Here is a 55,015-nt window from a genome sequence, read left to right on the forward strand (position 1 = left end):
GTCCTGCCTGATTAAAGCGACAGATGGAACAATAAACCCAACCTGGCAAGAAGGCTTGCCAGGGCCACTAAAGAAACAAGGGTATTTTCTGGCATGCCTGGCAAAACCTGAATCAGACATCCAACTTGTATCACCGGATACCTCAGAATGTGATGTAACAGCTCAAATTATTGGCATTGAACGACTTAATTACAATGTATTACAAATTAAGCTGCACGTTGAAAATCCCGATGATTGGTTCCCCGGTCAATATCTTAATTTAATCAATCCTGATGAAATAACTCGAAGTTACTCTATTGCGAATATCCCCGAAGACGAAGGTTATATTGAATTGCACGTAAAGCTGGTTCCCAATGGCGGCATGAGTCAATGGCTACAAGAAACGGCACAAATTGGAACATCAGTAACCCTTAGAGGCCCTTTTGGAACATGCTATTATTACAACCCGGATAAAATCTCATATGATATGTTGTTGGCCGGAACAGGAACGGGATTAGCGCCTCTTGTCGGCATTATAAAAAGTGCCCTTAGCCAAGGACATAAAGGAAACATTACTTTAATACATGGAGGACTGACTGATAATGACATTTATTACCGTGATGAGCTCGAGACTCTGGCTGCTCTATTTAACCAGGTCCATTACAAACCATGCGTTCTGAAAAGTCAGGGCCGTTTTCCTGAGGCATCAATTGATCAGCAGGTGTTAAGCTGCATCAATAACCCTGATGGACTGCGTGCCTATATTTGTGGACCTAAAGAAACAACCAATAAACTCAAAACGACGATTTTTCTTGCAGGGGTCCCTTCAAAATTTATTTTTAGTGATGCATTTCTATAAATTTATTCTCAAGGTTCTGTTGAGATTTCATCTATTTAACCCTACTTCCCGCGCTTTCTGCGCGAGATCTATAGGGTTATCACTAAAATGAACCTGCTTTTAATGAGACCATTTCCAGATCAACTATGTCTCAGTTAAGTAGCCTGGTTGCTCGCAACTGTCTCTTGAGCACATCTTGCCCACGACTAGCGGATTTGATCGCAGAACCAGGATGGCTGTGCTAAAACACGGGATCCCGCGGTCACAGCCGCGGGAATTCGCATGATATGTGAGTGCATACTGCATTTCGAAATCCCGCGGCGAAGACCTCGGGATCCATGCAGTAAAACCGGACTGGTTTGTGAAGATGTGTATAAGATTCAGTTGCTTGCAACCAGGATTTGATGCACAAACTATAAACTTCGATTGAGAAGCTTGAGTAACTATGTTCCTGTTTGCGAGCAAACAGGCAACTCCTGGATTCCGCGCATAAAGCTCGGAACGTAGGCTAAGGGAGCAATTCTCAGCAGCCCCTGGATGATGAGATCGCGTTTTCTTACTACAGCCAGGACTAAATCAGGAAGGGAGTGATCAAAAAACAACCATTTACTGCTATAATTAGAGTAAGTAATTTAGAAATGGAAGTCCATCATGTCTAAAGACCCATCTCCTGGCAAACCGGTGACATCAAAAAAAGAGCTGTATTGTAGTATCTCCGAGCACAGCATCAGTGCCATGAAAGTTCGAAAAGCAGGGGATCCCCAGTCAAATTATCTTGATGAAATTAAATTAATTTCCAAGTCCTGCGTTGACCTCTTAAGAGATCATGCTGAAAAACCTCAATCAGTCATTGCGCATATAGAAATGTCCTTATACAGGCACTATAAAGAAGAACTTAAAAAATTGGATGGAGAAATCATTACTTTATTTAACCGAAGAAAAAGAGCTCAACCCAATACCCCTTACGGTGAGAAAGAAATTGTAGACTTAACCGTACAAATAAATAATTTGGAACGCCGTAAATCCTTTTCTATTGCCGATTATATTGAAGTAATCGTATGCGATACGTTAAAACAAGTCATTAATACCCATGGTACCGAAATACTCAACAACTTTAATCCCGATGAATATGAATACCATGGTGAAATTTCATTCATCAGATCATCAGATCTCAAGCCCTGACATAAAAACTTATCCGGCATATTAATCAACTTAAACCTGGCCCGTCCTTCTTATTATTCGACGTGTTAAAGATTCCTTAAGGTTAGTTGGCTATACTGTTATTGACCATTATGTTTTTTAGAGGTGCAGACATGCCTTTAGATGGACGTTATCAACCAAGTGATTTACGTAAAGTCATCAGTACTAATTTAACTCCGCAAGCCATCAGACCGATTGCCGGCGGCATTGATGCCCCGAGCTATTACACCAATGACCACGCGATAGTACTGGATGCAGCGACTGACACGGTTAATCCACGAGCCCAACAATTGCAAACCATTAAGGAAGCATTTGAGACCCTCAGTACCCTGCCCGAAGCAGAGAAACAGAAACCAATAATTTTACCTGTTACGGAAGAACAAAAAATATTAGGTCTATTCCCTCGCAATCATTGGGTCACATTGCATTATGATCCTCAAACAAATAAAGCAACTGTACTGGATTCAAGACCCTGGATAGTCTCTTTTTTATATCCTAGCTCAGCAATGAACGAATTATTGATTGAAGGGTTAAGCACAATCTACGGTGCAAAAAAAGCCCAGGGAACTCGATTTGAAATACGGTATCAAGGCGTTCAGAATAATGATACCCACTGCGGCGCATGGACGAGCAGAAATATCATGGATCTTGCTGGAGCAAATCCCACTGGAACTCCCACTACAATTGAACAACAAATTACAGCCTATACTGAAGATAATGAACCTAATGTCATTGAATACAATAGAGAGCTTGTCGCGCATGGATCTTCAAATATTGATGTTCATTCACAACCAGTAAAGCCCAGCCTGTGGCAAAGATTTTTAAATTTCATTGGCTTTAACACCTCCAATGAAGAGGTTATTCATTCTAATGTTTCCCAACCTGAATCAACGAGTTGGTCTAAAATAGACCACATGCTCAGTGACACCGCAACCCACTCAACCCACTCGGCTGCACAGGCAGTTGATGACTGGGACATGATGGATGAGGATGAGTTACAAAATAAGAATTCTCCAGCCGAAAGAACATCGGTTGTAAGTGATAATAATCTTCCAAATGATACAAACTCATTAGATACACATTCGCCATCAATGTAATCTTGATTCTCTTAGCTCATGGATTTATTTCAATTCGGCTCACCATTGAGCCCGATCTGAAATAATGAAACCGCTGTACCTTTATTAAATCCTTCTCTGCATTAGCACTATGTATAAGACAGAATCACCCCCTAGACCTGTTGAATCTATAAGATGCCAAGAGCCTATTCACAGAGATATCCACAGAAAATGTGGATAACAAATCAAGCCGACATCAAAAAATAAGTACAAATACCCCATATACAGCAAGGAATTAGCTATAAAGTTGATTTTTAGACTGAAAAAATTAGTAGGAAACCAGAAAAAATATCCACAAGAAAAGAACAGCTAGTTTGGATATCAGGGTTAACATAGTAACAACAAAAAAATTAAAAAAACAGTCTTGACTGAAACTATTTTGCTAATTTATTTCGAGTAACAATCATTTTTTTAATCACTGCGAAAAGTTGAAAACACTCTGTAATTTTTTTCAATGCGATGTATTGATATAAGTCATTATTTGTTAATTTATGACAAATGACGCAGTGCGTTAATATCCTCTTAATGTTCAAAATTTATAATATGTCAAATTATCAATTTGAATGATATGACTATGTCCAACAATGAACGGGATTTACAAAAGGAAATTATTCGCCAAATCAAGGATTCTCGTTGGAGTATCAAAGGATATTTTAACGAGCTTTTCAAACAATTATTACCCTCCGAATTGTTGCAAAACAACCGTCTCGCAGTTTTTGAAGAATTGATTACTGATAATTTACCTGAGGTATTATCAAAGCAATTTAGTCATGATGGCTATGTGATCCTGTTTTATGCGCACAAGAATGGAACTATAAAGCACAAGGTGGAGCCTTACTCGATCAGATCGAGGCAACAACGCCAAAGTGCTGAACAGGGATATAGACAGCGGAGCGATCACGAAATCTTCCTTAGCACCATATGTAAGACCTAATCAACCCATTAAACTACTGGGTCAACAAGATGACTAAGAGTCTATTCACAGAGATATCCACAGAAAATGTGGATAAGTAATGATTTTAAGCAACAATAAAAAATGAGATAATCCATATGTGGCAAGGAGTTATAAAAATTGGGCGTTAAAGCTAAAGGAACAATCTGAGTACTAAGGAAAAGTTATCCACAAGAAAGGAATGGTACTTATGGATATTAGATGGTGTATCTTAACAATAAAGAAATTAAAAAAACAGTCTTGACTGGCACGATTTTTGAAAAAAACCAATTTAAATTGATACATTAAAATCACTCTGAGATTTAATAGACGACATGCAATCAATCAAGGCACTGTGCTCTGAATGAGTATCTTTTTCGTGCGGTGATTTCCATTTGAGGAATTGAATTACTCGCCCCACTTTTGTTGTACACTTCTTCGTCAAGCCATATTTTTTCCTCAGCCAAGCGTTCACTAGACACACAAGTCCACCAACTTTTGGGAAGCTTGTCACTGCCATCTGACCAACGATAGTTTCGGCCTTTTAATATATCTTTCTTATCAAAAGGCGCATTAACGGCACAAATTAACGTTTCTTTCTTGCGAACATTGGCTTTTAACTCCTCAAAAGCACCTTCGCACTGAACCAAGGGATTCAAGGTCGCCCAACAATCATTCAAGGCTCGATGTCCGTCGTAAAAATAACCCAATTTCCAATTGATGTAGTCCAGTTTAGAACTTTCAACTCCTCTGCCCTTCCAATCAATATCATGAATAGTGCAGCCAAAAGGCATAGTTTTTATTAAGCCTGAAATGGATTCAGGGGTTTGCAGCTCTAAAAAATTACGATCAAATCCGCTGTTATGACAAATAATAAGGTGCGTTTGTTTTAAAATGTGTGCAACATAACTCCAATCAATGGCTTTCCCCTTCACATCCTCATCAGTAATACCAGTTACCTTGGTTACTTCTGATGGAATCGGTTTGCCTGGATCATTCAGTTCGTTGTACGAATCAACAATGGCGAGGATCCCATCCCCTGTTGTAAAAGAAAAGCTCAACATCCCAATCTCGAGAATTTCATGCTGTGCCGCATGAAGTCCCATCGTTTCTAAATCGATAATAGTAGCGATAAATTGTTTGGGATCAGTGGCTACTCGTTGCGGCAGCACCGTATTGATTCGATTTAACACTTGGTAATCGGGATGTTCTGATACTTCTTTCACAGAAAGTTCAATCATAAAGGTACTCAAAGATGCAATTTTTCAAGTGATTAGCCCATTATAGTGCCTTTATTAAATTGCAGCACTCTTTTACGTGCGATTAATAACAACAGGTAATTCGTTCCAGCGTGTAGTATAACAAGGTGAGCGCATTTGAGCACGCATAGCCCAGGGTTTAGAATATCCTTCGGCTGCCAGTTTAATGGTGTGACTCCCAAATCGGGTATTAATGTCATCAAATACAGACATCAAGACGTCTTTTTTAACCAGCGTTTCATCGCTGGGTTGATGAAATAAATCCAGTTGCCTCGCTGATTTATCCACTAAATTCTCAAGCATCACCCCTACTTTCTTATAATGAATTCCGGGTTTAAACAGTTTTTTCAAACAGAGTTTCGCAATTTTTGTAATAACTCGGGTGTCATCTGTGGGATTGACCAGACGACATTCAATACTGTTGGAGTACTGCTCCAAATCCTGACGAAAAGGATTGCCACGAATAAATACATACACACGCTGCGCCACCAGATTTTGACGGCGTGCTTTTTCACAGGCTCTGGCACAATGGCTGCTGATCGCTTGAGCCAGAGAGGAAAATTGAGTTTGCATCTCGCCAAAACTTTTAGACGACATAATGCTTTGTTTGGGCTCACAGACCTCCAATCCGCCGCACGATATTCCTTGCAATTCCATGACCGTGCGCATGAGTACGATATTATATTGTTTCTTAATCACGTGGGCATTGAGTTGTGCCAAATCCAAGGCAGTATAAATTCCCTTATTCATTAATTTTTTTTGCCACTGACGCCCTACTCCCCAGACATCCCCCACACCGATTTTTCCTAACCAATGCCGTTGCTCACTAACATTGAACACCGGTATTTTTAGCTCTTTTTTACAAATATGGTTTGCAATCTTTGCCAGAGTTTTCGTAGGACCGATGCCAATGGATGTAGGAATTCCAATCGATTTTAAAATGTTTTTTTGTAATTGAATACAAAAAGAGTCATGCATGGAAGGCGGCATGGTACTTAAGTCAATAAATGCTTCATCAATAGAATAAATCTCAACCTCTGGCCATGAAGATTCAATCAGAGACATGACACGCTGGGATAAATCGCCATATAAGGTATAGTTTGATGAAAAAACCTGGACACAGTGCTGCTTGCTCAATGCTTTAATTTTAAAAAAAGGCTCGCCCATTGCAATACCGAGTGCTTTAGCCTCATTAGAACGAGCAATCACACAACCGTCATTATTAGATAAAACGACTATGGGCTTATCTCGTAAATCAGGCCGGAACAAACGCTCGCAGGAGGCATAAAAATTATTGCAATCGATCAGAGCAAACATCATCAACTCGCCGGATGAATAACGTGTGTCACAACGCCCCAAATTACCAAATCCTCATCTCCGGTAATTTCAATGGGCTGATACTGTTTGTTTTCGGGTAACAACTGAATTTTTCCTGCGGTACGTGATAGACGCTTTACGGTCAATTCCCCATTAATCGCGGCAATCACTATTTTTCCATGAGTTGCCTCAAGGCTGCGATCAACCACCAACATGTCCCCTGAAGCAATGCCTGCCCCTGTCATGGAATCACCCGAAGCAGTTACGAAAAAAGTGGCGGCTGGATGCCTGATTAGGTGCTCGTTTAAATCCAGATGCATCTCGATGTAATCATCCGCAGGAGAAGGAAACCCTGCGCGAACCGTACTGCCATATAAAGGAATCTTATAAGAGGTACTCCCCTCCAAAAAACCTTTAACATCGTTTATCCGAGATACCGGGACTCGAAGTGTTTTGGTCGATTCCCCATACTTCCCCTGTCCTTTTGGGCGCCCTGCATTATCTCGTTTGCCGCCATGACTCATCGCCATACCTCAACTTGAATTAAGTAACACTATTCAAATATAGGCTTAAAAAAAGGTATTGTAAACTATGGCGAGGGCAAATAATTGCAAACCCAAGATAACTCACGGATTTCATTTAATAAAAAAATTTACCCAATGGGTTCAATCGATTCATGAAGAGTAAATCGAGAATTGTTCATCTTCGTAGTCACAGGATAACACATTAAATCAGAACCTGAATAAGGACTTAGAAGATTCAATAACTCGGATTGATTGCACCGTGAATTATCCATCCATACCTTCATTGAATCACTATTTAACAGGACTGGCATACGGTTATGAACTGGAGCCATGAGGTCATTGGCTGACGTTGTAATCAAACAACAGGATTGGATTAATTCACCATCCGGGCTTTGCCACCTGTCCCACAAAGCAGCAATCGCCAACAAGTCATCGTGTTTATTTTTAAAATAAAAGGGCTGCTTTTTAATTCCTTGCCGCCACTCGAAAAAACCGCTCATCACAATAACACCCCGTTTCGATTTAAACGATTGGCGGAAGGCAGGTTTTTCTGCAACGGTCTCGGCACGGGCATTAGCAAGACTAGCTCCTATATTTTTATCTTTAGCCCAAAACGGAACTAAACCCCAACGTAGCCACAATGCAGAATTAGATTGCTCATTATCCAGGTGACAAACAAATAAAATATCCAGTCCAGGAGGAATGTTATAGCGCGGAGACAATTCTTCCAGCTCTTCAATTTGGAACTGCGCTTTAATTTTTGCAGCAGGCGCAGCTAAAGCAAATCGACCACACATAATAAAACTCCCTTTATTTTAGCAAGTATCTATTCAAGCTTAGTCTATAAGTGAAATGATAATTTGGATTCGTCGATTTCCCGCCAACGCAAACCCGAATTAGGGTGTGCATTCGGGCTGGATTTAAAAAGACAGGAAAGCTGACTGCTCAGAATGTTGATTCATTTGTAATCGTCTTCAAACGATTTAAAGATCACCTTATCTAATTGGTTCCTGTTTAATTTAATTGTGGTTTTTCAAAATCGGGGTAATACTCATCCCACATTCGATTGCTGTAAGCAACGATATTAGGCAACTTCAGCGCATGCTGTTTAAAAGGATCGTCCAAGGGTGTCCAAATGATATTGGCTAAAAAAGCAAAAGCTGTGGCATCAATACTGGTTGGCTTCTCACCCAGGAAATAGTTGTTTTCACCCAGAATGATTGCAAGATTATTCAGGGTTTTTATTCCCAACAGCAAGACCTCATCGAGGTTATGTCTTCCCATGCCTTGAAAATCCAGTTCTTTCAGCATGTTTTTTCGTACTAAATTAGGGATAAACAATCTGGAAACAGTGGGTAATGCACCAAACATTGTTTTTTTCAAATGTTCCCAACCCGCATCATTCTGCCATCTCATATAGACAGCCACCCAATACAATCGCTCACAAAAAGCAAGTTCGATTAACTCAGCCAGTGCTTTTTGTTCCTGGGTCAGATCCTTATCCAACTCATCGCCAAAGCGTTTTTTCAATACGTCGATAATGAGCTCACTGTCAGGATAGAGCTGCCCATCCATCTTGATATAAGGCAATTTTCTTTTGGGGCTTTTTTGTGGATTATTTACAAACTTATTTTCATAAGGGATGCGTGCCATTCGTAAATAAGTTTCTACTTTCATACAAAAGGGACTGGCATTAGGTAATCCCCAAAGCCTATAAAACTGAAATAATGTAATCATCTGCTTTAGCTTCCTTATCTTTTAACGCAGCATAACAGTCCAAAACCTCACGAGATGGTGCCAGGAAAGGCCGCCAAGGTATTCAAATGAACTGAAGTCTTATATAATTTCGACAATCTAACCAACTCAGGGAATTCAATGTCACTTTGTCCTTGTGGATCGCAAACAAGCTACAATGAATGTTGTGGAATGTACATAGATGATAACCAATGTCCACAACACCCTGAACAACTCATGCGTTCACGATACACTGCTTACAGTTTAGCTAAAATTGATTACATTACAAAGACGATGAAAGGCAAACCGTTAATCAATTTCAACCCTGATGAAGCCAAAGCATGGTCAGAGCGTGTTACCTGGATAAATTTAAACGTGTTGCAGTCTTATCTGGAAACACCTGAAAAGGGATTTGTTGAGTTTTCGGCTGTATTTCTTGAACAAAATAAATTAAAAACCATTCATGAGTTAAGTGAGTTTCATCAAGAACACAACATTTGGTTTTATGTGGATGGTACTTCCCGGCAATTGGAAAACAAAAACAGGAATCCCACGATTCCTCGTAACAGTCCCTGCCCCTGCGGCAGTGGTAAAAAATTTAAAAATTGTCACGAAAAATAACGTTACCTTTAGGCATACAGAATGAATAATCACCTGATTTTAAATATTTTTATTTTTCTTGCAGCAGCCAGCGTCATGGTACCCATTGCCAATCGGTTTAAACTAGGCTCGGTCATTGGCTATCTGACTGTAGGAATACTTATAGGCCCTTTTGGATTAAAACTCATAGGCAATTCAGAGCAAATCATGAGTTTTGCTGAGTTTGGGGTCATCATGATGCTGTTTTTAATTGGTCTGGAATTAGAACCCATCATGCTTTGGAAACTAAGAAAGTTGATTGTCGGGTTAGGCGGTCTTCAAGTCGTCATGACCACGGCGGCCATCACGAGCATTGGAGTGCTCATGCAGTACAGCTGGCAATCCAGTCTGGCCGTAGGCATGTCGCTGGCACTATCGTCTACAGCTCTTGTTCTGCAGATGCTCCAGGAAAAAAACCTTCTAAAAACTGCAGAAGGAGAAACGTCCTTTGCAGTCTTATTATTTCAGGATATCGCAGTAATTCCTATTCTCATTATCATGCCCCTGTTGGCTCAAAACGGAGGTGTTGCGCCAATCAATCTTCATGCGCATCCCTTCATTGCGCACCTGCCTAAATGGCAGCACGCGCTTTTGGTTTCTGGCGTTATTGGCGCGGTTATCTTAACTGGACATTATTTATCACGACATCTGTTTTTAATTATTGCCCGAACCAACATACGTGAGGTATTTACTACTTTTTCCCTGGCTCTGGTTGTCGGAATCACTTTATTAATGGAAACGATTGGCGTTTCCCCTGCTTTAGGTGCATTTATTGCCGGGGTAGTATTAGCAAACTCCCAATACAAACACACTGTAGAAGCAGACATACAGCCCTTCAAAGGGTTGCTGCTGGGATTGTTTTTTATCTCTGTAGGAATGGGGATGAATTTCAATCTGTTCTACAACAACATGCTGTTGATAACTGCTGCCGTTCTCGGTTTGGTGGTGATAAAAATAACCGTTCTGTTTTATCTTGGTCGACTTTTTAAGTTGACTAAAACTCAAACCATAGGCTTCGCAATTGCTTTAGCACAAGGTGGAGAATTTGCTTTCGTTCTATTTCAATATGCAGGAGCATCAAAAGTAATAAGTGCTGACGCCAGAGCCATGTTCACACTTATAGTCGCCTTATCCATGCTGACTACTCCCTTTCTGATGTTAATATACCATCGTTATGTCGTTCCTAAATTGATGAGCTTACTTCCTGAGCGAGAATACGACTCCATCAACGAAAAAAATGGAATTATTCTTGCGGGATACGGCCGCTTCGGACAGATCATTGGTCGTCTGCTGAATGGTGAAAACATTAAAATAACCGTATTGGAAAAAAATCCGGAACAAATTGAGTTACTGAGGAAATTTGGCTACAAAGGTTATTTTGGAGATGCTAATCGCCTGGATCTGCTAAAAAGCGCTGGAGCCGAGCACGCAAAATTATTAATAGTAACTGTCGGTAATGCTGACGCGAATTTAAAAATAGTTAAAATGGCAAAACAGCACTTTCCTAATCTGAAAATTTATGCCCGAGCCCGCAATCGTCGTCATGCTTATGAATTGCATAAAGCAGGAGTTGATTATTTTAAACGTGAACTATTCGATTCCTCATTAACCATGACCAAAGAAATTTTAAAGTTTGTTGGATACAAACAGGAAGACATTGAGAAAAAAGCCAACGCCTTCCAAAAACATGATGAAGCCGCGTTACTTAAATCATTTGAGTTCTTTGATGAGGAAGCTGATTTAATCAATTTTTCCAGACAAGCCTCTGGGGAGCTGGAGCAAATTCTGCAGAATAGTTAATCATGTAAGGCTGACGCTAATCACTGGAGATGACGTTTAGAATTTAAATAAACTAAATGACTACATCTCTCCTTTTAACAAAGAGATTGGGCTTTATCAGCAAGCCCTGTCTATACTTTGTAATAATCATCTTGAAAATGACTTCACATGATAAAACAATTACAACAAGCATTAAGTCATACGCTACTAGGGAAAGAAGAAGTAGTGAGACTTGGGATAACCTGTTTGCTGGCAAATGGGCATTTGCTCCTTGAAGACATCCCTGGCATGGGTAAAACCACCTTCAGTCATGCCCTGGCACAACTTACGGGGATGCACTACAAACGAATTCAATTTACCAGTGATCTGCTACCCAGTGATCTTCTGGGGGTATCGATATTCGACAGTCAGCTCAAATCCTTTTGTTTTCACAAAGGACCTGTTTTCTCTCAACTGATTCTTGCGGATGAAATAAACCGGGCAACACCCAAAACTCAGAGTGCCTTATTAGAAGCAATGGAAGAGAAGCAGGTTACGACAGATGAAGGAACGATACCGTTGCCGAATCCATTTTTTGTAATCGCAACTCAAAACCCTTCTTATCATACTGGAACCTACCCTCTGCCCGAATCCCAGCTCGATCGGTTTCTGATGCGTCTGGTTATTGGCTATCCCCCACCAGAAGCGGAACGGTTGTTGTTAAAATCGCCCGGATTGCATAACCAGTATTCCGAATTGAAGCCCATCATCAATCCAGATCAATTACTCGAGTTGCAGCATCAAAGTCAAAATGTTCAGATCTCTGATCTGGTACTGGATTATGTTCAATCACTACTTGCGGCCAGCCGGAATCAAGGATGGTTTCATCATGGCCTAAGTCCAAGAGCAGGCATGGGTTTAATTCGAGCAGCACAAGCCTATGCACTAACTGAGGAACGTGATTTCATTCGTCCAGACGACATTCAGGCTGTAATGCCAGCGGTGGTTAATCACCGTTTAATCATCAAAAAATCACACACGCAATTATCTGCAACAGAACTATTAATAAATGAAGTTGAGGTCCCAGTGTGATAAATCAAGTGAAAATTAAAAGTAAAAACTATTGGAATCAATGGATTAACAATCGCACCCCATTAACGAATCCACAAATTCTTGGCTCAAACAATGTCTACATATTGCCTTCAGGTCTTGGCTGGATCTATGGTCTTATCGTGCTCACCCTGTGTTCCGGGGCAATTAATTATCAAATAAGCACTTTGTTTTTAATGACCTTTCTGATGGCAGTTATAGGACTAACCAGTGCCTGGGAAGCTCATTCCAATCTAAAAGATTTATCAATCCAATTGATTTCTGTTGAAGACACGCCGCAAGGAAAACCAGCTCAAGTGACCTTGCTCATTCAACCCAACACCAAAACACGGTTTGGAGTGGTATTTCAAATTGCAAATCAGCCCGTTACACGAATAGAAAAAATCCATCCAGAAGGGATGCAATTTATCTTGCCCGTAGAAACAACAAAACGGGGTTGCTTCGCTCTGCCCCGAATTAAAATATCCAGTCTTTATCCCTTTGGAATCTTTAAAGTTTGGGGGTATGCGCGATTCGACCTGCATTATTATGTCTACCCCAGCGCCCTGTCACCTGATTTTTGGCCGCCACCAGTCTCCAATCAACAGGGCAAAAGAAAAAATGCTCAGGGAGATGAAGAGTTTTTTGATTTAAAGCAAGTAGAAAATCCCTGGGTTCAGCCAAATCTTATTGCCTGGAAAATAGCAGCAAAAGGACAAGGGTGGTATCTCAAAACCCGAGACAATACAGAAGAAGATTATTGGCAGTTCAAGTTAAACGATTTGCCAATGGAACCGATTGAAATAAAACTGCAAAACTTGTGCTATTGGTTACTCACCGCAGAACAAAATGGTCTGGTCTATAGTCTGGATTTGACTCAAAATGCAACTCCTTTTGGCCGGGGTGAACACCATTTACGTCACTGTTTACGACAACTGGCTCTATTCAAATGAACAGCCCCCACTCTCAACAAGTCCTTATCAGTACCACAAAATACGCTGTATTCGTCATGCTGCTTTGTTATCTTCCTCATTTTTTCACCGCACCATGGTGGATGTGTGTCCTGGTTCTGAGCGCCATGGGATATCGACTGCTTGCAGATTATTATGGCATACCAATGCTCAATAAATGGATTCGTTTTACTCTGGTGGCTGTCTGTCTGGTTTTGTTGAAAGTACATTATGGCAGCATGATGTCCAGTGGATTATTTATAGGCTTCTTACTCACTTTTATTGGACTGAAGATTATTGAAATACATCATTTCCGCGATTTAAAAGTACTGGCGTTGTGTAATTTTTACTTAATTTTTTCTGCGCTTCTCGTCATACAAGAGCTTTGGATTATTCTCTATTTAATTATAGGCATCATAACCAACTTGTCTTTAATGCTCAAATTAACTGCCCCACAAGCCCCATTGAATATAAGCAGTGGAAAAAGCATCAAACTGATGCTCATAGGAATACCACTAAGCATCATTTTATTTTATATTTTTCCACGAATGCCTCCATTATGGCAAGTTCCATCCCCAGGAGGAATGCATACCGGATTCAGCGAACAAATGAACCCAGGTTCCATTGCTGATCTGATTCAAGATGACACTATTGCCATGAGAGTTACGTTCAATAAAAAACCGGTTTTGAATGGATATTGGCGAGGATTAATTTTAAGTCTGTATAATGGCATAAGCTGGAATCATGGCTGGTACGATGCATCAGTATTTCCACCGTTACAGGAACTCAGCCCGACTGAAACCGCCGATTATGAAGTACTGCTGGAGCCACACCAAAAAAAATGGTTATTTTATCTTGGCTATCCTGAATTTTCTCGTCCTACGCTCTTATTTTCGGTTAATTATGGATTAATCAGTCAGAATAAAGAACTGATTAATCAACGGGTATCATATGCTCTGAAAGTACAATCGTACCCCTACCATGAACTCAGTAAAAAAGAACTAATTCAAACCACTCAATTACCAGGAAACAGCAATCCTCGCTTAACTATTTGGGCAAAAGAGCAATTTGCACAACTGAATAAAAACCCGCAATCATTTATTGCTTTCTTGAAACAATACATTAATGAGCAATCGTTCTGGTATAGCTTGACCCCACCCGTACTAATGTCAAATAAAAATCAAATGGATCAATTCTGGTTCGACACACAAAAAGGATTTTGTGAGCACTATGCCAGCGCTGTGACCGTTATACTGCGTTCAGTCGGGATTCCGGCGCGAATAGTAGTTGGCTATCAGGGTGGTGAGTGGAATCCTCTGGCACGCTACCTTACGATAAGACAGAATGATGCTCATGCCTGGTTAGAATATTGGCAGGAAGGTATTGGCTGGCAGGAATTTGATCCCACCCTCTTTATCGCTTCTGAACGTATCGAGCCCTCCATTCAAGAGGCAAGAACCAACCGCTTGAATCAAACAGAATGGTCCAGCATCTCCAGTATGTCATGGTTACAACGTTCCCGATTATTTTGGGATTCAGTTCAATTTTTTGCTGAACGATGGTTGTTGTTTTATAACCAGGATACACAGCGAAACTTATTGGAAAAAGTGGGACTTGAAGAGTGGAGGATGGGGCAATTACTGCAGGCATCTATAGTCAGTATGCTGCTGTTTATTATGTCATATGCGCTATACTATCAATGGCGGCAAAGAAGAAACAAAGATCCGTTGCTTATTGAATATCATCTTTTACAAAAAGAATTCAAACGCTTTAATGTCTCAACTCACCCTTCCGCAACATTAAAACAACAGTGTCATTCGCTGAGTGAAAAAATACCGGCCTTATCTCCAGTGATTTCTATTTTTCTATGCCGTTATGAGACTTTACGCTTAAAATGCACTGAAGTTCATCCCAGAGAAAATAAAAAACAAACCATTTTATTATTCAAAACATTCAGGCGAGTTCTCAGTCAAAAAAAATCTCGAAAAGAGTCAACACAGTAATTCGCTTGACTCCATTTGAAATAAGTCTTCAGCAATAAATTTATTTTAAAATTTCGAGGAAAGCTCTCTGGAGCAACTATGTCTTAGCATCAAGCAGTTGCTATAGCTGAATAAATCTCAGCTGAAATCCCTCGGCGAAAACCGCGGGATCTTATATTTCGATGCCACCATCATGGATCCCGCGGTCTTCGCCGCGGGAATTCGGTTGAGATGGGAGCTAATACTGCACTTCGGATTTCTGTGGCTTTGCTCCTGAGTCTTGCGCACAATTCATTGAAAAGCCATATTTGGTGCATTTTGAGCGAAAACCATTCTGAAAAATGCTCACATAGCCATCTATGCTGCGCTTTTTCAGAATGGTTTTCGCTCAACCTGCACGCAAATCTGACTTTTCTCCAAGATTCCATACTTGTCACTAAGAGACAGGGCTTTGCTCCAAGGATTCAGGATAACTGCGCTAGCTCAATTCCGAGGTCAATGTCGCATAAATTCGATGTGGAGGGCTTGCTCACATCTCATTCGAAATGTGATGCTTGCTTAAATCTCAACCGAATTCCCGCGGCTATGACCGCGGGATCCATTCCCTTAATGCTTCCATGCTGGCAATATGAGGTCATCAAAAGACCGATGCAGCCAAAGAAACTGAACTACTAAGATAAACCCAGCGGAGGAACAGAAGAACTGGCAATCTGTAAAGTACAGTTAGAATAACCGCCAGGCAATCCCTTACCAAAGAAGACCTGACCATTGGTTTGCCAATAATTAGGATGTTCTGTGGGAAAATAGCTTGGGCATGTCCGCGCAACATCGGTTATATAATCTCTGGCAGCCTCAATGCACTGATCGACACAATCCAAAAAGAATTTAGGAAGGAAACTGGATTCATTGGCAGATTCGTTTACCGGCCCCTGAGCAATAAAGCTCTTGGAGTCTTTCAGCACAAGAGTATTGCTACCATCAGCCACAGAAATATCTATCCGCTCACCAGGCTGACAAATTCGTGATTCAAGGCTGATCAGTTGGCCTGACATATCAAGACCTAGCCCATACTGTCTAACAGCTTGATCCCCTACTTTATCGGTCACGACAACACGTATAGAAAATAAATCTCGAGCTGCAGCCCATTTCATCAATGACTCAGGATCTGCTTGCGCTGCAACAAAATCAGCGCTTGACGTTTCAATTACTTCACTAAAAAACAGTTCTGCAACATCATACATTAAATTATCCTGGGCTATTTGATAACTAATAATGTTGAATTTATTTCGTTCTCGGGCAATTAAAGAATCCGCCAGTTCCCTTGTTAAATTTTGAACTCTAAGATCTGAATCTTGCTTTGAACCATAATCCCGACCATCAGTAAACAACAGTATATTGTTATGATTGTTTGTGGAGCTAATTCGTTCCACAAAGTCAGCAGTTACCTCGTATAATGGTGTATAAGTTTCTGCCACAAGCGCATCTACATCTCGTTCCAAAAATTCAATAAGCCCAGCTTTATAGACGCCTATTTGCTTTACTCCTGCAGAAAAGGTCGTTATGGTCAATTCTGCTTCCGGTTGAAAGTCAAAAAGTTGCTTCGCGAGTGATTTAACACTTTTTTTCAACTCAGGCAGTGCCGATTCCATGGAACCACTCACATCAAGAACAAAATGATAACTTGGCGGTGTTAAGGCGTGGGGTACAAAAAAATAGGGAGTCACTTCAACACGGCCATCATCCAAGGTTTGAGTTGCATAGTAAATTTGGCGAGCTTGCAAAGCGTTATTATTAAGAAAGAGCAAGGAAGATTCCCTGGAGTCATCCTGAATAATTTTTATTAGATTAGCAGACGCATTCTGTAGGTATTTTTTAAGATCAAAAACAAGTTTACCTTCAGTACTAATAAATAGTTTGGGATAATTTAAAAGATTCAGCATCTTCGCATAAGCAGGATCGGGCAATGCCATCTCCAACAAACCGGATTCCTGAGACAAAACAAAATGCGCCCCTTGCGCTTTAATGACATCCAGGATTGCTTTGCATGACTTCCTGTGAGTTTCAAGCATGCTCGGATTGTCGCATGTTGCCTGAGCGATTTCAGCGTCAATAAGATGCAAAAGTCTTATCGATTCTACCTCATTCTCACCGCTTGCATTGATTATTGTGTTCAATCTATTAGCAAACTCGTCTACTTGCCCGACCTCATCAAAGTCGAACAGAAAAAAATCGTCCAAACTGGATACCCTTATCTGTGTCAGATCAATCCCCATAGCATGCAAAAACGTTTTTAATGATCGCTCCCGAAGCAAATAATTGCTCAATTTTGGCATAATAACCCCACTCACTTTAAAAATAATGCAGAAAATATAAATGAAAAGAGATTGACCGGCAAGCTTGTTATTTGAACACAGAGATACTCAGATCACAATTTTTATATCAACAAAACAACCAACCTATTGATAAATTTGACATAAACAGTTTAGCCATGACGTCATCTATTTTCAGAATGCATGCATAAATAATCGCTTATGAAGGAATGGTTCTTCTTTTTATCATTAAGAAGTGAAAAGCAAAAATGCAGGGCATCGGAGATAAATCGCCCCAATGCCCTTCAGAAATTATTTAAATTTTAAAAAATAGAATTGATACAGTCCCAATCCTTTAGGGTACCAATCTTCTCGCAGTTTCAATATAAGCAGTATGACCAGCAATTTTTTTAGCCAGAATGGCTTTTTGAGCTCGATCACTGATCTTGTGACTTTCTTCATCAGAACCTGGATTTTGGAACAACATAAAACTGAACACTTTTTTAGCCATGCTAACTTGTTGTTTTTTTACAGGAGTCAAGGGATTGGTATTAGCGATCATGTCCTTTTCAACGCCACTTAATTTATTACCCTGACATTTTTTTTGATAATAAGCAGTAAAATCCAGATGCTCAGGAACTCCTTTACCCTTTTTGCTTAAAATCGTTCCCAGTTCGGATCTCAGATGCCGAATTTCAGCTGATATATGTTCCTGGGCTTCCAATAGCTCATTTTGTTTCTTTTCTGCTGTTATGCTCCCTGCTCGTCTTAAGGCATTTAGACCTGGCTCAAGATCCGGGTTAGTTCCCTTATAACGGTGAAGATGATGGTGAGCTCTTTGGACTATATAAGAATTAAACAACACAAATACAGGATCGGTTACCTGTGTTTTGAACCAGGCAAGCAAGGAAGATTGAGCGCAGGTTCCATTGGTTTGTAATGCTAACGATTGTTCATCATCGTGTAATTTTCCATCACGATACAATTCTAGCAGTGGCGCATTCATCAGTTCACCGTTCTCGTTGTCACCAACGACTACCGGTTCTAATAATCGCTCAATAAAGCGATCTTTAAGCAATGAATCAATATCAAAAGGACTACTTACCTTGATTGGACGGGTTCGGTTGTCACCCAAAAATGCCGTTTTAAAAATAGTTTTGTAGCTTTCTGTTTCATTAACACCGAAACCGGTATTGATGAACTTGAACACAACCTCATTGTAGTTAATGCGCTTGCACTCAACAACTGTAGCATGTCGCTCATCTTTGCTACCAAAACCATGAGGGATAATCATAGAATCACCCACGGCAAGATGGTATACAGAATCTTTTATTTGATAGGCTAAATCATGCAATAGTTCCTCACGACGGTCTTTACTTTCATCCATCTTATCGATAATAAGCATAAAATCTATTTTACTGGCCAACACAAATCCGTCATCAAACTTCTTTTTCAATGCAAGCAATTGCGCCGTTGTCGTTGGATCCAGGGTATTCTGTGCGCTTTTTATAAATTTTTTCAAATCATTTGAGAAATGCTGGTAAGCACTTGCCTTGCTTTTGCCTTGCAACACTTCATGAGCATTTAATTGCTGATCGCCCATAAGATGATGGGAGAGGTATTTTAATTGTTCATGAGAAGTATAGGATTTATAGTTTTTGCGCTCAAACAGCTCATTGGAAGTAAATCCAAAAAATCGCAAGATACGAAAAAAGAAATTAGGGTACAAAACGTCATCTTGCTGTTTTTGAGCCTGTCTAAAGGAACTGGAAACAGAGTTAATCACATTCTGTAAGAGGCGTTCATGATGGGGAAGAAAACCGAAAAAGCCAATCAACCGCCCCCACCAGGATTTATCTTTGACAATTTCTTTCTGATAATTTTTAAGCGATTGGTAGAATGACCCCAAAAACTCAGAGCGAGCAAGCGAGCTTCGTTCAGGATTTGACTGATAGTGTGAATATATGGCTCTTGCTCTATGGGCTATGTATTCGATATTTTGAGGTTGATTATACTGCGCGTATTCATTTAATTGTTCCATCAAATTATGAAGATTTTTTCTTGATTCTATATCATAGCTCATAATAACCTCATCTATATCTCTTAAAAGAGTCAATCACCAGAACGTAAAAAAACGATCATTTCAACGTAATAATTATGTTTTGAATACTTCATATCCAGGTTTATTATGCAGAATGAACCATTAGCGTCATAACAAGATGGCTGACTTTAGCACAATGACATTAACAAATTATTAAGGACTTGAACCAAGAGATACCTTGTAAAATGGGGAATAACGTGCAAATTTATTTGCCTAACTCAATTTCAGGGTGTATATATTACCAACACATAAATTACGGAAGTCATTAATCCAATGGTTAATTTCAAAGAACCCAACCTAACCACTTTTTTAAAAGAATATTGGCAAAAAAAACCTTTGGTCATTAGAGGTGCTTTACCCGATTTTATCAATCCTGTATCTCCTGATGAATTGGCAGGTCTTGCACTTGAAGAGGACCTGGAAAGCCGTATTGTCTTTGAAACAACCAACACACCAAACCAATGGCATTTAAAAAGAGGCCCATTTGAAGAATCCCTGTTTTCTACGCTCCCTGATACGCATTGGACTCTATTAGTTCAGGGAGTTGACCAAGTGATTCCAGAAGTCTATGCCTTGCTGACTCATTTTGATTTTATTCCTCAATGGCGACTTGATGACGTCATGATCAGCTACGCCACCCAATATGGTAGCGTAGGGCCACACTATGATAATTATGACGTCTTTTTATATCAGGCTAAAGGGCGACGCAAATGGGCTCTGACTTCTAAAAACTGTACTCCGGAAAATTACATCCCTAATCTGGAATTACGGATTATGAAGGAATTTGATACCGAACAAGAAATCATCCTTGAGGAGGGGGACATGCTCTATCTGCCTCCTCACATAGGACATTATGGCATTTCGTTATCCGATCAGTGTATGACCTACTCTTTTGGTTATAGAAGTTATCAAGGCCAGGAGGTCTGGGATAGCCTGGGAGATTTCCTGTCGGAGAAGAATTTATTTAAATCGCTATATCGTGATCCTGATTGGTCTGCTCAACAAGGAACTTCGGAAATAAAAAAACCTGCATGGCAACAAGCCAGGCAATTATTACAGCATTTAATCGATGATGAACTCATAATGAAATCCTGGTTTGGCTGTTTTGCAACCCGGCTTGATCAACAGGCCGAACAGCAATTAGCCCTTCCCCTGGATGAAGAAGATTGGGTCGATATTCCTGTTTTTATTAACGAATTAAAAGAAAACGACATGGTACGCGACGCCTCATGTCGATTTGCATATCTCATGGAAGAGCAGACTGCCACTCTTCATCTTTATATTAACGGCTGCGAGTGGGAAACGGAGGGAGTATCTGAAGATCTGCTGCTTCTGATTGCCAATAACCGATTCATATCCAGTGGTGCACTAAAGCCTTTTTTAAGCCGGGAACAAAACCAAATGTTTCTCTATGATTTATGGAAACTGCAATGGTTGCAATTTCTAAACGAGGCATAGGATTGATACTCCCGACTTCCTGGTCGCTTGACTTACTCTGCATGGTGCAGGTTTTTGAACTTTATTACTTTTTATCTATAGACAAACCCTGATTTTCTGATAAGTTTTTTATTAGTACTATAAAAAATACAGGGATGAATATAATGAAACGTACCTCAAAAATATGGAGCTGTATCGGTATCGGTCTTTTTTCTCTTCATGCGTTTGCAGCGGATACGATTAAAGTTACGGTGAACACTTTGGAAAAAAATGCCATAGCCATAGGTTTTACTGTAGACAATAAGGAGTATGGTACTTTAGGAAAATCCTATTCAGGACGAGGACCAAAGGATAAAGTCTACTCATTTGGTTACAGAAAAGACTCTCTTTTTGGTGATAATGTCAGTTGTGGATCGTTAACCTTATCGCAAGACATCAATATCATGTTAATAGTTCAAGATAATAAATGTTATAGCGTCCTGGGGTAATTGTATTCATTTTCACAGGATAGCTATTATAGACAGCTCTTGTATTACTGTGAAAATGCAATATACCACATATACTCCCATCTCAACCAAATTCCCGCCGCGTTGACCGCGGGAGTTGCCTGTTTGTCCGCAAACAGGATCATGGTTTCTCAAGCTTCTAAATCGAAGCCTATAGTTGGGGCATAAAATCCTGGTTGCGAACAACTGAATCTTATACACATCTTCACAAACCAGTCCGGTTCTACTTTATGGATCCCGCGGTCTTCGCAGCAGGATTTCGAAATGCAGCATGTACTCACATATCATGCGAATTCCCGCGGCTGTGACCGCGGGATCCCCTGTTTTAGCACAGCCATCCTGGCTCAGCGATCAAATCCGCTAGTCGTGGGCAAGATGTGATCAAGAGACGGTTGCGAGCAACCAGGCTTAACTATCTTCTCAACCGAATTCCCGCGGCGTTGACCTCTGGATCCAGATAGTAGATCCAGCCTGGTTTTTCGAAGAGGTATAGACAATTCGTAGATAGTCGGATGCACCCAGCAAAGTGGCGAAATACAAAACTATTGGAAAATTTACAAATCATGTCGTATATTTATAATACACAAACAAGCAAGGATAGGCGATGAAAAAAATAATACTGGCCTTAATAATTGTTTCAATCTCTGCATTAGGTGCAAGCTGTTCCAGTAACTGCTGTGGAACCAATTATAACGGTTGTTGCGGCTCAAACAGTTATGGCAATTGGTATTAAAGACACTCTAAGTGAAATTTAACCAAAACACTATGAAAAAACACGGATTTCTTGGAATATCTGATGAGGGATTCCATAATGTAGCTTACACCGAATGGGGAACCTCTGATTTGGAACTCCCTACCGTAATCTGCGTCCATGGATACACCCGTAATTCTCATGATTTTGATGCGCTGGCATACTATCTCAGCATGAATGGACGTCATGTTTTTTGCCCTGATGTCGTGGGTCGCGGTGACAGTTCCTGGTTTAAAAACTCAAAGCATTACAATTTTACCCAATATCTTTCAGATATGAATACACTGATTTCCAGAACACAGGCTCAACAATTTGATTGGATAGGTACGTCTATGGGAGGGCTGATAGGAATGATGCTGGCTGCGTTGCCCCACTCTCCAATTCAGCGTCTGGTACTAAACGATATAGGTCCGCAAATTCCTATCTTTGGATTACGCAGACTTGCTAAATACGCAGGAAAGGAACCTGAGTTTAAAAGCATAGATGAAGCAACCCAATTCTATAAAACGAATTTCACTGGATTTGGCTCATTGACAGACAAACAATGGGAAGAGTTTACCGCACGCAGTGTCGAGGAAATCACTCCGGGTCGTTTCATAGCCAAGGTTGATCCAGGGATAAAAAATCCAAAATCAACCTTTCAAGTCATGTCCGAATTTTTTCATCATCCGCATAAGGCGATGGAAGGTATCTTTTATGACATCGATCTTTGGTCTGTTTGGCAAAGGGTACGCTGTCCCGTTCTGGTTATCCACGGAACTCATTCGGATCTACTAACCCCGGAAATCATCAAAAGAATGCAACGAAGCCACAATAAAGTAGATGTTTTTGAGATAGAAGACGCAGGACATGCGCCTGCACTGTTAAAGACTACTGAACATGAAACCATAATGAACTGGCTAACATCAACTAACTAACCATTCAGCACAAAAAACACCAAATCTGCAAAGCAAAAATAACAGATCTCTTATTGCTCAGCGCGTAATTTATTGATTAACCAGTATTTTAATTGCCCCAGATTGATTCGATGACTGTACAGTGTGATTAAAGCCCCTGCCAATACAAAAACAATTCCCAGTGCATGCCATGATTTTAATTCTTCTCCTAATAAAAGAACACCAAAAATCACCACAAACACGGGTTCAAGAACAGACAAAATCGAAGCTTTTTCAGAGCTGATGTATTTCAGGCTGTGCAGCATCAAAAGAATAGGAATAACGGTAGCAATCACTCCAATTCCAAACAAATTAATCCACACTGTTGCTGAAGCAGGCATTGACAACGTATGGCCCCATAAAGCCACAAAAAAGCTGGTCATCATACATCCTGAACAGACCATCAGAGTTGAGACTGTGGGAGAAATTTTATTTCGCTTACTGGTAGTGATGTAGCAAGCATAAAAAAAAGCGGAAATAAGTCCAAGACAGATGCCGACCAAATCAAAAGCTGCTTTAGTCATATCAACCAGAAGCATCATGCCCATCAGGATAATAAAAGTCGCCAGATAATAGATTGGAGGTATAGGTTGTCCGTAAACGAAAAAATTCAGTAGCAGGATCATTACCGGATAAGTGAAAAATATAACCATAGCCAAACCGGAACCTATATACTGAGATGAATAAAAGTATAAAAGTGTTGATACCCCATAATACAAAGCACCACCTACAAAAGCGATAAACAGCGATTTGAAGGAATCATTTATGCTTTTAATTTGAGGAATTAACAGAATTAAAATCAGAATACTGGATATTAAAAAACGCCAGAACAACATCGTTTCGGCTGATAAATTACCGTTCATGGCACTGAGTCCAAAATAACCAATAAATCCATACAAAAATCCGGATAATATGGCGTATAAGGATCCTTTTTGCTCTTGCGACTTCATGATTAATGCCTGATAAATGTGTACGTTCAACAATATAAAAAGCATCTGCTCAATACCCCAAAACGTCATCTTGAACGAGATGAACGATCACCTGATTACGGTATGGTGACTATCCCAGGATGATCCGGCGATCAAGGTTATTGATAAAATACTATAAAACCAATAATGTACTATTTTTAAACTATAAAGTAAATTATTAAGTCAAATAAAAATATTGAATCTTCTGGCAGATAACAACGATTTCATTATTGACAGTAAAATATACACAATGTATCATATGGACACCTTGGGCTGAGGATTATCCTATGTTCCGTTTTTTGGTCATTATTGCTAGTTTTATAGTTGTATCTTCCCCTGTTTACCCCGCTGATAATTCGTGTACTGATCATCAATGTATTGCTGTAATCGATGCAGGAAGTACGGGATCCCGATTGCATGTATACTCATATGATCTCGACAAAACACACTCTCCGGTCAATATTAACGAAATCTGGAATAAAAAAATCAGACCGGGTTTTGCGACTATAGAACCCAATGCAAACACCATCGATGCTTATTTGACCACTCTCCTATCTGGTGCTCCCAATAAACAGATTCCAGTTTATTTTTATGCCACAGCAGGCATGAGACTACTTCCAGCTTCAAAACAAAAAAAATATTACGATGAATTGCAACGTTGGTTCGCTCAACAATCTCAATGGCAGCTTGTTGACGCTAAAACTATTACCGGAAATGATGAAGCCTTATACGATTGGCTCTCGGTTAATTATCATTTGGGGACCCTGCAAAAATCTCAAAAAAGATCTACTGTAGGTGTAATGGATATGGGAGGCGCCTCGGTACAAATTGTTTTCCCAATTCAAGAAAGTTCAGAAATTGGCACTCGATCTCAAGTTGACGTGGATCTGTACGGCCAACATCACACGCTTTATGTCCAGAGCTTTTTAGGACTCGGACAGACTGAAGTGGCGCATCAATTTTTAAATTCAGCCTCCTGTTTTTCAAACAACTACCCACTTCCAGATGGAGAATCAGGACAAGGTAATGCTTCAACATGCGAACAAGAAGTATCCCGGTTAATGACTGAAGTGCATAAAGTAAACAATGTCATTCAACCTTTGCTTGAAGCCAACCCAGTTGGCTCATGGTACTCCATCGGTGGCATATCCAATCTGGCTGACAGCAGTTTGTTTCATTTTGAAAACAGCAAGTTAACCAATCAGAATCTGCTTCAACAAGCTGACAGCCAGGTGTGTCATCAGCAATGGGACTCACTCAACTCTCAATTTCCTGATGATGAGTACGTTTATCAGTATTGTCTTTTCTCGGCTTATTATTATGCCCTGATGGTTGATGGCTATGGCATAGTCGCTGATCAATCCATAAATTACATCCCACCAGATCAAAATCTGGATTGGACTATAGGCGTAGTCTTACATCATTAAACAAGAAATCGTAAACTGAATTAAAGCTCGGAGATCACAAAATTTTCTGGCTTTAATTCAAGAGGACGTTTATAAAAAGTGCACAGCGCTGTACGAAACTGTTCGGCGCGATCAGGAAGTCCTTTAGAACAATAATGCATGACTTGAGAATGAACTGCCGTTTTGAATGAGTCTGTATCCGATTCCACACCATTAAGATTATCAACACTGACGCGAAATTTATGACCTGCCGCAACTGAAAGGATCCACTCAATGGCCTGTGGCTTCACTTCAACTTGTTGAAACAATGCCTGTTGTTCTGCATTGCGCCCATCAGGCATATACCAATACCCAAAATCAATCTGTTTACGACGCTCCTCGCCCGCAATTAACCAATGAGAGCACTCATGCAATGCACTGCTGTAAAAGCCATGAGCAAAATATAAAGCGTTATACGTACGCACTTCATCAGCAGGAAGGTAAATGGGCTCATCATCACCTTTTACCAATCGGGTGTTGTATGAATTGGCAAAACACTCATCAAATATAGCAATCAAATCCTGGTAACAATGCATGATGTTCCTCGCTAAAATAGAGTTCTACCCAAATCCACATTTATTCATGAATCCCCGTATTCACGAGGATGACTTATAATAAGTGAGGGTATTTCGAGAATAAGTCTGAAGTGGGCAAAGTCGAAACGGTCAACAAGCCCTAAACTAAAATGGCACTATTTTAATAAAATAATGAGCAAATTGCGAATGAAACAAAACTTGAAACAACTACTACTATGCAGAACAGTCAAAAGGACAGATCAAATACTATTGATCTTCCCTTGAGTATAATGCCTGTATTCCAGATCCAAAGCCTTCTTAAGTTCTTTATCATTTTCAAAACCTAATTGGTCGATAAATGTTAAAGTATGCTTAATCTGCACGGCTTTAGCTTTCGTTGTTTTAAGAGTTACAACACGTTCTTCATTTTCTGGCTCCTGGCTATCAATTAAGCACTGCCGTTTTGATACCTCAGTACCCTTAAGCTTTTTGATATCCTCTGCAGGTATGTAGTCTTTTTCTTTCACCAGCGTGCGCATCGCTTTATAATAGGCATGCAGTTCTTTATAAGTTAAATTCACCTCAATTTGATGTTCTTTATTGTATAAATCCATTTCAGGGTTTCTGGGTAAAGCAGGATCATGTATTTGAGCGTAATTTATTTGGTTGTCCGTATCTTGTGCAAGGCTTGTTTGATTCGAAAGAACGGCATTCATAACAGCAGGAATCAAGAATAAACTACTTAGAATAGCAAACACAGCAACAGCCCCTATAAACAGCAAGGGAGGTAGAATTCCAGTAATGGCCAAACCAATCAATACCCCAGCTCCAGCGAGCACTGCCAAGAATATCAAAGAAGCTGACTTTATAGAATCCTTAGTATAATACCATGCTGGTCGAAGAATATGTGTATAAGGACTTATCATCAGATAATAAACGACACTTCGCCCTATTGAATAAAATAATAAATTACGGGTCTTTCTCTTTGCATTTTGCTGTTCTGGATCCATATAAGTAAATACAGTATCCGCAAATCCAGCGTAATTCATAAAATGATCGCAGAATGGATTAGGACCTTTTTTTTCTGGTGGCGGTGATACATGAAGAATTTCCCAATCAGATTTCCACAAACCTAATAATGAAACCGGATCATCTCCCTGCTGTTGGATAATGACGGGAGGTTTTGAAGTCAATTTCTCCCATTGGTCGTACTTACTCTTCGGCTCAAGATGATGCAAACCTGCTGGATTTAACGCATCAACCCGAGACAGATGTTCGCCCAAATCAACAGCAAGAAGCAAACCTAGTGAACCACCAAGACTCGCGCCGCAAACATGCACTTTATCCTTTTGTCTGGATAACCAATCCTTAATCCGATGACGTCCACTCAGATACAACGAACTTCCAACGGTCTCAAAAGCTTCAAAATCGGTAACAATTTGGGGCAAAAAACCTTGCCCAGTTGGATAATTCGTACCCATAAAAATTAAATGCGATTCTGCATTTTTGTTGATTATAGGCTCTAATCCATAAGCAAAAACACGATCTGTTTTTCTGACTGTATATTGATTATCATCAGTCAATTCGATTGGATTAACAGAATATTCAACAAGCTCCCATTCTCCGTTCACACACTGAGGAATTTTGATGGATTCAAAAGGAGTCAGATCAGAATAAGGCAAATGGCACAAACAATTGCTTAAATACAATTGCACCTGTTCACTTTGCTTTGCATCCAGGGCTTGCCCTTTAAGTTGGGCGTATATGTTTTCAAATCCCTGCTGAAAAGCAGCGCGAAATTCTTTCAATAATGCATGATCATGTTCAATAAAAACAGCACTTAGAGTGTGCCATGTGATTAATTCAGTCCATGATTTTGGCCATCCCATCATCAGTAAACGTAAGACATTACGCCCGATAATCCCGGAGCGTTGTTGCTTATCATTATTATCCAAAGATTCAAACTCTGAACTGGGTAAGAAGTTTAAGTTCAAACCACCTTTAAATGAATCTTTAATGGGCATTCTAAAACTCCAGATGAATTAGAAATATCTATCGTTTATAATACAGATAGTTTTACGATTCAACATTTCTATCAAACAAGCAGGTGATAAAAAATCATTATAACATGTATTCAATTAATACACATAGGCATATTCATAAGCGTTTATCCCACACAGTTTTGATTTAATGTACCCTGGTCCTGTTGACTACTCCTCTCTATCCCATTCATCGCATCCCTTGTTCCTGAAGCAATCTCTCTTTTGTACACTATCCTCGCGACTGCTTTATTCCGATAATAAGTGAATTATTAACTAAGGGCTGTTGATATTTCATTATTTTCAAGCCTACTTTCTGCGACTTGTTCGCGGAATCGATAGATCTTGCGCAAAACAAGAATATACTGCGTCTATAAAGATTGAGTTGGATCCCGCGAACAAGTCGCGGGAAGTCGAAACTTGAATTGTCAATAGACCCTAATACTTGAATAGACACTACCAACCAACTCTCTAGTTTCTGGCAAATGCGACATAATAACTATCCAGGCCATCCAGTTTGTGAAGCGCCTGTGATAGTTCAGGTATGGAACGGGTCGTTTTTTTGGATGATGCGACGCCAACAAAACGCCACTCAATTGAATTTTTTACTGAAGTGATTGCTATAGTATTCTGAGCCACAGAATACTCACATTCTCGTAATATATGCCGTATAACCTCCTTATCGGGAATGACGCCTGGTTTAAAGGTTAATGACACAGCAATTGCATGACGTGAAGGAAGCCATTTTTCCAGTCCAAGTCCCCACATCATAATAGATAACGCCAAAAAGGTGAGTACTATTGCGGAGAAGTAGAACCCCACACCAACCAATATTCCTATTGCAGATGCAGTCCAGATGGAAGCAGCAGTAGTTAAGCCACTGATAGAAAAACCTTCCTTCATAATAACGCCAGCACCCAGAAACCCAATTCCAGTCACAATCCCCTGCACAACACGAGCAACATCAGGAACAAGCGTGCTTGAAGGATGCAAACCGCCGAACCAATAATTGGGATAACCTACTATAACCACCAAAGCAGTGGATGCCATACACACCAATCCGTATGTGCGCATACCTGCAGCCCGACCATGATATGAGCGCTCATAGCCTACGATTAATCCCAGAATTAATGAGCCCAGCAGATTCATCAGCACCATGATATTGATCTCTATTGCCGGCAAGGACCAATAAGACAAAAGAGTATCAAAATTAAGAGACATCATGCTTGCTCCTGAGTTAACCTAAAACCCTTCCTGTTTCAAAGACTTCATAACCGCAGGTCTGCTTTGAATGTACTCCATGTATTTGGTCAAACTGGGATAGGCAGAGAAATCCAGTGTAAAACTCTTTGCCCACATTAAAACGACAAAGAGATACGCATCAGGTAACGTAAAATGATCACCCATGAGATACGTATTACGAGATAAATGCTGTTCTACATGCCTTAATTTAAACATCGCCATGGGAATTAATATTTTTGATTTAAATTCATCAGTAACCATAGGGACAAAAAACATCCCGAGAGTTTTATGTAGTTCTGTAGAAACATAGTTCAGCCATTCTAAAGTATGATAACGTTTCATGTCGCCAACAGGAGCTAACAGCTCTTGTCCTGGAGTGATGTCTGTCAGGTATTGTAAAATAACCTGATTTTCCGTAATCACATCACCGTTATCAAGACCTAAAACAGGTACGGCACCTTTGGCATTAATCTCTAGGAAATCCGCTCCGCTCGCTGTTTTTTTAGCTCGCAGATCTACCTCTTCATCCTGAAAGTCTATTCCCATTTCATTCATGATGATGCGAACAACCAGAGAGCAGGCACCTTTGTAATAATATAGTTTCACAGTCACTCCTTTGATAATGGGGCACACGGGGTATTTATGGTGTACCGTTAGAAATCAGTTCCAATTCTAAATGTAGCATAACAGGAATGAAGGCAAGTGCAATTCCATTGAACAGTGTTTGCTGTGTATCAAAGAATTACCAAAGTCACGTGAATCATTCCTGAGGTACAGTTATCAATAATGATCATCTCAGATATAAAGGGTATGACCAAGGAACAACGGAAAGAACGGTACAATAATGCGAGGTTCTCTTAGATTGATTACATTGAATTTCTTTTGTTTTGCGTAATCAGTCTGTGCTCAATCTCGTTGATCATCATCATAGTCGCTGAAGTTCGTGTAAAAAAAGCATCCCAAAAATAAGTTGTTCGCAACGAATTTAAAATGGATTTATCCCGTTCTTTCCATGTTTGGATGCTTTGCAGTAATTGCTCCAGATTAAATTCTCTTTGGGGTCCAACGATCTGAGTGTACTCAGTTTTAATACTATTAAATTTATTTACGGTTTGTGCAGAAGCAGGTTCGAGCAAAACCAAACGCTCCATCCGAGCATAGAGCTTTTCTATTATGGATTTTTGTACTGCGCTTAGATCAGGATAAGCATCTGGCGACATGGGCAATACATAGAATGGAATGTCCATGCTGGGTTTTCCATAAACAAGTTGTGTTCTGTAAGGTAAATCAGTAAAAAAATTAGAGGATACCAGAGAAGATACAGGAACTTTTTGAACTTCCTCAACAAGCTTGATAGCCGTATGCCGACAGGTGTTATCAATAGAAAATTCTTCAATATTCTTTTTAATACCCTCATGAACGCTTTGAGTGTTCATTATCAACTGAGAAGATTTAGTCAACTCAATGTGATTCCCTTCTTGTTTTCTCGGCTTATAGCATAAATAGCGATTGTGTTTATTTTGCAGGCTTTCAAGTAATCCAATAAACTCAAGATAATGTTCATAAGTTGTGTCATAAGCCTGATAACTGATTGGTATGTTACCCGGATTATCTCTCGAAATTCGCTCATTCTTTAGTCTGGATTTAATCTTTGAAAAAAACACATCAGCTAGACGTCCGGCAATAGCCATACATCGGCTCTCGCCAGGTTGATTAGGCTCATTAATATCTTTTCCTACCCGGCAAAGCAAATGACTTACTTTATTTTGGTCGTAAACGCCAAACATGATAAAGGTATGCTTGCCTTCCTTGCCTAATGCAAGGAAGAATTTATCGGTTTCTTTATTTACCGTGATGGTCATAGAGCTTCAACAAAAAGATCAATTAAACAGCACAACGCAGCTGAGGATGGTGTTCAATAATCGTATGATACAAATTCATATTCGCTTCCAGAATATGATTCCCCATTTTAGAGTCAGAGGTATCCTCACCTCCTTTACTGTTCAGAGCAACAACCGTAGTGACATTATTGCAGGGTTGCCACAGGTACATGACTCTGAATCCTAAAGTACTACCCTGGTAGGTCCAAAATTTTAATCCTGACTTCTGGTCATAATAATATCCAACCCCCAAACCAAAGCCCAACGGATCATCTTCTGTGACTGTAGCAATGGGTTTTCCTGTTTTCATTGATACCACAGAGGTCAGTTCCTTTAACGCTTTGTCTCTGTAGATTGGATCTATCAAGGTGCCATGATAAAGGAGCTGAACCCAACGCATCACATCTTCAGTATTGGCGACTATCGCTCCGGCGGCTCCAGCCCAGGATAAATCATTAACAAACGCGTCCACAATTTTATTATTCGAGGGATCCAAAAAATAGCCGTGCATTTTGCGATCGACAATAGACTCTTTAACCGCAACTCCATCTGGCCCTGCAGGATAGAAGGTGTTATTCAAAACATTGTGCTGATTAATAATCCGTTCTTGAAGTTGATTCGCAAAGGTATCATGAGTTACTTTTTCAATGATTAATCCCGCAAGAATATAATTGGTGTTGGAATAATCAAAGAGGTTCGTATCCTTCCGCTCTATTGGTTTCTCAGGATGGGCATAGGTGAGTAATTCTTCATCGGTCCAGACATGACTTAAATCATGTTCCATTTTGTTCCAAAACTCCGGATCATTCGAGTAATTTGGAATACCGCTGGTCATATTCAATAACTGCCGAATGGTTACCTCACTCCAGTTAGGGTATTGAGGCAGCCATTTCCCTATTGGATCATCAAGAGATAAAGTACCTTCAGATTGTAATTGCAATAAGATCAGCGAAGTAAATGATTTGGTAATGCTGCCTATATCAAACAAATGACCAAAGGTAATCACTTCTGAAAAAGGGGGGAACCCAACGTGACCTGTCATTACTGTTTTAATCTCGTCAACAGCATCTTGATCATTCTGAGGAATCAATACAGACGCAGAAATAGCAGTAAATTGTTCTTTTTTACTGTATTTTTTATAATAATCATCAATAACAGACTGAATGATATCTTTTTTTACAGGCTCAGTGCTGATGAAACCTGCCCATGACTCTGAAACAATGAGTTGTGCTGCGAGAAAGACACTCATTAGAGTTTTTGATAATTTCATAAAAAACACCCGATAATCCAATGGAAACGACCAAAATCGGCTCTATTTTATATTAAATACAGGAAAAAGGGTAAATTTACTCTAAAATATCTCAACTGAATTCCAACGACAAGGCCAGGATAGTTGCAGATTTGTAGATTTCGTAAACAAGTAAAGGGCTACATGTGCTGGATCCCGCGGTCAAAGCCGCGGGAATTCGAAATTTAGTTAAGCCTGGTTGCTCGCAACCAGGATTTTATGCACCAACTACAAGCTTCGATTTAGAAGCTTGAAAAACCACGATCCTGTTTACGAGCAAACAGGCTACAAGTCCTGGATCCCGCGGTCGAAGCCGTGGAAATTCGATGTGAAGCACTCGCTCAAATCCCAACCGAATTCCCGCGGCTTCGACCGCGGGATCCAATGTTTTAGCGCTGTTATTTCAGTATAAAATCGAGGAAAATCGGTTGAGTCAACTGACGATGTATTGAAAATATCCCAGGTATCTAACCCTTACATTGTAATTCAGGATGTAATCGCATGATCGCCTGATACAGATGCAAATTCGCTGTTCCAATATGATCACCCATCTTCGAATCAGGATTTCCTTCCGCCCCTTTACTATTCAATGCAACAACTGTAGTCACGTCATTACATGGACTCCATAAATACATCACTCTGAAGCCTAAAGTACTTCCCTCATAAAACCAAAAACGCTGCTTCATCTCATTATCATAACGGTACGCAACACCCAACCCGAATGCCATCGGATCTGCAGCAGTTACTGTATCAATGGGTCTTCCTGTCTTTGTAGAGACTACGGATTCCAGTTCATTCAGAATTTTTTCCCGATGTTCAGGATTAATTAAAGTGCCGTGATAAAGTAATTGCACCCATTGCACTACATCTTCAACCGTTGCAACAATAGCCCCTGCTGAGGAAGCCCAGGATAAATCATTGTTAATTGTATCCACTGATTTTTTAGTGGCCTCATCATAAAAGTAACCATGTACCCGTCGATTTTTTATAGCATTTCCCACAGTCACCCCATTGGGCCCTGCAGGATAAAAAGACTCATTCAGATTGTTTTTAGAATTAATGATTCTTTTTTTCAACTGATTTTCAAAAGTATCCTGAGTCGCCTTTTCAATAACAAGTGCCGCGAGAACATAATTGGAATTACAATATTCATAGCGATTGACATGATTCACCTTGAGGACTTGTTCAGGATGTGCATAAGTAAGTAACTCTTCATCAGTCCATACATGGCTGAGATCACTCATCATTTTTTTAGCAAACCCCGGATCTTCCGAGTAATTTGGAATACCACTGGTCATATTCAAAAGCTGGCGAAGAGTCACCTCTTTCCAGTTAGGATACTGAGGCAACCATTTGTCCAAAGTATCATCGAGCGACAACACGCCTTCTGTCTGTAATTGCAACAAAATTAAAGAAGTAAAGGATTTAGTAATACTGCCTATATCAAATAAACTATTGGGCGTTATTTCCTGATTGAATGGAGGAAAACCCATTGTTCCTTTGACTACAGTGATGGTATTTTTAATATCTGTCTGCTTATTGTGAGGAATAAGTACTGAGGCAGCCATTGCAGTAAATAATTCCTTATCACTGTATTGTTTATAATAATTATCCACTACCTTCTGCATCTGTTGTTTTAATTCAGTGTCCACAGAACTGGAGTCTGCGTAGCTAGATGTCGATATTAATGATGCAACCAGGGCAAGTCTGCAAATACTTGATTTTATCTTCATGATTTATGTTCCGGTCTTCAGTACAAATTCAATTAAATGTTCATTTATATTAACTTGAATTGTTCTGAAGTTACTACAGTACTTTGAAATAATTAATGTTTTTTAAAGGCGTATACCTCTGTACAAGACAAAAAACGGTCATGCCCGCGCAGGCGGGCAACCATCCATCAAAATAAACCGATGCCAAGGTCAAGCCACTGAAGATTGTTTTGCTCAATGAAATTTATTTTCCATTGACAGTTCCACTTTTAGATACGATTTTCTCTGATTATGGCTTCATAAACATCAACGTGAATTTCATAAGAATCCAAATGATGAACAGGATATTTTTTGGTGAATTCTTCAGCCAAGCCATCCGTGTGTTGCCAAAATGGTATGCCAGCGAGCTATCTCAATTTACTTCAGGGTCGAATGCCAAATGGTTGCCCGCCTGGCGCGGGCATGACCGTTTTTTTGTCATGTACAGAGAACGTATACAGAACGTTCCGGGGTCGAGGGGAAGACCCTTCTCAACCCCGGACAAAATTGAAGGATTATTGTGCGCTGGCTCTCAACCGTATTTTCTCAAGAGCTTGTTCCAAACGGCTTAAAACACGTTGTTTACCTAATAAAGTCAATGTCATATCAATGGAAGGAGACATGCTCGTTCCTGTAACCGCTACTCGCAATGGCTGAGCAATTTTTCCCATATTAATATCAAATTGCGCGCTAATGTCGTTAATGCATTCCTGAAGATGATCTTTTTGCCAATCATTTACTTCTTTCAAACGTTCATAGAGTGCTGCCAGAGGCTCCAGAATAACAGGACGTAAATGCTTTTTAACTGCATCTTCATCGTATTCAATTGAATCGGTATAAAAGTAAAGACTCATGGCACACATTTCAGCCAATGACTTACACCGTTCAGCCTGAGTCACGACCAAATCCTTAAGCTGTGGCCCTTTGCTTAAATCGATACCCGCCTGCTCAAAATGCCAACTCAACGCTTGTGCCACAGAATCGGGATCATCACTTTTTTGATAGTGTTGATTCAACCAATATAATTTATCGTAGTTAAAGCTCGATACTCCCCTGCTCACATTCTTTAAATCAAAACAAGAGATCATTTCCTCAACACTAAAGATTTCCTGATCGCCATTCGACCACCCCAGGCGAACCAAATAATTTAACAAGGCATGCGGTAAAATCCCTAATTCTTTAAACTGCATCACCCCTACAGCACCATGTCTTTTGGACAAACGCTTACCATCATCGCCTAATATCATTGGCAAATGAGCAAAAACTGGAATCGGGGCATTCAATGCTTTAAATAAATTAATTTGCCTTGGTGTGTTATTAATATGATCATCACCGCGAATCACATGCGTAATATTCATATCCAAATCATCAATGACTACAGCAAAATTGTACGTGGGATGCCCATCGGATCGAACTAAAATTAAATCGTCCAATTCATTATTATCAACATGGATATCGCCGTACACTTCATCTTTAAATGAAACCATACCACTATCAGGGTTCTTGAAGCGAATAACGAAAGGAGCATCGGACTCAGGCAGATTTTTATTACGGCAATGGCCATCATAGCGAGGCTTTAATTTAGCAGCTAATTGCGACTCACGAAGCGACTCAAGCCGCTCTTTACTGCAAACACAACGATAAGCCTTGCCTTCATCCAGAAATTGCTGCGCTACCTCAAGGTAACGGGTATAGCGATCAGTCTGATAAAAAGGCCCCTCATCACAATTCATGCCCAACCAGGCCATGCCATCTAAAATAGCCTGAACTGACTCTTGCGTAGACCGCTCTCTATCAGTATCTTCTATTCTTAGAATAAACTGACCCTGATGACGTTTGGCATATAACCAGGAGAATAAGGCTGTTCTTACTCCTCCCACATGTAAAAATCCAGTAGGGCTTGGAGCAAATCGAGTTCTAACAGTCATAATATCATCCGTTGTAAGGAATAAAACAATCGGGCTATAATAGCCGACTTTACCATCAACGCAAAGATTCAACCGCTCAATTCAGTATAAACGGGAGTTATCTCTTGAAAAGTATTGGTATTAAATATCAACTAAGAATCACCACGCTGATCCCGGCCTTCTTAGTCGCCTTGCTTTTTGCTGTATTTTACAATGGCCAATTTGGGAAGGACTTGAATCAACACATGTCCCGTTTAGGCGAGGCTTACATTCGCCAGTTACTTCCTGCAGCTCAATTTGCCTTGCTTCGTAATGATGACCGCACCTTGCAAGGACTGATTAATGCATCCACAATCAATCCCGAGGTAAAAGCACTTGCATTTTACAATGCCAGCGGGCAATTGCTCGCTTATCGCGGTGGAAAACATTCCATCCATAAACCCTTTAATCCACCAGACTTCACTGGGGATTATATTGAAAGCAAACACATCAATCCCTTTACCATTAATTTTATCGCCCCCATAACCCTTCCCAAATTCAACTTGTACTCCAACAGCACCTTATTCAAAAACATTCCAAGCCCCGTAGCCTTCCAGGCTGACGATATTTTAGGCTGGCTGTCCATTGATATCGATACGCAATCCATGCTCATCAAGCGGTATCAAATGCTTATAGTCACTATTTTTATTACGTTGTTTGGCTTGTTGATGGGCTTAACCATTCATTATTTTCTGTCCAAGCGGATCTATTTGCCGATTTCCCGATTACGCCGCAGCATGAAACAAATTTTAAGTAATGAGTTTGAAACGGAAATAAAGGTCGGCAGCCAGGGAGAATTAGGCGTTATTGAAAAAGGGTGTGCGCACTTACAAACACAATATTTGAATACCATAAGAGATCTCAATCAACATATTGAAGTAGCCACCGAGGATTTACAACAAAGTCTTGAGTTACTGGAAGAAAAAAACATTCAATTGTCCCTGGAAAAGAAAAAAACAGAAGAGAAAAGCCGACAAAAATCAGAGTTTATCGCGAACATGAGTCACGAAATTCGAACTCCAATGAATGGAGTTATCGGTTTTACCAATGTATTGCTGGAAAGCAAACTGGATCCATTGCAACTGGACTATGTAAAAACCATTAAATCATCTGCCCAGGATTTATTGGGCATCATTAATGATATTCTTGATTTTTCAAAAATTGATGCGGGTAAATTACATCTCGACTGCATCCCTGTTGACATCAGAGCATGTGTCGACGAAGTCCTTGCTCTGGCCAGTCCCAATGCCCACAAAAAGGGAATTGATTTAATCCCGATCACAGACATACAGGTGCCTAAAACCATACTGGGTGATCCGTTCAGAATCAAACAGATTATCAGTAATCTGGTAACCAATGCGGTTAAATTCACGGATCACGGTTATGTTTTAATACGCACCAAAATTGATCTCGAAACCGACAAAGACTATACCCTGCTGTTTACCATAACCGACACAGGAATAGGCATATCCCCAGAAGATCAAAACAAATTGTTTACAGCCTTTAATCAGGCCGACACCAGCATAACTCGACGTTATGGGGGGTCAGGATTAGGTCTGGTTATCTGTAAAAAACTCTGTGAAGAAATGCATGGCCGTATCAGTCTCACCAGCGAACTGAACAAAGGGTCAACGTTTACAGCGCGAATAAAAGTTGAAAAATTACTAGCCTATGAAATTGAAAAAAACCAGACTCACCGCTTCGCCCATTTAAAAATTTTGTGTTTTGATGACAATCCCCTGCATTTAGAGGCCTTATGTAATGGGCTGGGCTATTGGGGTATTGAATGTGTTGCGGTTAACTCATTTAACAAACTGGCAAAAGCTCTGGCTAAAAACACCAAATGCAACATAGCGTTTATTAACGTCAATCAGGGTTGCGAACAACAGGTAGCCGAGTTGATTAAACAACACCATCACCTACCCAGTGTTCTGATCTCGAAATGGCCTATAAACGATTACGCGGCACTTGGAGCCCATGGATTTTTATACAAACCCATCAGCATACAGAAACTTCAGGATCTCATCGAATCGCTGAACAACAATAAAACGAGTGAAAAAGCAACAAATCATGAATTAGACGGCTTACGTGAGCAATTGCGCTTCTTACATCCCGAATTATTAATCGCTGAGGATAATCCGGTCAACAAAATGCTCCTCAACTCGTTATTAAATGAGAATACCAATGTAACGGCAGTTGATGATGGAGCTATGGCTGTAACAGCTTGTGAGGATAAAAAGTTCAATATTATCCTGCTCGACTTGCAAATGCCAAAACTCAATGGTCTGGAAGCAGCCCGAATGATTCGCCACAACTCCTTGCTTAACAAACATACTCCCATTGTTCTGATCAGTGCAAACAGTGGTGATATCAGCACAGTAGATTTGAAAAAATCAGGTGTTGATTTTTGTCTACAAAAACCGATAGATGAAAAACAATTATTGCTACAGATTCTGCGTATTGTTGACAAGGCTAAACACGCAGCAATCGACTGGCAATTGTGTGTTCAAAAAGTTTCAGGCAATCAGCAACTCGCCGAAGAATTTCTGGCAAAGTTCATCGAGGAACTGTATAAAAATCGGGAAGAATTTATCGAGCTCATGCATAACAAAAACATCAAGGGCCTGGGCGAATTAGCGCATAAATTACATGGAGCCTGTTGTTTTTGTGGGGTTCCTGTCTTGCAAAAGAAAGTGATGCAAATGGAAAAACTGGCAGCAGCCACAGCAAAAATTGATGACTTATCCGGAGCTTTTGCTGAATTAATTCAAAGCATTGATGCAGTACTTAATGAATATGAAAATCAATACTCACAATAAAACTCAATAATTCCAATAAATTGATGGAGATAAAATGGCTGTTAAAAATGCAATTTATGCGCAATCAGGTGGCGTTACTGCCGTGATAAACGCCTCGGCTTGTGGCGTTATTCAGACTGCAAAGTTATACCCCGAACACATCGGAACCGTGTTTGCTGCCAAAAATGGAATTATTGGAGCTTTGAATGAAGAACTCATTGATACCTCTCTGGAAAGCGATGCGGATATCGCTAAATTATTGCAAACACCTTCGGGGGCTTTTGGTTCTTGTCGGTATAAATTAAATAATAATGACGATGAGTACAAACGGTTGATTGAAGTATTCAAGGCTCATAATATCGGATATTTTTTCTACAATGGCGGTGGTGACTCTCAGGATACAGCGCATAAAGTTTCGCAGCTAGGGGAAACTATGGGATACCCAATTACCTGCATCGGAATACCCAAAACAGTGGACAATGACCTGCCCTATACTGACGCCTGTCCTGGATTTGGTTCAGTTGCCAAATACGTGGCGATTTCAACCAAGGAAGCCGGCTTTGATGTAGCCTCCATGGCTGCTTCATCCACCAAAGTATTTATTCTTGAAGTAATGGGTCGTCATGCTGGCTGGATCGCCGCAGCCAGTGGACTTGCGAGTGACAATCCAGAAGAACCACCGCATATTATTCTGTTACCGGAAGTCTCTTTTGATCCGGAAAAATTCCTGGCAAAAGTTTCCGAATGTGTTAAATCCTACGGTTATTGCGTTATTGTTGTTTCAGAAGGAATACGCAACAAAGAAGGCAAGTTCTTAAGTGACGCAGGATTAAGAGACGCTTTCGGTCATGCGCAACTGGGAGGAGTAGCTCCGGTCATAGCACAACTGGTTAAGTCAGAACTGGGCTACAAATACCACTGGGCTGTAGCGGATTATCTGCAACGAGCCGCTCGCCACATAGCGTCGCAAGTGGATGTAGAACAAGCCTATGCTCTGGGCAAAGCAGCTGTTGAATATGCCGTTAAAGGCCATAATGCCATCATGCCTGTGATTATCCGCGAGCAGGATGAGCCCTATCAATGGTCTATAGGTAAAGTAGCCTTAGCAGAAGTAGCCAATCAGGAAAAAGCAATGCCAGCTGAATATATTTCAGAAGACGGAATGGGTATCACTCCTGCCTGTAAACGGTATCTGTCTCCATTGATTCAAGGCGAAGCTTATCCCAATTACATTAACGGAATGCCTGATTATGTCCGTTTAAAAAATCAGTTGGTCGCAAAAAAATTAAACGCTCGCTAAGAAGGTTCTTCACTGTTTATTCATCATCCTCGCGAAAGCGAGGATTCCTGATGTTAAGAAATGTTGTTTTAGCGTGTCTGAACAACTTACCTACACCACTGCCCCAGCACCTAAATCCAGCTTTCATCCGTGGTAAATGCGATAGTTAACCAAAGCTTAGGGCCATTTCCCCCCATAACGCCTACGATTTCACGACGGATTGCATCCAGAGTTTCAATACCGGAAATGGGATAACCCTCCGGAACTACTATATGAATTTCAATAAACTGCGCGCGTCCTATCTTTGCAACATAACTGGAATAGGTTTTAAACTGATACCGTTTTGTCAGTTCATCTAAAAAGCCCCTTACTTTTTCATCGAGACCAAAAGGGGCAATTAAAAACATATCGCGCATTGCATCACGTACCGCTCCCATGGGTACAAAAATCAAACAGGCAGTTAATAAGGCTAAAATAAAGGGATCAATATACGGGGTCAGGTACTCATAAGCAGTGCCATCCATTAAAGCAGCGGTACCAAATGCAATCAAAAGCGAACTGGAAATCGCTGCAGAAATAAGCCAGCTTTGTGTGTCCAGGCGTAAAAATTCGGAACTCAGTTTGACGTTCTTATGGCGAATATACACATACATGATTATCGACAAGGCCGACATCAATAAGGCAAAAACGAAAGCCCAGTCAAAGTTTAATTCTCGTCCACCTGACAGCAAACTGCCAATCGCATTGACTAATGCATAAGCACAGATCAAAATAAGAACACTTCCATTAAAGACAAGTACCATTGGTTCGACATGCCAATAACCATATTGAAATCGGCGATTACCTTTACTGGTCAAAAGACGTGCTACCAAAAGAGAAAGTATTGACATGGCAGTGTCAACCATATTGAACATACCATCAAATACTATCGCCAATGACCCCGAAAGTAAGCCAAACAAAATACCTGCCACTGCTAGCAAAAACGTTACCGCTATGGATATTTTAAGTATGCGCTGTTCTTCTAGTACGGATGTTGTGCTGTTCATGTAAATACCCAATATGTTACTGAGTTATGGCTATCGTACACTATCACTCAGTCAATTTTGCAGAGATGTAAAAAATTCAGTTAGGGACGGCAATACGCAGGGCGATAACGATTAGCCAAGGTTCCTCCAGTGCAATCCCAATGTATGGCTCTATCCGGATCCAGGGTGGGAGTCAAAACTATAGTCCCATCACCGGCTTGTGCTGTATATGTTATGGTAATTAGCCCCTGATTTGCAATGGTTATTGATGCTACATCAGGAGTTGCAGCAGGAGTTATATATCCTGTTTCCAATTGAGTAGTTGGGAAAGCGCTTTGGGCAAAAGTGGTTTCTGTAACTAAAAGCTGAGCTGCATAGGCTAAATTCAATCCCTCTACGACTCGCGCACGGATGAGATAATTTTGATAGACAGGAATAGCAATAGCGGCCAAAATTCCAATTATGGCCACAACAATCATCACTTCAATCAAAGTAAATCCTTTTGCTACCATAGTAATCTCTGAGATTGTATTTAAAGTTTTGCACGCATAATAAATGCCAGTTTGTTTGATAGAAACAGCCTATTCACAGAATAATCAAAAGCCTCATTATTTAAGGCAAATAAAAACCGCCCCTAAGGACGGTTTCAATTAAGCAAGAATTTTATCTGCAACTTGCTGGTCGATATTTAGCCAATAAGGTACCGCCATTACAAGTCCAGGTCACATCTCCATTTGCTTGCAAGGTAGGAGTCATAACGATAGTACCGCCGCCAGCAGCAGCTGTGTAAGTAATGGTTATAACCCCAGTATTATCAGCAATAGCGATTGATTGGACGTTAGGTGTTGCTAGACCAAAAGTATATCCCGTAGCAGCCTGGGTTGCTGGCAAGGCATTATTGGTAATAGCTGTTTCAGATACCGCGAGTTTAGCAGAAGAAGCCAGTTCCAATCCCTCTGTAACACGTGCTCTTATGGTATAATCTTGATAAGCAGGAATCGCAATAGCAGCCAAAATACCGATAATCGCGACTACGATCATTAATTCAATCAACGTAAAACCCTTTTGTCTCATGGCCATCTCCATAGGTAATTAACAATTTTATTCATGCATACATAATGCCAATTTAAATGACACTGCATACGGCTGTATTTTAGCTCGATAAACCACCTGATATCATCTTCATTTTCGGTATCAGTTCATTTTAACCACGACAAAAACTGACATTTTATGTCATATTGTGACAAAATTGTCAGTGCACTATGACAACACATGATTAGGGGATATAATCAAACATTCAATATCTGGCATAAGAGTAAATCATGTCGCGTAAATTAGATATAGAACGTCAATTATCGGAAGAACTTTCTCCTGTATTCTTATCAGTCGAGGATGAATCTAAAAATCATCATGTACCTGAAGGAGCAGAAACACACTTTAAAGTCATTGCTGTGTCTTCTCGTTTTAATGAATTAAGCCGAATAGCACGGCACCGGATGGTCAATAACCTGTTAAAACAGGAGTTTGACAAGGGATTACATGCCTTAAGCATGCATTTGTATACAGAACATGAGTGGGAACAAAAAGAATCCCCTGTTTTAAAATCTCCTTCCTGTAAAGATGGGTATAAAAACAAGTAATTTGATCATTAGACTCGATAAATAAATGAAAGATGTCAGATCCCCTCATCCGCCTATCGGCACCTTCTCCCGGAGGGAGAAGGCTATTCTAAAATAGACTCGGTAATGTTTGAATTGAAATATTGGGTATTTTTTCAAGATAACACAGGGCTAATGAAATGCTTTAAAGCACCCTCATCCGCCATAAACAGCCTTCTCCCTCCGGGAGAAGGTGCCGACAGGCGGATGAGGGGATCTTAAAATTATTCACTTTATCAATTAATATGCATAGCCCAACTAATAATGGATTAAATGAATGGAATTACTTGATAAAGCAAAAAAACTACGCAAAAACAGCACCTGCATGGAAACTAAAATATGGCACTCGTTAAGATCAAGAAGGTTTCAGGGATTTAAATTCAGAAGACAATGCCCTTTGGGGAACTATATTGTTGATTTCGTTTGTTTCGAAAAAAAGTTAATTATTGAGATAGATGGGGGTCAGCATAATGATTTCACGCAACAGGAATATGATAATAAAAGGACTGATTATCTTAATCATTTGGGCTATGAAGTTCTAAGGTTTTGGAATGATGAGGTGCAGCAACAGTTTGATTTAGTTATGGATGTGATCTATCGATGTTTATTAAAAGATGTTTGATCCCCTCATCCGCCTGCCGGCACCTTCTCCCGGAGGGAGAAGGCTAATCATGGCAGATGTGGGGGGATATTAAAACATTTTATTTCAAGTATTACCGAGTTCTCTAAAATAGCCTTCTCCCTCCGGGAGAAGGTGCCGGCAGGCGGATGAGGGGATCAAACATCTTTCATTAAACATTGCTAGATAACATCGATGACAAAATGAATAAGATAAACAGTACTTCTAGTATCAAATGTTCAAGTACCCCATAAAAAATGACATTATAATAGATTTTGCAAAAATAAAAGTTCACCTCAAGACCTAAGCTACTGTATAATGCATATCTTTTTATCAACTCGAAAAATCAATGAAAAACTGGTCCTCTGAAAAAATATCGGTGCTCGCTTTGGTATTACTTATAACCGGAGCAATTGACAGCATCAGAAATTTACCTGGGACTGCTTTATTTGGTTCAACCCTGATTTTCTTTTTTATTTTTTCTGCCATCATTTTTTTAATCCCGGTTGCACTGATCTCGGCTGAATTATCATCAACCTGGTCTGAAGAGGAAGGCGGTATTTACAGCTGGGTAAAACATGCCTTTGGAGAAAACGTTGCATTTTTTACCATCTGGCTGCAATGGATTAATACCCTTGTATGGTATCCCACAATATTATCTTTTATCGCAGGCACCATAGCCTACCTCATCAATCCTGAACTCGCTCAAAATAAATACTACCTCATATCCGTGATTTTAATCATTTTTTGGTCGTTGACATTAATTGGATTATCCGGTTTACGAACCTCAGCCACCTTTGCAGGTTTCTGTGCGATTGTTGGAATGATCATCCCCATGGGATTCATCATTCTCCTGGCAATTATTTGGCTGATCAAAGGTCATCCAATAGCAATTGATTTAAGCCTGCCACATTTATTACCCCAATGGCACGACAGTCAGTCCTGGGTATCCTTAACTGCGATTATGACCTCATTTCTTGGAATGGAACTGGCCGCTGTTCATGTCAGAAATGTTCGGGATCCACAAAAAAACTTCCCCAAGGCCATGTTTTTTTCAGTTTTATTAATCCTGTTCACTATGATATTAGGCTCTCTGGCCATAGCCTTTGTCTTACCCAAAGACAAGATAAGCCTTGTTGATGGGGTCATGAGGGCATTTGATAATTTCTTCCAGGCCTATCATTTAAACTGGTTAATGCCTCTGTTGGTATTTCTTCTTCTGCTAGGTAGCCTCGGCAGTATGATTAACTGGATAATTTCTCCTGCCAAGGGTTTACTCATGGCAGCAAAGCAGGATTTTTTACCGCAATTTATGTGTAAATTGAATAAACATGGTATTGCATCCCGCATATTAATATTGCAAGCGGTGCTGGTCACCATTTTGTGCAGCGGCTTTTTACTGTTCCCCAGTGTCAATGCCATATATTGGCTTTTTACAGATCTAAGCACCGAATTGTACATGATGATGTATGTTCTGATGTTTATCGCAGCCTGGAATTTAAAAAGTAAATTTGCACACATGGAAAGACCCTTCGCAATACCTGGAGGCAAAACTGGATACTATCTGGTTTGCATTTTGGGATTATTTGGATGCTCCATCACCTTATTCGTTGGATTTATTCCTCCGGAACAAAGTATGGATGTCGGCGGAGCAGCACATTTTCGGCAGATTTTCTCTGTAGGAATTGTGATGATGTTGATTCCAGCATTCATTTTGTATCTTCGAAAAAGAATCGTGACCAGGAAAACAGTGTCATAACCGATAAGATTCCGTACCTGGAATCGTTTATGAACATCCAACTCCTCAAATAACGAAACCACCGAATTCCCAAAATCAATTTGGAATTCGGTAGTTCTATTAAATCATAGGGCCGTGAAGTAATTTTAAATTATTTTGGATTGGGCTGAGTCGGTTCAAACTCATCGACATTACTCTTAATGTCATCCACAATTTTTGCAGTATTTGTTTTAAAGAACAAGAAATTACCAGTAACTGCTTTGTTTATAGCTGCAGCAGCTAAATATACTACTCCAAGCCCAATGACTGCCAACACAATATTACCCAAAAGTTGTTTCATGCCACGATGGCGCTCCAGTTCAGGTCTTGCTTGCTCGATACTCGCAACACATTGGGTTTTAAAGTGTTGATAGGATTCTTGATTAGGATTTACATCATAAGCAGATTTAGCTGAAACTAAATCTTCCAATAAAGTTTCAGCAACACCGTGTGCTGTTCTCAATGACTCAGCCTGTGAGATGTCTCCTGATCTTACTGCATTAATTGCTCTCTGATTCAAATCTGCAACCTTTTTACCAAACTCAGCCATTAAGGATTCGAATTTTGTATTGGCTGCCTGAGCTTTCTCATTGGTTGCATTTATGGCAGGGACAGGTTGCGTAATGAGATCCATTTGCTCATTAAGACGCGATACTTCATGAGCAACCGGGTGAGCCGCTAAGTTAGCCTGCTGCTGTTCTTCTTCAAAAACCTGCTGAGCTAAATGAGCATCCTGCTGAACTAATAAATCTCTTTGTGCGCTATCCAGATCTTCTCCATCAGGACTATGCAAAGGCAGATCTTCATCATGATTAGGGACTAACTCCATTTGTGCGTTAGCCTGCTGTTCTTTTTCAGAAATTTGCTGAGCTAAAAGCTCATCCTGTTGCATTTCTAATACCAGTTGGGCTTTAGCCTCTAATTCTTCAGTTTGAATTTGCTCAGCTAATAGTCTGTCTTGCTCTAACAAATGGTTCATTTGTTCTGCAACAGCTAAGTCATCTGCTTTCATTTGCTCAGCAATTTGACGATCAAATTCAATTTGACGCAGAGTTTCAAGCTCTAATAGCTCAATTTGTCGAGCCAACTCCTCATCATTTAGAATTTGTTTACTTTTAGCATCAAGTAGATCCTGAGATTCATGCGTTATCGGCTCATCAGGCATGAGTGATATTGGTTGCTGCGCTAATTGTTCTTGCTCCGCTGCTAAACGAGCTTGCTCCGGATTAGATATATAGAGAGGTATTAACGAATTCCAATGAATATTATTGCTGTTATTAAGAATCAAATCCGGTTGTTCAGCTTGTGCATAATCAGGTGCTCGCCCATTAACACGAATCTGTAAATTAATTACTGTGTCGTAGTAGGTGTCTACTCTATCTTTATCATTACGAACAAAATGCTCTCCCTGCACTGCCCGGTTAATGGTCAGCAGCGTTTCTTCCGTTCCCCAAACATAATTGGTAGCAAGACGAGATATATAAGCATCTAAATTACGGTAGTTATTTTCGCTAAAAAACTCTATCGTTTTTTCGGCAATAATTTCATCTAAAACTCTGCCTTTACGAAACGAAACATCCTGAGGCTCAACAGTGTCCTTTATTTTGGCCCACTCAGCTTCAAATTTCGCGTGGACTTCCTCACTTTTTTCTAAAGCAAAAGCCAGCATTGTGTTTTTTATATTCGCTACTTTATAAATTTCTGCTTCAGTATAATCTCTAATTGTAAAATCACTGGTCAAAAAATGAGATTCAGGATATTCACGAAGACCAAATTTAAAAAAGTATTCTAATCCGTATTGTGCGGATGTATACAAACCGGTTGTGAGTGGATCATTAATAAAATCCTCACGAGTTTGACGAGCTCCTAAGGCCCTTGCTTTAGTAGCAAGTACTGGCTCAATAATGTTTCTAATGCTTTCACGTGAGAATTTTTGATCCCGATTTTCAGTGATCAAAGGAATTAATTGTTTTTTCTCTTCCTCTGTAAGACCAAATTTATTGAGTACAGTATCTGTTATTTGAGAGTTATTTTTTGCGCGAAGAAAATACATTAATGAAATGCTGTACGCCTCATACATGCAATTACCTTGAGCGCTGTTTTCAACTGTAAACATATGCATCACCTATAAATAATGGATCAATAATTGGACTAACGATACTTCCTCCAAAATTTTGGAGGTTGCAGTGTTCTGAATGCATTAATGTTCCATCAATTCAACGCCGTTAATCTCTATATGCTCTTTATAATTAAAGTTTAGTACATTTTCTAAAGACTTATGGAACAAACTCAGGTTACGATTCAACCACCTCATTAATCATTGATAAATCAATAAATCTCTGAAATTGGCATTCATTTGTTCTGGTTAGTTGAGATACTATTTGATATCTGTATATGGAATGATACAGCTTAATTAGTTAACTGATTATTAAGTGTACATTTAAAATATTAATACCTGTCATTAAGATTTTATATAATGCAAAATTATTCATCTGAAATGGCTGCTAAGTGTTGCCTTGCTTTCATTAAATCTTCTTTTGTATTAATATCTTGCAAAGGTTCGACACAGGCTTGTTCTACCTTGATGGAATAACCGGCCCACAGAACCCGTAACTGCTCCAGGGCTTCAAGCCGTTCAAGCTCACACACTGGCCAGGTCACAAAATCCAGTAAAAACGCAGCGCGATAAGCATACAAACCAATATGGCGAAACGTGTGTTCAAAGGACAGACCATCCTCTCTGTTTGCAGGAATGATGCTTCTGGAAAAATACAACGCATGGTTATCTCTATTACGCACTACTTTAACGACATTGGGATTTTTTAACAGGTCCAGGCTGGTTATTGGCCAGCACAAAGTCGACATCGGTGCGTCGGTATGAATTAATCCTTGAGCTACTTGTTGAATCAATAGTGGAGAAATAAATGGCTCATCCCCTTGCACATTGACAATAATATCATCCGCGGCATAATTCCCCTTTGCCACAACTTCCGCAATTCGGTCTGTCCCTGTTTGGTGAGAAGGCAAAGTCATAATCACTTCTGCACCAAAGCCGCGCGCATGCTCGGCAATAGATTCCGTATCTGTAGCAATGGTAATCGATTGTGCCTGTGCCAGAAGAGCCTGTCGGTACACACGCTCAATAACCGTAAAACCATTTAATTCCTGGAGTAGTTTGCCTGGAAAGCGGGTCGATTGAAATCGTGCGGGTATGATCACATGAAAAGGAGTACTCATAATTTATCTTTTTCTTCCAATGAAAGAATCCGTGCCTCATGTTCCAGCATAACCGGTATATCATCCCTTACAGGAAAGGCCAGACGATCAAATTTACATATAAGTTCTTGTTTTTTTACTATTAACTTTCCTTTACATAAAGGGCAGACTAACAGTTCCAATAATTTTTTATCCACGCGAATCTCCTTGAGTCACCTGATTGCGCACATATACAGGTTGAGCTTGTGCTACAGGAACCGGATTAATACCCGTATTCTGCACTAATTTTATCATGGCCGCTGCATTTGGAAATACATTCAATTGGGTGCTGACTTGAGATTTAATTGAATCTGAAAAATCATTCCAATACAGCTCAATGCCAACTCCAGCCAATACAACGGGTTGATCTTCAGGCAGAGAAATATCATGCGCCGCATTAACCTGCTCCTCTGCTACCCATTGCTCTGAGCGAAAATATCCCCAATACAGCTCATGCATTCGCGCATCCAATACCGCTAAAACAGACGCGTTGCGACTATCCGCATGTTCTCGAGCTGCCCAGGCGATAGCCGCCAGACTGCTAACTGGTATTAAATCCAAATCATGGGCATAAGCTAATCCCTTGGCAATACTACAGGCTATGCGCAACCCAGTAAAACTGCCAGGACCACAACCGAAAATTATTCCATCCAATTGATTCAGTTGCAAACCAGCCTGAACCATTTGACGGTCTATCATGGGCAATAATAATTGAGCATGAGTTCTTTGACTCCCCTGCTCCTCGCACGTTATTTCTTCGCCTGATAAAACAGCCACGCTGGCTTGCTCAGTCGAAGTATCAATCGCTAACAGTTTCATAATCCAGCGCCAACTCTTTAATAAAATGCAACACTTTGCGCTCATCACGTGTACGTGGTATTTGAGGCAAACTGGCCATTATGTTACGGCCATACTCTCGCGAAGTAAGCCTCGGATCAGCAATCATCAATACCCCTTTATCGGTAATGTCTCGAATCAAGCGACCGACCCCCTGCTTTAAAGCAATCACGGCATTAGGTAAAGACAACTCATCAAAGCCTGATAACCCTTTTTCTTTTAAAAAAGCCATTCGACCACGGGTAACAGGATCAACCGGGCTTGCAAAAGGTAATTTATCAATGATAACACATGAAAGCGCTTCTCCCTTGACGTCAACCCCCTCCCAAAAAGTCGCGGTTCCCAATAATACCGCGTTTCCTAATTGTCTGAATCGCTCCAATAAAATGGGTTTAGCCTCCGAACCTTGAATCAATAGTGGGTAGTCTAAAGTATTGCTCAGCATTTGGGCAACTAATTTTAATGCTTTATGACTTGTAAACAAGAAAAAACATCGTCCACCACAGGCTTTTATGACAGGCAAAGCACGTTCTAGTAATGCTTCATAATACCCGGAATCTTTGGGATCAGGTAAACCGCGCGGCATATAAAGCAAGGCTTGATCCTGAAAATTAAAAGGACTAGGTAATAATAAAGTTTGAGCACTTCCCAAGCCTAAAGGCTTGCAAAAACAATCAAACGAAGAGGCCATGGTTAAAGTTGCTGAAGTAAATACATAAGTGCATTCATGATGCCGTAACAGGTTACTAAAGGTTTGGGCGATATCAAATGGAGTCGCATGAAACACTAAAGTTTGTTTAAACCGTTCAAGCCAGCGTATTTTATCCTTTGCAGACTGCGAAAATGAAAGCAGGGTTTGATCCAGTTCAAGTAATCGCTCCTTACAGCGGACAAGACCTGGAACCTCGGCAATATGTTCATCACTTAAACAAGCCAACAGTTCCTCTTTAATTGCCAGCCAACTATCCCAGACTTCCCTAAATGTCTTGTTTCGGTGTACCTCATCCCAGCTCACCCTGTCTTCACGAAAAGGGATGGAATTCAAAAGCTCATCCATCACTTTATCTGATTTGTTACGTAGGGCTTTCAAAGGTTGGTTCGCCAGATCCAGAACAGGCCACTCACCGATAATGTCGTCAACCAAATCGGCAAATTGACGCGTGCCAATACGTTCGCCGTTGAAATGGGTGGCTATTTCAGCCAATTGGTGTGCTTCATCAAATACAATCACATCAACACCAGGTAACAATTCCCCAAATCCTTCCTGTTTCAAACGAGTATCAGCGAAAAATAAGTGATGATTAATGACAACAATATCCGCATCCATAGCTCGTTTACGAGCCTTTACTAAAAAACAGGTTTCGTGATTAGGGCATTCAGCGCCCAGACAGTTGTCGGTTGTAGACGTTACATAATTCCAAACGGGTGAATCTTCATTGATCTCGGGTAACTCCGATCGTTCGCCATCCTTCATTTGAGACAGCTTGTCCCTAATGTGCAGCACTTCATGAGCGCATTGCGGACTTTGAAATTGCCCTTCTTCTGCATGCAGTTGAACTCGATGCTGGCAAATGTAATTGGCACGCCCTTTTAAATTTTGGATGCGCGCCGATAAACCCAGGGCGCGAACCAGGGTAGGCAAATCTTTTTGAAATAATTGATCTTGCAATGTTTTGGTAGCTGTCGATATAAGTGCTTTTTTACCACTTAATAAGCACGGTAACAGGTAAGCAAAGGTTTTACCCGTTCCCGTCCCTGCTTCAGCAACAAGAATCGTTTTCTGTGCGATGGCTTGAGCAATGGCTACGGCCAAATCGGATTGAGGGGCTCGGGCAACAAATCCAGGAATTGCGGTGGAAAGCCGCCCTTTCTCGCTAAGAATTCGCCGACAGGATTCAGCGAGTGAGGTTATTTCTTCCACTCTTTTTGCAAATATTGAAGTTTATCCTTAACATCGTCCCAATCTTTTGCATCAGCAGGAGCATCTTTTTTGGCCGTGATGTTTGGCCAGGCTTTCGCAAGCTCTGCATTTAATTCTTTAAAGTGTTGCTGCTCATCAGTCAAATCATCTTCAGAGACAATCGCATTCACTGGACATTCAGGTTCGCAAAGAGCACAGTCAATACATTCTTCCGGGTGTATGACCAAAAAATTAGGCCCTTCATAGAAGCAATCAACCGGACATACTTCAACGCAATCAGTATATTTACACTTAATACAACTTTCTGTAACTACAAAAGTCATAACAAACCCTTTAGTTGATGTAGATAAATAAGGAATATTAAAGCATAAAACACCTCATTGAAGATAGTCTCTGAACTGATAACTATTAAATTTTACAACAACTGTTCTCTTTTCAAGCTTTAAGAACCAACAGCCACAGAGTAAAAATATAGCCGTTTAGTGACAAAATATTTCGTGTTGCTTATAAAATAGTCTTGCTCAAGCAATACAAGTGTGTTATTTTTGTTCAAATTTTTTATATAAAATCTTATTAATCTAATTTTGCTCTAATTATATCACCCGGAGTCCGTTATGCCGATGTTAGCAGCCCCTAAAAAGTTTCAACCTTTAGTTGATTTGGTAAACACCTACAATTCAATCCCTGAAGATGAACACATTAAACGGCTCTTTTATTTACAAAAAATAAACTATTTATTGAACACCATATCACCCAATGCTGAATTGTATGACTGGATGACCAACACCAATAAGGACAGTTTTCTCGATCATCTTAAAGCATATTCCATTAATCCCCACGCATCGTTCTTTTTAAAAGGCATCCAGTTTGCTCTGGCAGTTGCTGGGTATACAAAAAAAGAACCTGTTGATGAGGCAGACGTTAACAATGAACAAGATCAGCAGCCCAACATTGAATACCCATTAATGCAAAATCGTGATGCCATTTTGCTGAATAGAACGTTTGATGAATCCAGTGAGGAATACACGGCCATTTCGCTAAGACTCGCCAAGCTCGCTCAAACCAATCATAAAATCAAAACAAAAGTACAAAAGCAAATCATTATTTCAGAAATGGTAGAGCCCAAAATTCAAGCCATTAAAGGAAATCCACCAATTTCCAACCCAATTCCATTTAGGATCAAATATAAAACAGAACCTCTGGGGGATGGCGGCAATAACGCTAACTTCAAATTCACAATGAGTAGCTGGGATGAACAGTTGATTTTTCGTGTCGAAGACCGAGACAGCCTAAGCCTGGAACAGCGACTTCATTCTCATCCTGTATCGATGTATTTCATTGAAGATTATGTACTCTTCAGAAAAGTACTCAAAAATCATTTATCGCCAGTTGAATACAGACCTGTAGTACTCAGTCAATTTGCTAATCAGGGTAACTTGACTGAAGTAGCAAAAAAGTTACATAACCAACCAGCCAGTAAAATTGCATCTGTCGCTGGATATTATTTTGCTCAAATAACCCACTTTTGCTCCTTGTTAATCGATACCAAAGCGTATCACCCGGACATGAAACTCAGCAATTTTCTTGCTCATAACAACCGTTTATTAATTAGTGACCGAAAAACACTGATTGAAAATGAACATCCGTTAGTTAATACAGTGCGCAGTAGCCCTGCTCATGCGCCCGACGAATACTTTGATTGCCTTGATTTTGACATTTTTGGAATCGATTTTAACGAAAAGGCGAACACTACAGTCCTGAATATGCCCCAATTTATGGCGTTTCAATTGGGAATGATATTAAAGGAATTCCTGATATTAACGCAATTAGATGAATTGCCCGCAGAGTTCAGAGACCGAGATAAAAGTGCTGCATCTTATTTTGACTCACCTTCAAATTCAATCATCAATTTATCACTCCTGGTGCAAGAATTAACTCGTCCTGAACCAGAGAAACGCATGACGATTAATCAATTTAAATCCCTGCTTAAGTTTCGTATTATGACACCGGACAATTTCTATGCTCAAGTGGAAGAGGCCTTTCCTTCAGAGCTGCTGGGCATACAGCAAGATATTGACGAGATAAAAGCGCTATTGAATGAGAAAATAAACGACGGTTTTCTGCAGAGCATTTCACAATCATTCATAAACCCGAACGCGTTAAGTGCTTATAATAAAGATTTTTTACTTCGCGCCAATGAAGTATTTAAAAAAATATCCGCGAGCGAGCCCAAAGAAACTCGTTTAACCAGAATGGCGGAAAAACTTGCCATCAAATGCTATAGAGAATACAGCCATAGCTATTTCAAACAATGCTCTCAATCCCTTGAAGCTGAATTATTCAAATTAGAATGGAATAAAGCACCCTGGTACCGAAAAGCGTTGCACTGGTTAACCTTTGGTTTATTCAATGTGGACCGCGCCTCAAATGAGGAGATAGCGACGGTAAAAATAAAACAAGATCTTAAAGGGGAGGAGTTTCAAATGCACTTCTCTCTTTTAGAATTCCTTCCACCTAAGGAACTCAATCATTTAGGAAAATTACAATCGGCTCGTTTTAAAGAGTTTATCTATTCACACGTCAATGAGATTTTACCGCAAGACTCAGAAGATTCGGAGCATTCAAGTTCAGCCAGCAGTGATTCAGAAGAGGAGCACGACAGCCATATCTCATTCAAAGCATCCTCTGAGTCTCTTGATGACAAGGCTTCTGAAGAAACAGATTCATTACCTTCAGGAACCATGATTATTAGAACGGACAAATCAGATGAGGAGGTTTTATCAGTAGATTCCCTACCCTCAGGTACGATGGTCATTAAAAAGGATAAATCGAACAGTTCGCTTCTTGCATTAGATTCTTTACCCTCATCGACTATGAAAATAAAAACAGATGAAGAGATCGAGGCAGAGCGATTGGCTCAAGACTCCATTCCGTCCTCTTCAACTAAATCCTCCAGGAAGACTAAAAGAGAATTGCCATTGGAAACAGATACGGTTGTTATTAAAGTGTCTGATACCAGTAAAAAACGAATGTCCTTTTCCTTTATAAAAGACTTGGGTATTTTCAGTAGCAAAAAAGCGATTATAGCTGAGCCTAGCGCACGAGCTTCCAGATTTAAAAAAGTGGATAGTGTCAGAACAGCTCTTCTTAGAGGCGACGGCAGTAATCGGTTTAAAACGAAAGGCCCACAAAGGTCACGAGTTGAGGACATCAATTGGGAACCCATTTCTTCTGATGAAAATGGGACACCGTTAAATACCAATGCTCCCCTATAACACCCCGACAATCCCCGCAAATGCGCACTACTGTCCGGTAAAAGAAGAAATAGTTGAGCGTCCTTGATAAAGCGCTAAGATAGCGCCCTAAATCCCCATTTAGGTCAAGGACGTACAGTGAAAGATACCGTTTTTCAAGAAAT

At 40.2% G+C, this 55,015-nt stretch carries 44 protein-coding genes (1 of these 44 running past the window's edge); 19 read left to right on the forward strand and 25 right to left on the reverse strand.

Features of this window, described 5'->3' with window-relative positions; all coding sequences use genetic code 11:
• From ELY21_RS08525 to ELY21_RS08540, 4 genes are all read left to right on the forward strand, one after another.
• Positions 1 to 838 carry the 3' portion of an FAD-binding oxidoreductase gene (locus ELY21_RS08525; protein WP_127108694.1) on the forward strand. It extends 119 nt beyond the left edge of the window, so only the last 838 of its 957 coding nucleotides appear in the window; its start codon lies off the left edge, out of view; its stop codon occupies positions 836 to 838.
• Positions 839 to 1,468: 630 nt separating this feature from the next.
• The gene (locus ELY21_RS08530) at positions 1,469 to 1,999 is read left to right on the forward strand and encodes a hypothetical protein (RefSeq protein WP_127108696.1); all 531 of its coding nucleotides are present in this window, start codon (positions 1,469 to 1,471) and stop codon (positions 1,997 to 1,999) included.
• A 131-nt stretch (positions 2,000 to 2,130) separates the two neighbouring features.
• Positions 2,131 to 3,114, forward strand: a complete 984-nt coding sequence (locus ELY21_RS08535; RefSeq protein WP_158618534.1) for a hypothetical protein — start codon at positions 2,131 to 2,133, stop codon at positions 3,112 to 3,114.
• Between the two features lie 592 nt (positions 3,115 to 3,706).
• Positions 3,707 to 4,066, forward strand: coding sequence for a hypothetical protein (locus tag ELY21_RS08540; RefSeq protein ID WP_127108700.1), 360 nt, complete (start codon positions 3,707 to 3,709; stop codon positions 4,064 to 4,066).
• Positions 4,067 to 4,404: 338 nt separating this feature from the next.
• Here the strand turns inward: ELY21_RS08540 and ELY21_RS08545 are convergent, their stop codons facing one another.
• The 5 genes from ELY21_RS08545 to ELY21_RS08565 form a co-directional block, all read right to left on the reverse strand.
• The gene (locus tag ELY21_RS08545; RefSeq protein ID WP_127108702.1) at positions 4,405 to 5,304 is read right to left on the reverse strand and encodes a 3'-5' exonuclease; all 900 of its coding nucleotides are present in this window, start codon (positions 5,302 to 5,304) and stop codon (positions 4,405 to 4,407) included.
• 72 nt (positions 5,305 to 5,376) lie between these two features.
• Positions 5,377 to 6,639 carry a Y-family DNA polymerase gene (locus ELY21_RS08550; RefSeq protein ID WP_127108769.1) on the reverse strand — a complete coding sequence of 421 codons (1,263 nt, stop codon included), beginning with the start codon at positions 6,637 to 6,639 and terminating at the stop codon, positions 5,377 to 5,379.
• A gap of 2 nt (positions 6,640 to 6,641) precedes the next feature.
• Positions 6,642 to 7,163, reverse strand: a complete 522-nt coding sequence (locus ELY21_RS08555; RefSeq protein ID WP_127108771.1) for a LexA family transcriptional regulator — start codon at positions 7,161 to 7,163, stop codon at positions 6,642 to 6,644.
• Between the two features lie 128 nt (positions 7,164 to 7,291).
• On the reverse strand, positions 7,292 to 7,960 hold the full coding sequence (locus tag ELY21_RS08560; RefSeq protein WP_028383903.1) for an SOS response-associated peptidase: 669 nt from the start codon (positions 7,958 to 7,960) through the stop codon (positions 7,292 to 7,294).
• Positions 7,961 to 8,177: 217 nt separating this feature from the next.
• The gene (locus ELY21_RS08565; RefSeq protein ID WP_127108704.1) at positions 8,178 to 8,900 is read right to left on the reverse strand and encodes a glutathione S-transferase family protein; all 723 of its coding nucleotides are present in this window, start codon (positions 8,898 to 8,900) and stop codon (positions 8,178 to 8,180) included.
• 138 nt (positions 8,901 to 9,038) lie between these two features.
• Here ELY21_RS08565 and ELY21_RS08570 point away from each other — a divergent pair, with 138 nt between their 5' ends.
• The 5 genes from ELY21_RS08570 to ELY21_RS08590 all read left to right on the forward strand — a co-directional run bounded on the left by ELY21_RS08570 (position 9,039) and on the right by ELY21_RS08590 (position 15,336).
• Entirely contained in the window at positions 9,039 to 9,518 is a 480-nt protein-coding gene (locus ELY21_RS08570; protein ID WP_127108706.1) for a YchJ family protein, read from the forward strand.
• A gap of 21 nt (positions 9,519 to 9,539) precedes the next feature.
• Positions 9,540 to 11,336, forward strand: a complete 1,797-nt coding sequence (locus tag ELY21_RS08575; RefSeq protein WP_127108708.1) for a monovalent cation:proton antiporter-2 (CPA2) family protein — start codon at positions 9,540 to 9,542, stop codon at positions 11,334 to 11,336.
• Between the two features lie 147 nt (positions 11,337 to 11,483).
• The gene (locus ELY21_RS08580; protein WP_127108710.1) at positions 11,484 to 12,386 is read left to right on the forward strand and encodes a MoxR family ATPase; all 903 of its coding nucleotides are present in this window, start codon (positions 11,484 to 11,486) and stop codon (positions 12,384 to 12,386) included.
• Positions 12,383 to 13,336, forward strand: a complete 954-nt coding sequence (locus ELY21_RS08585) for a hypothetical protein (protein ID WP_199741679.1) — start codon at positions 12,383 to 12,385, stop codon at positions 13,334 to 13,336. Before ELY21_RS08580 ends, ELY21_RS08585 begins: the two co-directional genes overlap by 4 nt.
• Positions 13,333 to 15,336: a DUF3488 and transglutaminase-like domain-containing protein gene (locus ELY21_RS08590; protein ID WP_127108712.1), complete on the forward strand. Its 2,004-nt coding sequence runs from the start codon at positions 13,333 to 13,335 to the stop codon at positions 15,334 to 15,336. The genes ELY21_RS08585 and ELY21_RS08590 overlap by 4 nt, the downstream gene beginning before the upstream one ends.
• 650 nt (positions 15,337 to 15,986) lie before the next feature.
• Here ELY21_RS08590 and ELY21_RS08595 read toward each other — a convergent pair.
• Both ELY21_RS08595 and ELY21_RS08600 read right to left on the reverse strand, forming a co-directional pair.
• On the reverse strand, positions 15,987 to 17,648 hold the full coding sequence (locus ELY21_RS08595) for a vWA domain-containing protein (protein ID WP_127108714.1): 1,662 nt from the start codon (positions 17,646 to 17,648) through the stop codon (positions 15,987 to 15,989).
• Between the two features lie 331 nt (positions 17,649 to 17,979).
• Entirely contained in the window at positions 17,980 to 19,707 is a 1,728-nt protein-coding gene (locus tag ELY21_RS08600) for a hypothetical protein (protein WP_127108715.1), read from the reverse strand.
• Positions 19,708 to 19,998: 291 nt separating this feature from the next.
• Between ELY21_RS08600 and ELY21_RS08605 the strand changes: the two genes are divergently transcribed.
• The 3 genes from ELY21_RS08605 (at position 19,999) to ELY21_RS08615 (ending at position 23,336) form a co-directional block, all read left to right on the forward strand.
• Positions 19,999 to 21,183 (forward strand): cupin domain-containing protein, encoded by a 1,185-nt coding sequence (locus ELY21_RS08605; RefSeq protein ID WP_127108717.1) that lies wholly within the window; start codon positions 19,999 to 20,001, stop codon positions 21,181 to 21,183.
• A gap of 143 nt (positions 21,184 to 21,326) precedes the next feature.
• On the forward strand, positions 21,327 to 21,650 hold the full coding sequence (locus tag ELY21_RS08610; protein WP_127108719.1) for a hypothetical protein: 324 nt from the start codon (positions 21,327 to 21,329) through the stop codon (positions 21,648 to 21,650).
• Positions 21,651 to 22,412: 762 nt separating this feature from the next.
• Positions 22,413 to 23,336: an alpha/beta fold hydrolase gene (locus tag ELY21_RS08615; protein WP_233588692.1), complete on the forward strand. Its 924-nt coding sequence runs from the start codon at positions 22,413 to 22,415 to the stop codon at positions 23,334 to 23,336.
• A gap of 50 nt (positions 23,337 to 23,386) precedes the next feature.
• On the opposite strand, the gene ELY21_RS08620 is transcribed toward ELY21_RS08615, so the two are convergent.
• Positions 23,387 to 24,304: a DMT family transporter gene (locus ELY21_RS08620; RefSeq protein ID WP_127108775.1), complete on the reverse strand. Its 918-nt coding sequence runs from the start codon at positions 24,302 to 24,304 to the stop codon at positions 23,387 to 23,389.
• A gap of 305 nt (positions 24,305 to 24,609) precedes the next feature.
• On the opposite strand from ELY21_RS08620, the gene ELY21_RS08625 reads away from it, so the two are divergent.
• Positions 24,610 to 25,749 (forward strand): multidrug DMT transporter permease, encoded by a 1,140-nt coding sequence (locus ELY21_RS08625; protein WP_127108723.1) that lies wholly within the window; start codon positions 24,610 to 24,612, stop codon positions 25,747 to 25,749.
• Positions 25,750 to 25,769: 20 nt separating this feature from the next.
• On the opposite strand, the gene ELY21_RS08630 is transcribed toward ELY21_RS08625, so the two are convergent.
• From ELY21_RS08630 to gltX, 8 genes are all read right to left on the reverse strand, one after another.
• Positions 25,770 to 26,303: an elongation factor P hydroxylase gene (locus ELY21_RS08630; RefSeq protein WP_127108725.1), complete on the reverse strand. Its 534-nt coding sequence runs from the start codon at positions 26,301 to 26,303 to the stop codon at positions 25,770 to 25,772.
• Positions 26,304 to 26,542: 239 nt separating this feature from the next.
• Positions 26,543 to 28,306: a hypothetical protein gene (locus tag ELY21_RS08635; protein ID WP_127108727.1), complete on the reverse strand. Its 1,764-nt coding sequence runs from the start codon at positions 28,304 to 28,306 to the stop codon at positions 26,543 to 26,545.
• 486 nt (positions 28,307 to 28,792) lie between these two features.
• Positions 28,793 to 29,545: an MgtC/SapB family protein gene (locus ELY21_RS08640; RefSeq protein WP_127108729.1), complete on the reverse strand. Its 753-nt coding sequence runs from the start codon at positions 29,543 to 29,545 to the stop codon at positions 28,793 to 28,795.
• Positions 29,546 to 29,563: 18 nt separating this feature from the next.
• Positions 29,564 to 30,169 carry a glutathione transferase GstA gene (gene gstA / locus ELY21_RS08645; protein WP_127108731.1) on the reverse strand — a complete coding sequence of 202 codons (606 nt, stop codon included), beginning with the start codon at positions 30,167 to 30,169 and terminating at the stop codon, positions 29,564 to 29,566.
• 260 nt (positions 30,170 to 30,429) lie between these two features.
• The gene (locus tag ELY21_RS08650; RefSeq protein WP_127108733.1) at positions 30,430 to 31,425 is read right to left on the reverse strand and encodes a hypothetical protein; all 996 of its coding nucleotides are present in this window, start codon (positions 31,423 to 31,425) and stop codon (positions 30,430 to 30,432) included.
• A 22-nt stretch (positions 31,426 to 31,447) separates the two neighbouring features.
• The gene (locus ELY21_RS08655; protein ID WP_127108735.1) at positions 31,448 to 32,713 is read right to left on the reverse strand and encodes a serine hydrolase; all 1,266 of its coding nucleotides are present in this window, start codon (positions 32,711 to 32,713) and stop codon (positions 31,448 to 31,450) included.
• Positions 32,714 to 33,198: 485 nt separating this feature from the next.
• The gene (locus ELY21_RS08660; protein ID WP_127108737.1) at positions 33,199 to 34,464 is read right to left on the reverse strand and encodes a serine hydrolase; all 1,266 of its coding nucleotides are present in this window, start codon (positions 34,462 to 34,464) and stop codon (positions 33,199 to 33,201) included.
• A gap of 533 nt (positions 34,465 to 34,997) precedes the next feature.
• Positions 34,998 to 36,410, reverse strand: a complete 1,413-nt coding sequence (gene gltX / locus ELY21_RS08670) for a glutamate--tRNA ligase (RefSeq protein WP_148111686.1) — start codon at positions 36,408 to 36,410, stop codon at positions 34,998 to 35,000.
• A gap of 104 nt (positions 36,411 to 36,514) precedes the next feature.
• On the opposite strand from gltX, the gene letS reads away from it, so the two are divergent.
• Both letS and ELY21_RS08680 read left to right on the forward strand, forming a co-directional pair.
• A complete protein-coding gene (letS, locus tag ELY21_RS08675) occupies positions 36,515 to 39,247 on the forward strand; it encodes a two-component system sensor histidine kinase LetS (protein ID WP_127108741.1) in 2,733 nt (910 codons plus the stop codon).
• Between the two features lie 34 nt (positions 39,248 to 39,281).
• Positions 39,282 to 40,526 (forward strand): 6-phosphofructokinase, encoded by a 1,245-nt coding sequence (locus ELY21_RS08680; RefSeq protein ID WP_127108743.1) that lies wholly within the window; start codon positions 39,282 to 39,284, stop codon positions 40,524 to 40,526.
• Positions 40,527 to 40,636: 110 nt separating this feature from the next.
• Here ELY21_RS08680 and ELY21_RS08685 read toward each other — a convergent pair whose 3' ends face one another.
• From ELY21_RS08685 to ELY21_RS08695, 3 genes are all read right to left on the reverse strand, one after another.
• Positions 40,637 to 41,551, reverse strand: coding sequence for a cation diffusion facilitator family transporter (locus ELY21_RS08685; RefSeq protein WP_127108745.1), 915 nt, complete (start codon positions 41,549 to 41,551; stop codon positions 40,637 to 40,639).
• An 80-nt stretch (positions 41,552 to 41,631) separates the two neighbouring features.
• Positions 41,632 to 42,042, reverse strand: a complete 411-nt coding sequence (locus ELY21_RS08690; RefSeq protein ID WP_127108747.1) for a pilin — start codon at positions 42,040 to 42,042, stop codon at positions 41,632 to 41,634.
• A 151-nt stretch (positions 42,043 to 42,193) separates the two neighbouring features.
• Positions 42,194 to 42,604: a pilin gene (locus ELY21_RS08695; protein WP_199741680.1), complete on the reverse strand. Its 411-nt coding sequence runs from the start codon at positions 42,602 to 42,604 to the stop codon at positions 42,194 to 42,196.
• A gap of 248 nt (positions 42,605 to 42,852) precedes the next feature.
• On the opposite strand from ELY21_RS08695, the gene ELY21_RS08700 reads away from it, so the two are divergent.
• From ELY21_RS08700 to ELY21_RS08710, 3 genes are all read left to right on the forward strand, one after another.
• Positions 42,853 to 43,170, forward strand: a complete 318-nt coding sequence (locus ELY21_RS08700; protein ID WP_127108751.1) for a BolA family transcriptional regulator — start codon at positions 42,853 to 42,855, stop codon at positions 43,168 to 43,170.
• A gap of 295 nt (positions 43,171 to 43,465) precedes the next feature.
• A complete protein-coding gene (locus ELY21_RS08705; RefSeq protein ID WP_127108753.1) occupies positions 43,466 to 43,810 on the forward strand; it encodes an endonuclease domain-containing protein in 345 nt (114 codons plus the stop codon).
• 346 nt (positions 43,811 to 44,156) lie between these two features.
• Complete coding sequence (locus ELY21_RS08710) at positions 44,157 to 45,566, forward strand: APC family permease (protein ID WP_127108755.1); 1,410 nt, start codon at positions 44,157 to 44,159, stop codon at positions 45,564 to 45,566.
• 130 nt (positions 45,567 to 45,696) lie between these two features.
• Here ELY21_RS08710 and ELY21_RS08715 read toward each other — a convergent pair whose 3' ends face one another.
• The 6 genes from ELY21_RS08715 to fdxA all read right to left on the reverse strand — a co-directional run bounded on the left by ELY21_RS08715 (position 45,697) and on the right by fdxA (position 51,920).
• The gene (locus ELY21_RS08715; RefSeq protein WP_127108757.1) at positions 45,697 to 47,700 is read right to left on the reverse strand and encodes a hypothetical protein; all 2,004 of its coding nucleotides are present in this window, start codon (positions 47,698 to 47,700) and stop codon (positions 45,697 to 45,699) included.
• A gap of 368 nt (positions 47,701 to 48,068) precedes the next feature.
• The gene (gene kdsB / locus ELY21_RS08720; RefSeq protein ID WP_127108759.1) at positions 48,069 to 48,821 is read right to left on the reverse strand and encodes a 3-deoxy-manno-octulosonate cytidylyltransferase; all 753 of its coding nucleotides are present in this window, start codon (positions 48,819 to 48,821) and stop codon (positions 48,069 to 48,071) included.
• Entirely contained in the window at positions 48,818 to 48,997 is a 180-nt protein-coding gene (locus tag ELY21_RS08725; RefSeq protein WP_127108761.1) for a Trm112 family protein, read from the reverse strand. Before ELY21_RS08725 ends, kdsB begins: the two co-directional genes overlap by 4 nt.
• Complete coding sequence (gene tsaB, locus ELY21_RS08730) at positions 48,990 to 49,658, reverse strand: tRNA (adenosine(37)-N6)-threonylcarbamoyltransferase complex dimerization subunit type 1 TsaB (RefSeq protein ID WP_127108763.1); 669 nt, start codon at positions 49,656 to 49,658, stop codon at positions 48,990 to 48,992. Before tsaB ends, ELY21_RS08725 begins: the two co-directional genes overlap by 8 nt.
• Complete coding sequence (locus ELY21_RS08735) at positions 49,639 to 51,597, reverse strand: ATP-dependent DNA helicase (protein ID WP_127108765.1); 1,959 nt, start codon at positions 51,595 to 51,597, stop codon at positions 49,639 to 49,641. Before ELY21_RS08735 ends, tsaB begins: the two co-directional genes overlap by 20 nt.
• Positions 51,585 to 51,920: a ferredoxin FdxA gene (gene fdxA / locus ELY21_RS08740; protein ID WP_028385347.1), complete on the reverse strand. Its 336-nt coding sequence runs from the start codon at positions 51,918 to 51,920 to the stop codon at positions 51,585 to 51,587. Before fdxA ends, ELY21_RS08735 begins: the two co-directional genes overlap by 13 nt.
• Before the next feature lie 291 nt (positions 51,921 to 52,211).
• Between fdxA and ELY21_RS08745 the strand changes: the two genes are divergently transcribed.
• Positions 52,212 to 54,872: a hypothetical protein gene (locus ELY21_RS08745; protein ID WP_127108767.1), complete on the forward strand. Its 2,661-nt coding sequence runs from the start codon at positions 52,212 to 52,214 to the stop codon at positions 54,870 to 54,872.
• Positions 54,873 to 55,015 lie beyond the last annotated feature (143 nt).

This window comes from Legionella sp. km535 (assembly GCF_003990085.1).
Lineage (GTDB): Bacteria > Pseudomonadota > Gammaproteobacteria > Legionellales > Legionellaceae > Legionella > Legionella moravica.

What these genes read in the sequence shown, in the direction of transcription:
- ELY21_RS08625 (WP_127108723.1), top strand. Translation starts at nt 24,610, where the DNA reads ATGTTCCGTTTTTTGGTCATTATTGCTAGTTTTATAGTTGTATCTTCC.
- ELY21_RS08680 (WP_127108743.1), top strand. Translation starts at nt 39,282, where the DNA reads ATGGCTGTTAAAAATGCAATTTATGCGCAATCAGGTGGCGTTACTGCC.
- ELY21_RS08565 (WP_127108704.1), bottom strand. Translation starts at nt 8,900, where the DNA reads ATGATTACATTATTTCAGTTTTATAGGCTTTGGGGATTACCTAATGCC.
- ELY21_RS08545 (WP_127108702.1), bottom strand. Translation starts at nt 5,304, where the DNA reads ATGATTGAACTTTCTGTGAAAGAAGTATCAGAACATCCCGATTACCAA.
- ELY21_RS08570 (WP_127108706.1), top strand. Translation starts at nt 9,039, where the DNA reads ATGTCACTTTGTCCTTGTGGATCGCAAACAAGCTACAATGAATGTTGT.
- ELY21_RS08530 (WP_127108696.1), top strand. Translation starts at nt 1,469, where the DNA reads ATGTCTAAAGACCCATCTCCTGGCAAACCGGTGACATCAAAAAAAGAG.
- ELY21_RS08660 (WP_127108737.1), bottom strand. Translation starts at nt 34,464, where the DNA reads ATGAAGATAAAATCAAGTATTTGCAGACTTGCCCTGGTTGCATCATTA.
- ELY21_RS08745 (WP_127108767.1), top strand. Translation starts at nt 52,212, where the DNA reads ATGCCGATGTTAGCAGCCCCTAAAAAGTTTCAACCTTTAGTTGATTTG.
- ELY21_RS08535 (WP_158618534.1), top strand. Translation starts at nt 2,131, where the DNA reads ATGCCTTTAGATGGACGTTATCAACCAAGTGATTTACGTAAAGTCATC.
- fdxA (WP_028385347.1), bottom strand. Translation starts at nt 51,920, where the DNA reads ATGACTTTTGTAGTTACAGAAAGTTGTATTAAGTGTAAATATACTGAT.
- gltX (WP_148111686.1), bottom strand. Translation starts at nt 36,410, where the DNA reads ATGACTGTTAGAACTCGATTTGCTCCAAGCCCTACTGGATTTTTACAT.
- ELY21_RS08695 (WP_199741680.1), bottom strand. Translation starts at nt 42,604, where the DNA reads ATGAGACAAAAGGGTTTTACGTTGATTGAATTAATGATCGTAGTCGCG.
- ELY21_RS08630 (WP_127108725.1), bottom strand. Translation starts at nt 26,303, where the DNA reads ATGCATTGTTACCAGGATTTGATTGCTATATTTGATGAGTGTTTTGCC.
- ELY21_RS08540 (WP_127108700.1), top strand. Translation starts at nt 3,707, where the DNA reads ATGTCCAACAATGAACGGGATTTACAAAAGGAAATTATTCGCCAAATC.
- ELY21_RS08650 (WP_127108733.1), bottom strand. Translation starts at nt 31,425, where the DNA reads ATGACCATCACGGTAAATAAAGAAACCGATAAATTCTTCCTTGCATTA.
- ELY21_RS08610 (WP_127108719.1), top strand. Translation starts at nt 21,327, where the DNA reads ATGAAACGTACCTCAAAAATATGGAGCTGTATCGGTATCGGTCTTTTT.
- ELY21_RS08620 (WP_127108775.1), bottom strand. Translation starts at nt 24,304, where the DNA reads ATGAAGTCGCAAGAGCAAAAAGGATCCTTATACGCCATATTATCCGGA.
- ELY21_RS08580 (WP_127108710.1), top strand. Translation starts at nt 11,484, where the DNA reads ATGATAAAACAATTACAACAAGCATTAAGTCATACGCTACTAGGGAAA.
- ELY21_RS08600 (WP_127108715.1), bottom strand. Translation starts at nt 19,707, where the DNA reads ATGAGCTATGATATAGAATCAAGAAAAAATCTTCATAATTTGATGGAA.
- ELY21_RS08715 (WP_127108757.1), bottom strand. Translation starts at nt 47,700, where the DNA reads ATGTTTACAGTTGAAAACAGCGCTCAAGGTAATTGCATGTATGAGGCG.
- kdsB (WP_127108759.1), bottom strand. Translation starts at nt 48,821, where the DNA reads ATGAGTACTCCTTTTCATGTGATCATACCCGCACGATTTCAATCGACC.
- ELY21_RS08710 (WP_127108755.1), top strand. Translation starts at nt 44,157, where the DNA reads ATGAAAAACTGGTCCTCTGAAAAAATATCGGTGCTCGCTTTGGTATTA.
- ELY21_RS08700 (WP_127108751.1), top strand. Translation starts at nt 42,853, where the DNA reads ATGTCGCGTAAATTAGATATAGAACGTCAATTATCGGAAGAACTTTCT.
- ELY21_RS08635 (WP_127108727.1), bottom strand. Translation starts at nt 28,306, where the DNA reads ATGCCCATTAAAGATTCATTTAAAGGTGGTTTGAACTTAAACTTCTTA.
- ELY21_RS08655 (WP_127108735.1), bottom strand. Translation starts at nt 32,713, where the DNA reads ATGAAATTATCAAAAACTCTAATGAGTGTCTTTCTCGCAGCACAACTC.
- ELY21_RS08560 (WP_028383903.1), bottom strand. Translation starts at nt 7,960, where the DNA reads ATGTGTGGTCGATTTGCTTTAGCTGCGCCTGCTGCAAAAATTAAAGCG.
- tsaB (WP_127108763.1), bottom strand. Translation starts at nt 49,658, where the DNA reads ATGAAACTGTTAGCGATTGATACTTCGACTGAGCAAGCCAGCGTGGCT.
- ELY21_RS08555 (WP_127108771.1), bottom strand. Translation starts at nt 7,163, where the DNA reads ATGAGTCATGGCGGCAAACGAGATAATGCAGGGCGCCCAAAAGGACAG.
- ELY21_RS08550 (WP_127108769.1), bottom strand. Translation starts at nt 6,639, where the DNA reads ATGTTTGCTCTGATCGATTGCAATAATTTTTATGCCTCCTGCGAGCGT.
- ELY21_RS08685 (WP_127108745.1), bottom strand. Translation starts at nt 41,551, where the DNA reads ATGAACAGCACAACATCCGTACTAGAAGAACAGCGCATACTTAAAATA.
- ELY21_RS08605 (WP_127108717.1), top strand. Translation starts at nt 19,999, where the DNA reads ATGGTTAATTTCAAAGAACCCAACCTAACCACTTTTTTAAAAGAATAT.
- ELY21_RS08595 (WP_127108714.1), bottom strand. Translation starts at nt 17,648, where the DNA reads ATGCCAAAATTGAGCAATTATTTGCTTCGGGAGCGATCATTAAAAACG.
- ELY21_RS08590 (WP_127108712.1), top strand. Translation starts at nt 13,333, where the DNA reads ATGAACAGCCCCCACTCTCAACAAGTCCTTATCAGTACCACAAAATAC.
- ELY21_RS08640 (WP_127108729.1), bottom strand. Translation starts at nt 29,545, where the DNA reads ATGATGTCTCTTAATTTTGATACTCTTTTGTCTTATTGGTCCTTGCCG.
- ELY21_RS08690 (WP_127108747.1), bottom strand. Translation starts at nt 42,042, where the DNA reads ATGGTAGCAAAAGGATTTACTTTGATTGAAGTGATGATTGTTGTGGCC.
- ELY21_RS08575 (WP_127108708.1), top strand. Translation starts at nt 9,540, where the DNA reads ATGAATAATCACCTGATTTTAAATATTTTTATTTTTCTTGCAGCAGCC.
- ELY21_RS08705 (WP_127108753.1), top strand. Translation starts at nt 43,466, where the DNA reads ATGGAATTACTTGATAAAGCAAAAAAACTACGCAAAAACAGCACCTGC.